Raw genomic sequence first — 57,671 nt, forward strand, 5'->3', positions numbered from 1 at the left:
GCTATCGTCGCAATCTTATCGTCTGTTACACTGAACGGTCCTGCCAAGGTCACATTGCCGCTGTTGGTGATCACGTAGTTGTAAACCACCACGTCGTCTACCGCATCATATGGATCTCCGGATACCACCTGCTTGTCCAAGGTCAACGCAAAATCTTTACACAATTCTACTACAGTCTTATAATCATTCCCCCCAGGGATTGCATCATTGAAAGTACCTGATAGGTCATCTACTATAGTTTGCCCAAAAAGAGAAGTAACAGTAGCTTGATTTTCTACAAAACCTGCTTCAATATCAGCTTGAGCGATCACATAGTCCACTGTGTAAACCCAAATCTCTGTAGTTCCCAAAATTCCATCTTCTCCAACGTCTCCGTTAGGATCACCGAAGGCTAGAACCGGATTCGGAGCTTCAAAAAGTGGATCAGAAAGAATGATAGAAGTCAGAGGTACATTTCCTCTGTTATATAAACTGAAGGTGTATCTAATAATATCCCCCGCAAATGGACAGTCACTTGGACCGTCAATAATTATTTCACCTTCTTTAACCAACTCAATTGCCGGTTTTGGACATTCTTGAGGATTTGTGGAAACGGTATCTTTTTTCACATTACCACATACAGATGGCAAGGTAAATTCTACAGAATTGGCAGTAGTAGTCAAGACATAGTCTATAGTCGAGCCAGCAGCCAGGGTAATACTACCACTTCCGGAACCACCAACGGCTGCCCAAGCAACATTCACTGAAAAGCTATTTGGATTGGAAATGCTAAATACCCTTTCGGTAGTTGGATTGTCAGTACATACCGCCGTGTAAGTAGGGGTGGCGATACATCGGTCAGGGCATGAAGCTTTGGTCGCGGTCTTGATTTGACCTGCTTCATTCACCCAGCTAATAATCATAGTATTAGCTCCAGACTCAGTATTGGTATCAAAGAATATTTCGTCATTTGCAGGTACTACAAAACTTCCATTTTGAGCACCTCCATTATTCAAGGTCCAGTTGACAGTGACTGCAAAAGTATTTGGATTTCTAATTCTCCATCTTCTTGAAGCAGTGGGGTCATCTGAGCAGAAGGATGTCAATAATATATCCGTCAAGCACTGCACAACCGAAATACTAACTTGTACCCTTGGACTTTCACATTCACCGACTTTCGTCTGCGTAACCCAAACAGAAGAAGTCCCTACTACACTTCTTGATACAGTAGGTGCGGTAGTGGTTCCATCATTAGAAGTGGCCGTGGAATAATAGGTAAGGGTGTAGCCAGATAGTGCAGTTACATTGTACCCAATGGTTCCACTACCTACTCTACAAATAGTCTGATTAGTGACTGTGGGGGCTGGAGCGGTAGAAGGCTGTGGATTGATCACTGCCTCGGTGGCTGCACTGATACAGCCCGATGCATTCTTCACTTTAATCTGATAGGTGCCCGGAGCTAATCCAGTGAATTCATTGGAAGCTTGGAAGGTCACTCCATTGTCTTTCGAGTACATGCCATCTGTAATGGCTGTCACCACGATGCTGCCAGTAGCTTCTGTACATGTAGGCTGAGTCAAGCTTACCTGAGGGGCTACAGGTGTGGCCGGCTGGCCACCTATTGTATAAGGTGACGAAACAACACAAATAGTTCCAATGGTCCTGGCATAAAGACTTCCCATGCTATTGGCTGGAAGATTAAGTACCTCATTTCCTGAGATAATTGAGCTTGCCCCAAAATTTTGATCCAAAGAATACTCCACTCCATTCTCTCTAACAAATGAAAATCCGCCTGTCGGTTCGGTACAGGTTGGTGGTATTGGGGTGATGGTAGGAGGTATCGGAGTTACCGGCTGTGCACCAATCGTGTACGGTGTAGAAACTACGCAATTGATGCTTCCAATTACTCTAGCATAGACTCTACCAGAACTACCTGCAGGCAGGCCACTGGCTACGTTGTTTTGAATTAATGTTGAAAAATCAGAGGTTAACGAATATTGAAAATTAGGATCAGGATTAGTAATGGTAATTGCGCCAAACGCACTCTCACAGGTAGGAGGACTTGATACCTCAACCATAGGAATATGGTTACTCGGATAAGTAATGTTTTCTATACGTGTAATCGAAACAGGAGGGGATTGGGAATCCACCACCACTACACGTACTTGAGTGGCGGATGTATTAGAATATACAGTAGTTGCATTTGGAGAGGCAGAGACACCGGAAGACGTAAAGTCTATTGTCCCATTATTATCAAAATCCCACTGGTAGGAGGTATAAGGCTTCACTCCACCATTAACTATAGCAGTATAATTAAAGGTATAATTCGTCCCATCGAAACAAGAAGTAGAACTAATATCCGCTGATAAAGGAGAGGCCACAAAAATGCCCCCAAAGCACTCGGATTGAGCTTTGTTATAATCAGTACATTTGGTAGGAACAGAATTATTATTTGTTTTCCAAACAACCACTCCATTCTCAAGCTTAAGCTGGTCTCCACAATTCCAAATGAAGGAATCGGTCAAAACTCTTACAACTACTCCAGAACCGGAATTGATCGTACCGAGAAAAGAATTAATCTTAATAGGGGTAGGATTATTCCCAATAAAGAGATCCGCAAACAATCTAGTCTCAAAGCGAGAGGCATTGGAATTCTGCTGAATCTGAACTGCGATGTATACTTCTTGTGAATTTCCAACTTCACATGTTTTGTTGGATATAGGGTTTCCCAACCGATCACTTAAGTATACCGCAGGGAAGTTTAGATTATTTGTGGTGCAATTGTATTGATCAGGAGTGCATTGAGGAAAATCTGGATCTGTATTATTCACCACTCTCACTGTGACAGTGGTACGATCTTTACCACCATCGACTAGATCTGTGATCTCATATTCGAATGTATATATCCCCTCGGGGGTCCCCGGAGGGACATCCAGTTGCCCAGTCACCACATTCAAAACCAAAGGCCCTCCATTAGTAGAGAGCACATTATTAGTATCAAAAATTTGAGTAGAAACCTGACTTGAAGGGTTGGTCAAAACCTGACCGTTAATTTCATCATTGGAATAAATATTCAATGCATTGTTAGCACCTGTAAAACTAAAAATCGGCCCAGCATTGTCAGGAGCAGCGGATATTTGGTTGGTAAAAAAGACAAATTTTCCATCTGCTTGCCCAATGTCATTTACCTGAAATCCATAAATCGGAGGTAAAATTGGACTAGTTGGATTTTGCTCAAACAATAAAGGTGAGAAAACTACCAAATGCTGCGGCTGAGACGTATTGTCAAATTGATGATGGATACCTGTATTCCATTGATATCCCCTTATTTGAACTTTTCGTGCTCCTGGGATTACATTTCCATTTTTATCTAAGGCAACAAGGTCCAAATCAGAATTACCGAATCGTTCAGTGACTAAGATATAACCCGATTCAGGTATTTCATTTGGGTACAAAAGTTTTACGAATGGCTGACCACTTGCGATTATGTTTGTTCCATCAATAGACCAGTAGGAACGCAGGTCTGGTACTGAAACTACATTTCCAAGATCTGTTAAAAAGGCTCCGAGGGGGGTGTGCGGCGTCTGAGCAGCAAGTGAAGCATCATCGAAGTTAATTACCCTCACCTCGGTGTTAAACGTATTATTGCCGAGCTTAGCATTAGCACTGCTTGCAGTAGGTCTTCTGGAAGTCGCAAATAAAGTTCGATTGCCAGAACCTGTATTAATTACCACTTCTTCAATGACTGCCTTTTGATTGGTCTGTTGATTATTGAATTGGTTAGGAAAAGTTACATTTTGAGTGGTATTTGACCCGATTTTCACTTTCATACTCACAATTGGGACCCTATTCGAAGTCCCAGTCACAGTCACAGTACCTGTCTGCGCTTGAATCAATTGGAAAAACCCAATTCCAATGGTAAAAATGAGCCAGAGGGATAAAAATCTGACAAATCCGGATGAGTTTCCGACCTGCTTACTCTTTTCAACGGTTGTTGAAAACAGGTTGAATTGACTAGTGGATAAAATGTCCATATCGTTAGTATTTAAATTTTTCGAGTTCGTAATTGTGTTGCTATACTTTGCTCATTTTCAGATTTTTACCCTATTTCAAAACTCTTTTTTCAGGTAGAAATCTCCTTTTATCATCTGATCAATGCCAGTTTAAAGACTGGGCACTGACACTCATTACTATAATTTTGCCATAAAAATACACTTTTATGTTTTTCATATGCAAGCCTTTTTTCAAATATTTTGATACGTAATGCAATTTTTTTTATGTGAAATGATTTTTTTTATCTCCAAAACACATTTTTGTTTAACTTTTGATCAATTAGGTTAAACAATAGCCAGACTTAGCTTTACAACAACCTTCACTAAAAATTTTTGAAGGAATCCCTATCCTAATTCTTATTCTTCCAGTAACTTGATTTCAGAATTATTCTTTAAAAACCTATGATTAGCACCCCGGATCCTATTCACTCCACCTTGGAAGATCTCCTTACCACTATGCGTCCCACTTCTTTGGCCTGGAGGTCTTCTTCTGCAAATGATCGAATCCAAAGGTTAAATGCTATCCGAAACTGGATAAAAGAGCACCAAAAGGAAATAAGACTGGCTCTTTGGAATGACTTTCAAAAACCAGAAGTCGAAACCGACCTCTCAGAAATCTATCCGGTCACTTCTGAGATTACCCACGCGATCAAAAATCTAAAGTCTTGGATGAAGGCCAAATCTCTGCCATCCCCTTTGGCCATGCTTGGCACCAGCGCGAGGGTACAATTTGAGCCAAAAGGGGTTTCATTGATCATCTCCCCTTGGAATTACCCATTCAATTTAGCGATTGGCCCCTTGGTTTCCGCTCTTGCAGCAGGCTGTCCTGTAGTACTTAAACCTTCAGAACTCACTCCCCATACCTCGGCCCTGATTGAACAGATGATATCAGAAATTTTCAAGAAAGATGAGGTAACTGTTGTTCAGGGAGATGCGTCAGTTGCTCAAGCTCTTTTGAATTTACCCTTTGACCATATTTTTTTCACAGGTAGTCCTCAGATCGGGAAAATTGTGATGGAAAATGCATCCAAGCATCTGACATCTGTCACTTTGGAACTTGGAGGAAAATCCCCAGTTGTCGTTACAGAATCCGCAGATTTGAAAGATGCTGCTCAAAAAATCATCTATGGTAAACTGGTCAACTGTGGGCAGACCTGCGTAGCCCCGGATTATATTCTGGTCCAAGAGTCCAAACTTGACCTACTTCTGTCTGAATTGAAAGTAGCCATTCAGCAGATGTATGATGCTGATTTCAAAGGAATAGAAAATTCCAAAGACTTAGCCAGAATAGTCAACGACCGACACTTTGCCAGGTTAAAATCCTATCTGGATGATGCGGCCCAAAAAGGTGCAAAAGTGGCCTTCGGTGGAAAATCAAACCCTCATCACCGCTTTCTGGAGCCTACTCTCCTGACCCATATCACCGAGGAAATGGACATCGCTCATGAGGAAATTTTTGGGCCAATCTTACCGATTATTCCCTATCAGACTATCGAGGACGCAATAAACTATATCAACCGCAAACCAAAGCCTCTCGCATTGTATGTATTTGATAAGTCAAAAACCTATGAGCAAGTACTGGAAAAAACCAGCTCCGGAAATGCAGTCATCAATGATTGCGTGCTTCACTTTATCCACAACGAACTGCCTTTTGGAGGAGTAAATACCAGCGGAATAGGAAAAGCACACGGGCATTATGGATTTTTGGCTTTCAGCAATGAAAAAGGAGTGCTCAAGCAACGAATCGGATACAATAACGCTACCCTTCTCAGGCCACCTTATGGAGTCAAGGCCAAGAAAATAGTGGAATCCTTAATCAGATGGTTTTGATATGAATCGAAAATTCTTCCTTTTTAGATCTTTTTGGATCGTATTATTCCTGAGCCTGGCATGGGCATGTAGCTCAGATCCGGAGCCCACTCCAGATTTTTTGCCAGCCAGAGAGCTCTTGGACCAAGCCTATGGGACTAATACCCGTCAAAAGCTGGATGTCTATCTTCCTGCCGGAAGAAGCCAGACCTCTACCCCATTGCTTGTTTATATTCATGGAGGAGCGTGGATTGACGGAGACAAAAGTGAGTTTTTACAATTCAAACCGGTATTGGATAATCTTTTCCCCGAGTATGCCTTTGTTTCAGTTAATTACCGCCTTTACGACTTCATTACCGGAAACAATAAGTTTCCGGCCCAAGAGGCGGACATTATCTCAGTCTTTGAATTCATCAATGAGAATCTCGCCGATTGGAACATTTCCGATCGCATCATCATTTCAGGTGCCAGTGCCGGTGGACACCTAGCCCTGCAGCATGCTTACCGCAATGACTTCTCCAATATTGAAGCAGTGGTGGCCTTTTTCCCTCCTACAGAGCTGAAGGAACTCCATGCATTCAATACGATTACAGCCTTGGGTTTGGAAAGTATTCTAGGAGGAAAGCCCGACCAAATCCCCCAAGCCTATCTGGATGCCAGCCCTGTAACCCATTTGGATCCAAATGATCCACCTACCATATTTTTCCATGGGGATATAGATACCGTAGTTCCGATTTCCCAAAGTGAGCTACTTGAAGAAAACCTAAATTTGAATGGGATAAACCATCAATTCACCCGTGTGCCCAATCAGGGGCATGGTTTTACAGACGAGACCTATCGAAACCTGCTACAGCAGGCAAGGGATTTTATAGACGCATTATAAAAGAAAACCCCGCAATCGCGGGGTTACCGGTTCTTTAGACTTTTTGTAGTCCCGTAGAATGGGCCAGCGATTTGATGGCTTTCACTACTTTTTCCGATGGCTTCAGGGTTACCTGATTTAAGTTCTCTATCGTGCTCAGCAGGTCTAGATATTCTTGCATCAGGGAATCATCGCTGTGCAAGGCTTGCATTAAGAGTTCTTGTTCACCCTCGGTCATTTCCCGGTAGATATATCTTACCAGGTCATTTGGGGTAAAAGGTTTTGTCATAGGCAATATTTAGTTGTTTCATTTTTTTTCTGAGATGGATTAGTGCATAGCGCATTCTTCCCAAAGCCGTATTGATACTTACACCTGTCTTCTCGGCAATTTCCTGAAAACTCATATCCATGTAATGCCTCATCACCAATACCTCTTTTTGAGCTTCCGGCAATTCTTCAATCAGTCTTTTGACCAACTCAATGGTATCTTCCTTGATCCTCAGATCCTCAATGGTGGATTCAGCAAATTTCAAGGAGTTGAATACATTGCTGCCATCTTCCATTAATATGGTAGGATATCGCTTACTTTTTCTAAAATAGTCAATGGCAAGATTATGAGCTATTCTCATAATCCAAGGCTGAAATTTACCTTCCTCTGTATATCGGTCCGACTGCAAGGTCTGAACTACCTTTACAAATACATCCTGCAAAAGGTCTTCCGCTACCTTTTGGTCTTTTACAATGAGAAAGATGGTAGTAAATACCCTGCCTTGATACCGATCTACCAGGAGATCAAATGCTGCTTCACTTCCGTTGCGATACTGAGCGATCAATTCACTGTCCAATGGACCTTTTCGCTTATTCATATGTAGTTGGTTTTTGTACAACGTAGAAGTCTAAGCCATAGTATCTTTTTAGCGGGTGATGAAAAATTTTTTTTAAGGGCAATTTGAATTGGGCCATTAATCTAGCCTGATTTTTTTGAAATAATCAAGCCCAAGTACAAATTCAATAGGAAATTCTATTTTTTTCGGTTTAATGAAATTTTATCCTCAAAAACTGGCTAAATCTTCCCACCCGTCTTAAGAAGCACAAAAAAATTGTTAAAATTTAGATCAGACCAACCTTTATCTTACCCTTTTTATCCCGATAAATCCGACTCAATTCTTACCTTCGTGAAAGAGAAAAAGAAAAACAACGATGGAATTAAGCGGAAAAATTATCAATCAACTTCAGGAGGTCAGCGGAAATTCAAAGAGCGGAAATGCCTGGAGAAAACAAGAATATATCCTCGAAACAGGAGGACAATATCCCAAGAAAGTCTGTGTGGCCATTTGGGGAGATAAGATCGATCAGTTTGCTCTCAAGGTGGGTGAGCAGGTTACTTTGGGAATAGATGTAGAAAGTAGAGAATACAATGGAAGATGGTATACCGAAGTCAAAGCCTACAAAGTAGACCGTACGGGAGCTTCCAATGGACCTGCTTCTTCCATTCCTGAAGTAGACACATTCTATTCCGAAAGCGAAGAGGATAAGCTTCCGTTTTAATTTAGACCCTATCAGGTACTTTTTAACTTAATTTTTACGATGTGGGACGACTTTGACAAAGATGATGAATGGGATGATGAGGAAGAATTTGACCCCAAGTCCATGCGGGATCAGATTTTTTCTCATCCTTTGATGAAAAAGGGGAACGAGATTGTATCCCTGACCCATGCGCTGGTTGGGAGCCTTGATGAGGCCCGAAAGGAACTTTACGGCGGAATGATGATGGAAGATGCCACGGTCATCTGTGCCAAATTTGCCGGAGCGGAGGGGGTCAATGATTATGTGCTGAAGATGGAAAATGCCACAATCATGAAGGTCCATGCCCGACACCTCAACTCCATGACTTACCAGCTTGCCATGGAAGAAACCCATGCAGAAGAGCATCTAAATTTACTTCGGGAACTTATTGCTGAATTTAAAGTACTTTTTGTCGAGTGGGTGAAGGGATTTGACTCGACCGAGAGATACGATGATGGTTGGGGCTTGTTTATAGATTAGGTTTTTGACTAAGTCATTTTTTTTCTACGTTTAGAAAAATGATCTATACAGATGAAGTATCTAATCTATTTCTATTTTTCACTTTTACTCTTTGCTTGCACTTCTTCTGAAAACTCCAGGGAAATCCAATTTCTTCAACTTTCTGATTTGATTGTTGATACCCTTTATCTCGAAAAAGATACACTTACCAAAAATCTGGGGATCAATTTCACTCACTTCCAAACTGACTCAGGGGAAGTTCTTTTAACCTTTAATAAATATCGACTCCTCACCTACAGCTTTCCGGAAGGGAAACTACTCAACTCAGTTAAATTTGAAAAAGAAGGCCCTGACGGAATTGGTGGCTTTGTGACTGGAGACTTTATTGATCAGAACTCCATTTATTTCCTTTCCCAGCAAAAGGAGCTTATAAAAGCAAATCTTAAGGGAAAAGTAATCCAAAGATGGGATTTTCCTGAAGTTCCTGAAGGGAGATTGTACCACAATTACGGAACCTACCTTTTTAATAGGATCCAAAAGTCAGGTGAAAAGCTTTTTTTCATGGATGTGCCTTACGTTTTCAAAGAGGAGCTCTTTGACTATGATAAATGGGGGATCACATTCGACCTCGAAAAGGAACAGTTTGATTATTTTCACTTTAGCTACCCAAAAGAAATCTTAAACTTCTTGGAAGATGATCAATTGGGCCTGTTTAGTCACATCTACAATGAATGGACCGATGAGCATTTGGTTTCCTTTTCCATCTCCGATTCCCTTCTGAAGATAAAAGACCAAAAACAGACTTGGCATCCGGGTCGTACCCTAGAAAAGCTCAACTTTTTAAAGGGAACAACTTCACAGAGAGGAGAATACACCGTTTTTCAACCCAACCACGAGAGTAGCAAATACGAGGCCTTGGATCTTGCTACTCAATCCCAAAAAGTGATACGACGAGTTAGAGTGAAAGGACCGACAATTGAGAATCCTGAACAGGAAAGAAAAAAATTAATCGTTTTTGATTACAATCTTAACAAAGAGGCAGAATTGGATTTGAATCCAGCTGAGATGGACTCCTATGGATTCAATACTCCCTTGGGATACGTAGTCACCCTTCATACAATGACTACGGATGATCTAGTATCATTTGCTGTTTTGGACTTTTCAAAAATCAACCCATAAAAAAAGCGGGGCTTATTCAGCCTCGCTTTTTGTTTTTAGTTCGATTTCTTCTCCAGATTCATCAAGGAATCTGTATTCCGTCACAGGTAGGGAAGAATCTTTGATCAGTTTTATCCATTTGTAGTACTTGAAAAACCACTTCACCCTTCGGCTAATCAGGCCATTGGTGAAGTATGCGTGCAGATAGGGATGCAACCCAATGTGTATATTTTCCACGTTTTGGATGGTGGCCATGTGCTCGAGATCATTTTCAAGCTTATCTGCCACCAAAATTGAAGCTTGTATTTTTCCAGTACCATTACAGGCTGGACAGACTTCTTTGGTCACAATGTTTACTTCAGGACGTACCCGCTGCCGGGTGATTTGCATCAATCCGAATTTGCTCAATGGCAACACGGTATGCTTGGACCGGTCAGACTTCATTTCTTGCTGCATGGCTTCATAGATGGCCTTTTTATTCTCGGCCCGTTTCATGTCTATGAAGTCCACCACAATAATCCCTCCCATATCCCGGAGGCGAAGCTGTCTGGCGATCTCCTTGGCAGCAACCAAATTGGTTTTTAAAGCAGTCGATTCCTGATCGCTTTCCTGATTGGACTTGTTTCCGCTGTTTACGTCAATGACGTGAAGGGCTTCTGTATGCTCGATGATCACATACCCTCCCTGAGGAAGGCTCACCGTCTGTCCAAAGAGGCTTTTGATTTGCTTCTCTATTCCAAAACTTTCAAATAGCTTGGCTTTACCGTTGTAAAGCTTGACAATTTTTTCTTTTTCAGGCGCTATGGTCCTGATGTAGGATTTAATCTGATCGTAGGTAGATTCTTCTTCTACGGTGATTGCGTCGAATGATTCATTGAGCAGGTCTCTTATAAGTGAGGAGGCCATACTCATCTCTCCGATGATTTTGTCCCGGCTTTTGGCTTTCAGCAGCTTCTTCATGCCTTCTTCCCAAGTAGTGAGAAGGTTTCGAAGGTCTTTGTCGAGTTCCGTCACGGACTGTCCTTCGGCCACTGTTCGGATGATTACTCCGAAATTGGCAGGCTTGATGGAGTTGATGAGTCTGAGTAGCCTTTTTCGCTCTTCGCTGCTTCTGATTTTCTTGGACACATTGACAGTATCTGAGAAAGGAACCAGTACAAGATAACGACCGGGCAGAGAGAGCTCACAGGATAGTCGGGGGCCTTTTGTAGATATCGGTTCTTTGACTACCTGAACCAGCACTTGATTGGTCTTGGAAAGAATCTTGTCGATCTTTCCGACTTTTTCTATTTCGGGTTCATTGTCAAAGCCCTTGAGCAGGTAGCTGTTGTAGTTATTGTTTCTCACCATTTTGGTGAACTTCAACAGGCTGTTGACATTTGGGCCTAGGTCTTGATAATGCAGAAAAGCATCTTTTTCGTATCCGACATCAATGAAGGCTGCATTCAGCCCATTGACAATCTTTCGGACAGTACCCAGATAAATGTCACCTACTTTAAACTGATTCTCCATTCCTTCGGAATGGAGTTCGACCAGTTGTTTATCATTCAGTAGGGCTATTCGACTTCCATTTTGAGCAGAATCGATTAACAATTCCGTACTCAAAATCTCTGTTTATTACTATGTAAATGAACGTTGATGATTACTCAAACAAGCAATCGGAAGTCAATTACTTCTTCTTGTGTCTGTTTTTTCTCAGTCTTTTCTTACGCTTGTGAGTAGCAATCTTATGTCTCTTTCTTTTTTTACCGCAAGGCATAGTCTTTAAGGTTTAGATGTGAAATACTGATTTTATAGCCTGTCAAGGTAGCTCTGAATACTGCTGAGAATCATCGGATCCTCGGTCATGTTCTTCACTGCCTCAAACTGTGCTTTCGCTTTGTTTTTTTCTTTGGATTCGAAATAGCTGACTCCCAAATAAAACTGCCCCTGCAAATTGTCAGGGTGATATTTGATCAGCTCTTCAAATCGCTCCACTGCTTTATTGTACTGTCCGGACTGCATGGAGAGAATACCCATGTTGAATAACCCATCCTCATTTTGAGGATCCTGTTCCAATATTTCCCTCATCATACTAATTCCCTGCATGGGATTGGAGGAGGAGACATAGGTCATCGCGATTTTTGTCTTCAGATCCAGACGGGAGGGATTCTTAGCCAATACCTTTTCCAGGTAATTTCTGGTTTTTTCAGCCAGCTTTTCCACTTTGGCTTTATCCAGAGCAAAACTGAAAGCCTCATAGTTTGCCTTACCTGCCTCTTCAGCCAGAAAGAGGTTAGCAGGCAACAAATCAGCTGCTTCACTCCAGTAATAAGCTGCACTGTCAAACAATCCTTCTCCTTTATACAATTCTGCCAAAACCTGAGCTGCAGCAACTTTCTCTTCATTTTCAGTTGCATTTGCATACATCTGCTTGAGTTGGTCAGCCTGAGTTCTGTTTTCAGCAGAAAGCTCATTCTCATGAAGCTCGGTAATTCCTTGGACTTGGGTCTCTTCTGAGTCCTCTGCAGCGCCCTCCATCTTTGCTCCGGTAGACTCATTATCTACCACCACTTTGGGAAGCGCGTAAAGACCCACTACTGCCAGAATTCCTGCTAAGATGAGAATGAGCTGTGATTTTTTCATGTCAAAGTCGCCTCAGACTTAGTCCTGAGGAGCCAATTCCTTGATTTTTTTGCTGGTTTTGATTTTCTCAATGAACACTTTTGAAGGCTTGAAAGCCGGGATGTAGTGCTCATCAATCACGATTGCCGTGTTTTTAGAAATGTTTCGGGCGATTTTCTTCGCTCTTTTCTTGTTGATGAAACTTCCAAAGCCTCTTACGTAGATATTTTCTCCCTCGGCCATGGAATCTTTTACTACTTTGAAGAACGCTTCAATGGATTGTGTCACATCGTCCTTTGCGATCCCGGTTTTATCGGAAATCTTGGTAATTACTTCTGCTTTAGTCACAGTGATTTTAATTTAGAAATTATGAAATAAGCTTAACAACCTATTAACCAAGTGTTTTTGGGACTGCAAATGTACGAGAACCAAAGCAATTAAAAAACAAATTGAAAAAAATTACCTTGGTTTGTATCAGAAATATTTAAACCGAATGAATACCAAATCTGCTGAATTTCAGGCTTTTCCCAATCAAATCATCCATTGGTATAAACAAAACCCAAGAGAACTTCCCTGGCGAGGAACCACCGATCCCTACCTGATTTGGCTCTCAGAAATCATTTTACAGCAGACCAGAGTCGCTCAGGGATTACCGTACTATTACGCCTTTTCCCAAGCATACCCAACAGTGAAAGACCTGGCACAAGCTCCTGAATCGGAGGTGCTCAGATTGTGGCAGGGACTTGGATATTATTCCCGGGCCAGAAATCTTCACGCCTGCGCCAAATGGATTTGGTTTGAAAATAGTGGGGAATTTCCCCAGACCTATGAGCAACTCCTACTATTAAAAGGTGTAGGTAGCTATACCGCGGCTGCAATAGCCAGTTTTGCATTTGGGGAAGCAAAGGCAGTAGTCGACGGGAATGTATTTCGCGTCCTCGCCAGATATTTTGGGTTGGACTCGGATATCAACTCGTCCAGGACCAAAAAAGAATTTGAAGCCTTGGCCAATCAGTTGATCCCAAAAGACAATCCCGCTGAGTTTAATCAGGCCATGATGGACTTTGGCTCCCGACAATGCACACCCAAAAACCCTTCCTGCGAAACCTGTCCTCTTGTAAAAACCTGTTTTGCTCATACCCACGGCCTGGTCAATCAGCTTCCGGTCAAAATCAACAAAGTCAAAATCAAGGACCGAAAGCTAAACTACCTAGTCATCAAATGCGGAACCGAATGGGTATGGAACAAAAGAAGCTCGGGAGATATTTGGGAGGGATTGCATGATTTTCCCCTTCAGGAAAAAACCAAAAACCTCCCTCCAGAAATAAGTGCTGGCAAACTTATTCCCAAAAGTTACAAGCATTTGCTGTCTCATCAGCGACTGGAAGCAGAGTTCACAGAAATAGAGTTTCCTGAGGAAAAGCGACACAACCTATATCAGTGGTGTGAACAGGAAGGATATCTACTCGTCGCAGAAAAGGAAATTGACGAACTGGCCAAGCCCAAATTGATCGTCAATTTTTTGAACGATCAGGGGATTTAAGTAAATTCAAATTCATTTTTAACCAAAAAAAGAAGAACAAATGGCTGGAGTCAATAAAGTAATTTTGATCGGAAATCTCGGGGCAGACCCCGAAGTCAAATATCTGGAAGGAGATAAAGTGGTAGCCAACATCAGTTTGGCAACGACTGAAGCATACAAAGATCGAAGTGGTAATCGGGTCGAACAGACCGAATGGCACGATTTGGAGCTTTGGGATCAGCAAGCAAAAATTGCCGAACAATACCTGAAAAAAGGCTCACAAATCTACGTAGAGGGCAAAATCAAGTCGGACAAGTGGCAGGACGAACAAGGGCAAAACCGAAAAAAAATCCGAATTCGAGTCCTCAACTTCACCATGCTAGGAGGAAGACCAGAAGGAGGAGGAGGAATGCCTCAATCCAATGAAATGTCCAGCCAAGCAGCCGCTCCAGCTAAATCAGCCCAACCTGCACCGGAAATGAAGGAAATAGAAGATGATGATCTTCCATTCTAAAAACCAACCGATTCCTCCGGATTTTACATTCGGAGGAATTACTTATTTTTGCAAAAACATTTAGTATCCCCGATGGACGACCCCTACCCGAGTTATCTTGTCATCGCACAGATTGTCGAGCTTTCTCCCAACTATTTCCTGATCAACGGGTTAGTTCTTATTTTTTTGTTGATCTGTTCCGCCTTGGTTTCCGGTTCTGAAGTCGCCTTCTTTTCATTGACCAATGATGAAATAGAAGACCTACGCGAAACAAACCCCACAAAAGGAAGAAAAATCAGTGCCCTGCTAGCCCATCCCAAAACCCTGCTCAGCACCATCCTCATACTTAACAACCTGATCAATATTGGGATAGTAACCCTGACGACTTTCCTTACCTGGTCCATCTTTGGAAATGATGCCTCTGGAATAGTAATTCTTTTGGTTCAAACCATAGGTGTCACTTTTGCCATTGTGTTTTTTGGAGAGATCGTACCAAAAGTCTATGCTAATCAGGCCAAACTTCAGTTTTCCATGGCTATGGCATCCATCCTTTCTTTTTTCACCTCCGTACTGAAGCCTTTCTCCTACCTACTGCTTGGATTTGGCAATTTGATTGAAAAAAGAATACAGCATAAAGGGTACTCTCTCTCTGTAGATGAGCTAAACCAAGCATTGGAAATCACTACCGAAGACACGCCTGAAGAAGAAAAAGAAATCCTGAGGGGGATCGTAAACTTTGGAACCTTGTCCGTCAAGCAAGTGATGAAAAGCCGACTGGAAATCACTGCGATAGATGTGGAAATGGACTTTCACCAACTCATGGACCGGATCAACAAAAGCGGCTATTCCAGAATTCCTGTCTATGAAGAGACGATAGATAATATCCTTGGCGTACTTTATATCAAAGATCTTCTTCCTCACATAGAAAAGGATGAAAACTTTGACTGGAAATCACTCACCCGGAAATGCTTCTTTATCCCTGAAAACAAAAAAGTAGATGCCCTTCTCAAGGATTTTCAGAAAATGAGGGTGCATATGGCGATTGTGGTAGATGAATACGGGGGCACTTCTGGCTTGGTGACTTTGGAGGATTTGATCGAGGAAATCATCGGAGAAATCAATGACGAGTTTGACGACGCCGAAGATTTCTTTTTCCAAGAAATAGATCAGGACACTTTTGTTTTTGAAGGTAAAGTGTCCCTCAATGATTTTTGTAAAAAGCTGGAGGTAGATTCTCAGATATTTGACGAAGTTAAAGGGGAAAGCGAGTCTCTGGGTGGACTGCTATTGGAGATCAACTCCAAACTTCCGAAAAACGGCACAAAAATCAATTACCTAGATTTTGAATTTACCGTTCTCGCCGTGGATGCCAGAAAGATCAAAAAGGTAAAAGTCCATATGAAAAATCACGGGAATAAAGAGGACGACAAATTCATGGATTAATCCATGTCCTGTAAACTCCGCCTTACTTTCCTATAAACAGAATTTTCTTTGCCTAAGGTCTGGCTATCGTCTTTATCTCTTCATCAGTTACGATAGCCGATTTTTTAAAGATTATACCATTCATTTCCCCAAATCCCCATTTCTTCTCCAGAAAAACAGAAGTTTGGCATTGAAAGGAGATGAAAGTCAATTTACCTAATTTTTATAGACTGATCATTCACCAATTTTTATTCTGAATTATGTCTATCCCATGAGGATTTATATCATCCAAGTGGCAAATGGGAGTAGAAAAAAATTTATGGTTCAAGAATTTTTTTTGAACAAAACCATTTTTCGAAAAATCTCAATTTTTCAATGCTAAATGACAGGATTTGAAAGCCTAGTTGGAGGTTAATTACATCTTTTCTTGAAAAATTGGCGAAAATTTATTCCCATTTTAAGATTATTAAAAAATCAAACAATCCAATTATTAGTCAATAATCCTTCATTTACAAAGCCCAATCATTGCTTAAATTTTAACAAAGGGAATTTTTTTTGTAATTTTTGGAAATTTTGAACCTATAAAAACCTAGAAAATAATGCAGCAAGGAATGTATCGGCCGGAATTTGAGCATGACTCATGCGGCATTGGTGCAGTGGTGGATTTGAGCAATACTCCTACTCATGAGACAATCAGCGATGCACTATATATGCTTAGCAATATGGAGCATCGAGGAGGGCGAGGATCAGATCCCAAAACAGGAGACGGAGCGGGGATTTCCATCCAAGTCCCACATGAATTTTTGAAAGATGTCACTGCCAGAACGGAAATCAACCTTCCCGAACCCGGCTCCTATGGAGTAGGGATGACCTTTTTCCCAAAAAACAAACAGCTATTCCTCAAATCAAAAGAGCTTTTGAATCAACTGATCGATCAGTTGGGGTTTGAATTGATCGGTTATCGAACTGTGCCTGTCGATGAAACCGTACCCGGCTCAGGAGCATTGGATGTGATGCCCAATATTGAGCAGCTTTTTGTAAGGCATAAGGACGGCCTTAGAGATATTGAGCTAGAGCGCAAGCTTTATATATTGAGAAACTACGCCACTTCCGAGATCAACTCCAAGATACCGGGGGTCAATCGCTCCTTTTATTTTGCGAGCTTGAGCAGCCGCACCTTGATATATAAAGGTCAGCTCAGAACCGATCAAGTATTACCGTTCTATAAGGACCTGCAAAACCCAAGGATCGAATCTGCTTTTGCAATCGTTCACTCCCGGTTTTCTACCAACACCTTCCCTAATTGGAGACTTGCGCAGCCTTTCCGCTTCTTGTCACACAACGGGGAAATCAACACCATCCGGGGTAATTTGAACAAAATGAAGTCCAAAGAGGCCTTGATGAAATCCAAGTTTTTCACCGAGGAGGAATTGGCCATGCTATTGCCAATCACGGACAAGCACAATTCTGACTCCGCCAATTTGGATGCCATGGTGGAGCTTCTCACTCTAAGCGGACGGTCCCTTCCCCACTCCATGATGATGCTCGTGCCAGAAGCCTGGCAGGACAACGAAGTGATGGATCGGGAAAGAAAGGCGTTCTATAAGTTTCATGCCTCCTTGGTGGAGCCTTGGGATGGTCCCGCAGCACTGCTTTTTACCGATGGAAAGTCCGTAGGAGCCACTTTGGACCGAAATGGACTGCGGCCTCTTCGCTATTTCATCACCCGTGATCAGAGACTCGTTCTTTCTTCGGAAGCCGGTGCACTTCCTATCCGGGAAGCCACTATCACCGAAAAGGGCCGAATAAGTCCAGGGAAAATGATTTGGGCTGACTTGGAAAAAGGAAGAGTATTGTTTGATGAAGAAGTGAAAGGGGAAATCTGCCGACAGCAGCCCTATGAAAAATGGGTCAATGAGAAGCGGACCAAGCTACGCTTTGTGCCGGATCCGGAAGAAATGGCTTTTCCTTACCAAAATGATAAGCTTAAAAAGTGTCAGACCGTATTCGGATATACTTCTGAGGAGCTTAAAGTGATCCTAAGTCCCATGGGGGACACTGGCTACGAACCGGTTGGATCCATGGGTGCGGACACACCGCTTGCTGTCCTTTCCAAGCAAAGCCAGCACATCTCCAACTATTTCAAGCAGCTTTTTGCACAAGTCAGCAACCCACCTATTGATCCTATCCGGGAACGACTGGTCATGTCCCTTTTCACCCGAATCGGTGAAGGTCATAACATTCTCGAAGAATCTCCTGAGCATACCAAGCAGATTCATATTTCACAGCCGGTTTTGCTTAATGAAGATTTGGAGAAAATCACCCTGATGGAACACTTGGGCTACCGATCTCAGCGGCTTTTTGGTCATTTCAGAGCAGACCATCAGCCAGGCAGACTTTTGGAGGCCATAGATAAGCTATGTCAGGAAGCTGAGGATGCGATCCATGAGGGGAAAAACGTCTTGATCATTTCCGACAGGAAAAGTTCTGAGGACTGGGCACCCATTCCCTCTCTTTTGGCAATCGGGGCAGTTCATCAGCATTTGGTCAGAAAGAAAATCCGAACCCGCGCAGGATTGGTATTGGAATCCGGGGATATCCGGGAAGTCCATCATTTCGCCACTGCCATAGGCTATGGTGTATCTGCAATCAACCCCTACCTAGCCTTGGAATCCCTTCTCCAACTCATGGAAAGCGGTCAGCTGCCAAAAGTGAAAGATCAAAAGACTCTTTTTGCCAACTATCAGGCGGCAATCGGAAAGGGTTTGCTCAAAGTCCTTTCCAAAATGGGAATCTCCACTCTTCAGTCCTATCAGGGTTCTCAGATTTTTGAGGCCATTGGTTTGGGGCCTGAGGTGATTGACCGTTGTTTTACCGGTACCATATCCCGTATCAGTGGGGTTTCTTTTGATGAATTGGCAGAGGAAGTTTTGGCAAGACACAGAGCTGCTTACGAGACCCATAGCCCTGTTTTGGAGACAGGTGGAGTCTATCAGTGGAAAAGACGGGGAGAGAAGCACATGTTCAATCCCGAAACCATCCATCTCCTTCAGAAATCCACCCGATTAGGCGACTACGAACTTTATAAAAAGTTTGCCTCCAAAATCAATGAGCAAACTACAGACGCACTGACTCTCCGAGGACTGTTCGAATTCAAAAAAAGAATCAGCATTCCATTGGATGAGGTAGAGCCTGAGGAGAATATACTCAAGCGATTTGCCACCGGAGCCATGTCCTTCGGCTCTATTTCTCATGAGGCACACACCACCTTGGCCATTGCTATGAACCGCATTGGTGCTAAGAGTAATTCCGGAGAGGGAGGGGAAGACGAAATTCGGTATCAGAGAAAAGAAAATGGAGACTGGGAGCGTTCAGCCATCAAGCAGGTGGCTTCCGGTCGATTTGGGGTGACTTCTCACTACCTCAGCAATGCCGAAGAAATCCAGATCAAAATGGCTCAGGGGGCCAAGCCGGGAGAAGGCGGACAGCTGCCGGGTCATAAAGTAGACGAATGGATCGGAAGAGTACGGCATTCTACCCCGGGAGTCGGGCTGATTTCCCCTCCTCCACATCACGACATTTACTCCATTGAGGACCTGGCTCAATTGATTTTTGACCTGAAAAATGCCAATCGTCAGGCTAGAATCAATGTAAAACTGGTATCTCAGGCAGGAGTGGGCACAGTAGCTGCAGGTGTGGCCAAAGCCATGGCAGATGTCATTCTAATCTCAGGCGCCGATGGAGGCACAGGAGCCTCTCCGCTCAGCTCTATCCGTCACGCAGGTCTTCCTTGGGAATTGGGCCTTTCAGAAGCTCATCAGACTTTGGTCAAAAATAACCTCCGAAGCCGAGTTGTCCTTCAGACTGACGGACAAATCCGAACCGGAAGGGACATTGCTATTGCTACTCTTTTGGGAGCGGAAGAATGGGGAGTAGCCACCGGTGCCTTGGTAGTAGAGGGATGCATCATGATGAGAAAATGTCATCTGAATACCTGTCCCGTGGGGATTGCCACTCAGAATCCAGATTTAAGAAGACTCTTCACCGGGGATCCCGACCATGTGGTCAATTATTTCCGATTCTTGGCTCAAGACCTTCGGGAAATCATGGCCTCTCTTGGGTTCCGTACCATTGACGAGATGGTCGGCCAAAGCCACGTGCTTCAGTCCACAGGGCATCTTAATCACTGGAAATGGGACAAGGTGGACCTTTCCCCTATTTTCCACCGAGTGGAAGTACCCGACCATGTGGGTATCCACAAGCAGATCGATCAGGAATTTGAACTCAACCAAGTTCTGGACCGACAGCTTATTCAAGTTGCCACCCCGGCATTGGAGCAAGCCATTCAGGTAGAATCCAACTTTCAGATCAAAAACACGGACCGATCAGTTGGAGCCATGCTATCTAACGAAATCTCCAAAATCTACGGAGGAGTGGGCTTGCCCGAAGACACCATTCATTACAAGTTTTCCGGCTCTGCTGGACAGACCTTTGGAGGATTCTTGGCCAAGGGAGTCAATTTTGAATTGGAAGGAGAAGCCAATGACTATTTTGGAAAAGGACTTTCCGGAGGAAAACTTATCGTGTATCCTAGTCGAAATGCCCGGTTTGCAGCCGAAGAAAATATCATCATCGGAAATGTGGCTTTCTATGGAGCTACTTCCGGTGAAAGCTATATCAACGGAAAAGGGGGTGAACGATTCTGCGTAAGAAACTCCGGAGTAAAAGCAGTGATCGAGGGTATCGGTGACCATGGATGCGAATATATGACCGGAGGATTGGTCATCAATCTCGGAGAGATCGGCCGCAATTTCGCCGCGGGGATGAGCGGTGGAATCGCCTACATTCTCAAAGAATACATCACTGAGATCAACACCGAAATGGTGGATCTGGACTTGATGGATGAGGAAGACCTCTCCACCATGAAGATTTACCTCAAGAGGCATGTCAAGCTGACCAACAGTAAACTAGGTCAGAAATTCCTCGACAATTGGGAGTCTGTGCAGGATCTCTTTATCAAGGTGATTCCTAGAGATTACAAAGCGGTATTACAGAAAAGAGCAGAAGAACAAGCAAAATCATTGGTTTAAGATGGGAGCGAAAGAAGGATTTATCCAATTTAAAAGAGAAACACCTGTATCACGGGATCCTCAAGAGCGGATCGGTGATTACAAGGAAATATACGAGCCCTTTTCCGGGGAGAAACTTAACCACCAAGCCGCCCGATGCATGGACTGTGGGGTTCCATTTTGCCATCATGGGTGTCCTTTGGGGAATGTAATCCCTGAATTCAACGACGCGGTGTATCAGCAGGAGTGGGAACAGGCAATTCAAATTTTGAAAAGCACGAACAACTTCCCTGAATTTACCGGAAGAATCTGTCCTGCCCCTTGCGAGGCCAGCTGTGTGCTTGGGATTAACAAAGACCCGGTAGCCATCGAGCTAATCGAGAAAAACATTGCCGAAAAGGCCTATGAACTGGGTTTGATTCTGGCTAATCCCCCAGCAGTAAGAACCGGGAAAAAAGTGGCTGTCATTGGCTCTGGCCCAGCAGGATTAGCAGCAGCAGACCAGCTCAATCAGGCAGGACATGAGGTGACTCTTTTCGAAAAAGACGCCAAAGTAGGTGGACTTCTTCGCTACGGCATCCCTGATTTCAAATTGGAGAAATGGGTGATCGACCGCCGTATTGAGATTATGGAAAAAGAAGGAGTCATCTTCTCTACTCAAACTGAAATTGGATTCAACGTCAAAGCAGAAAACATCCTGAAAAACTTTGATGCGGTGGTGTTGGCTACCGGAGCAACTCAACCCAGGGCTTTGAATATTCAGGGAGACCAGTTGAAAGGAGTGCACTTTGCCATGGAATTTCTGGGCAAACAGAATCAGGTGATTGGAGGGGAAATCCCCGAAAACCCCATTCAAGCCAAGGGAAAGCATGTTTTGGTCATTGGAGGAGGAGATACCGGTAGCGATTGCATTGGTACTTCCAATCGTCATGGAGCAGCTTCAGTCACCCAGTTGGAACTTTTACCCAAGCCACCAAAGGCGCGTACAGAGTTAAATCCTTGGCCAGAATGGCCAATGACTTTGAAAACCTCGAGTTCTCATGAGGAAGGAGCAGAGCGTATTTTCTCTGTTTTGACCAAGGAATTTATCGGAAACGAAAAAGGAGAGGTCACCGGGCTCAAAGTCGCTGATATCGAGTGGATAGAAAAAGGAGGCAGAATGACCTTTGTAGAGATTCAAGGTTCGGAGAGAATTATCCCCTGTGATTTAGCCTTCATTGCTATCGGATATTTGGGCCCTGCTCAAAATGGCCTTTTAGAAGCTTTTGGAGTAGAAAAAATCGAAAATCAAACCCTTCCCAAATCTAAAAACTATCAAAGTACCAATTCGAAAGTGTTTCTGGCAGGAGATATGAGAAGAGGACAGTCTTTGGTGGTATGGGCAATTTCTGAAGGAAGGGAGGCTGCAGTCAAGGTGGATGAATACCTGATGGGCAGCTCCAGCCTACCGAGAAAGGACGAATCCTATTTCCAAGTTGACGAGCATATCGCAGGTTAGGATCCTCGCTGATTTGTGCAGTGGGGGATTGTATTTAGAGTATCCTGTTTAGTTGACTCCCTGTGATAAAGAAAGCCGCCCTTGAGGCGGCTTTCATCATTTTTAGTTTCCTCCCCGAGGACCTCTTCGAATTTCTCCCCTGTCGTGAATCTGCCCTTCAGGTCTCCTTCTGCTTCGATTTTCTTCTTTCAATTCTTCCCAAGCCTTTCGCTGATCTTCTGTGAGTACTTGTTTGATTCTTTCATCCTGAGCTTTCATTTCTGCTCTTCGGTCGGCCGACTCAGCCTTTTTGGCCTCCATTTCTTCTTGCCTCTTTTTGGCATTTTCCAAGTTGATGGAATAGATTTCAGTTTTCTGAGCTTCAGATAGTGAAAGTTTTTCAGCCATTCGATCGGTCATTTTCTGAGCTCTTTCCTCAGGACTTGGAGGAGTTCTTTTTCCTTCTTGGGCAGCCACACTTAGACTGGTAAATACCAAAAGAGCTGCACCGATGATCCACTTTTTCATGTTGTTATTGGTTTTGTTTCAGGATTTAGACCTTGCAGCTGGACTGAGGTTTAATCCTGAATTTTGGCCAATTGTTAACAAATGCTAATTGATTGATTTTTCCTCAATCAAGCCCTTTCTTTCTGACGCTCTGACGTATTTGGGTTTGATGAGTAAGCGGAGACTTGGATCGAAGCTCAGGTAGTTCCAAGACCAATCCAAGAAGATAAACAGCTTGTTTTTCACTCCCAGAATAGCCATCAAATGCACAAACAACCAAGTCAACCAAGCCAAGACTCCCTGAAACTTCACGAAAGGCAAATCCACCACAGCCAATTTTCTTCCCACCGTCGCCATGGAGCCCAGGTTTTTGTATTGGAAAGGTATGAGTGGCTTGCCTGTGATGGTATTTTTGAGATTGATTGATAGGTTTTTGGCTTGTTGTATAGCGACCTGTGCAACCTGAGGATGACCTTTAGGTTGACTTTCTACGGCCATTAGACACTGATCCCCCAATACGAAAATTCTTTCCGAGCCGATCAGCTGATTGTACGCATTGACCAGCATTCGCCGATTACCGGAGTACTGCTCTGGATGGAACCCTTCAATTGCATTGGGTTTGATTCCGGCTGCCCACAGCAGCGTTTCGGTTTTGATGGGTTCCTTTCCTTCGATCTGAACTTCCTTTCCGTCGTAATCCAAAACCCGGGTACTGAGGTAAACCTCCACCCCTAATTGCTGAAGATACTGCAATGCATGACTCTGAGACTCCCGACTCATCGCACCCAGCAGGCTGGGACCTGCTTCGATCAAGACCACCTTCATGTTTTTGAAGCTGAGCTCAGGGTAGTCCTTCGGAAATACATTATTTCTCAGCTCGGCCATAGCTCCTGCAAGCTCTACTCCGGTAGGCCCACCTCCGACAATGACCACATTCATGAGGGTTTTTCTCTCCTCTACTTTTTCGATAGAGATGGCACGCTCATAGTTGGAGATGATTTTATTCCGAATATATAGGGCCTCTGAGACGGTTTTCATCGGGGAGGCAAAGTATTCGATGTTTTTTGCCCCAAAATAATTGGTATCTGCACCCATGGAGAGCACAAGAAAATCGTAATCAACATAGCCAATGTCTGTGAAGAGTCGGTTTTGCTTTTGGTCCACACTCAGGACCTCAGCCATACGGAAGGTGACATTTCGGGTAGACTGAAAAATCTTCCGAATAGGAAATGAAATGGCAGAAGGCTCAAGGCCTGCAGTAGCCACCTGATAAAAAAGCGGTTGAAACTGATGAAAATTGTTTTTGTCGAGTAAAATAACCTGAAAAGGTCCACCCTTCAAGCTTCGGGCAAGTTTAAGGCCGGCAAATCCAGCCCCGACAATGACCACTTTAGGCAGGTCCAATTTAGGAAGATTGGGTATGGGAAAAGAGGCAGATGACATAGAGATAGGGATAGGTTCTAGTCCTTACACGAATTTTTGCAGAGCAAGACTGAAGATATGGGCCTGCTTTTCTTTTTTCTTCAATACTTTTCCTTTTTCCCCCAAGTGAAAAGAATTGTTATTTTTGCCCACCTCTAAAATGAAAATCCATGGGAAGAGCATTTGAATTCAGGAAAGAACGGAAGTTCAAAAGATGGGACAAGATGTCCAAGGTATTTACCCGACTGGGAAAAGAGATCGTAATGGCTGTCAAAGCTGGAGGACCCGACCCCACGACCAATGCCAAGCTGAGAACAGTAATTCAAAATGCCAAGGGTGCACAAATGCCCAAGGACCGGATTGAAGCTGCCATAAAGCGAGCATCAAATAAGGATGAAAAAGACTACGAAGAGATTGTTTATGAGGGCTATGGTCCCTATGGTATCGCAGTTATTGTAGAAACTTCTACAGACAATACCAACCGCACGGTAGCTAATGTAAGGTCCTACTTCACCAAAGCCGGTGGTTCTTTAGGCACATCTGGTTCTGTAAGCTTCATGTTTGACCGAAAGGCAGTTTTCCGTTTTGCCAAGGGCGACTATGATATGGAGGAGTTGGAGTTGGAACTGATCGACTTTGGCCTGACCGATATTGACGAAAACGAAGGAGAACTGTTCGTCTACACTGAATTTGAAGACTTCGGCGCCATGCAAAAGGCCTTGGAAGACAAAGGAATTGAAATCATCTCAGCGGATTTCCAACGATTCCCAACCACACTCACCGAACTTACCGAAGAGCAAGAAGAGGTCATCAATAAGCTGATCGACCGTCTGGAAGAAGACGATGATGTAAACCAGGTATTCACCAATATGGCCTAAATCATATACTGGCCTTTATTCATGCAGTTTAAAAGAAGAGAAAATCTAAAGCCTTCCGAAAAACTTTTGGTTTTGGTAGGAAGCAAAAACCCAGTAAAGATTTCCTGTACTGAAGATGCTTTCACCCAAGCATTCAATCGTTCCTTTCTGGTAGAGGGAATCCATGCTTTCTCCGGCGTACCAGATCAGCCTATGGGTGATGAACAAACTCTATTAGGAGCAAAAAACCGAGCTCAAAACTCCCGTGATGTATTTCCTGAGGCAAATTTTTGGGTTGGCATCGAAGGAGGAGTAGATGAAGATGCTTATGGGATGTTTGCCTTTGCCTGGATTTATATTCTTGGGAAAAATGGAAGAAAAGGACAGGCTAAAACCGGCTGTTTTTATCTACCCAAAAAAGTGGCAGACTTGGTCAAAGACGGGATGGAATTGGGAAAGGCAGATGATTTGATCTTTGAAAAAGAAAACTCCAAACAAAGTGGAGGATCCGTCGGGATTCTTACCAAAGGAGTGGTCAACAGATCGGCTTATTACGAGCAGGCCATTATCCTGGCCTTGATTCCATTCCTTAATGAAAATATTTATTAATGGCCGGGAAATGATTAATAAAATCGAGTATTAAGATTTTATTTAGAAATTTTTAAAAATAATTGCAAAAGTGAAGATTAATCTCTTCTTTTAAGAAATAAGCGATTGATATTAAGATTTCTGCTTTTTACCACTATTTTCAGTAAAAGTTGCTTTAATCACCCCAAAGTCAATTTTACTCTAAAGCCTCCCTCGGGAGGCTTTTTTCATGCAGGTTTTTGGAGATTTCTTAGGAATTGGGTCAATGCCACTTTCCAATCCGGATCGGCATCCCACTCCGGTCCAATGTAAAGCTCATCTCTGACCAAAAACTTGATGTAATATTTTACCACGGTTTTTGCACCTTCTTCTCCACCCAAAGGCTCCAAACCCATACTTTCCATCAAATCTGCTTGCCTACCTTCTACTCTTACCAGCAAGAACTGGACTCGATCGCGGATCAACTCCTGATTGGTTTTGGCCTCAGTCAGCCATTCGATTTGATTGGGATACAGGTTTTCAAATATCGACTGAATCTGATTTTTCTGGGCTGCCTGCTCGGCGAGTATGGCTTCCTGGCTTTTTCCCAAAAGATCATATCGAAAATAGCTCATCAAGCCCGTCTCGGCAGAGGAGCCCTCCAAAGGAATTCCCAATTTGAAAACCTCCAGATTGAGCGGATTCCGGGGTAGGAATCGCTGAACTGACTGGGCAGTCTCCTGAGTGCTGATCTGGGGAAATTCTGCCACATCCAAAACCAAGTAGTTTTTTGAATTAGTACCTTTTGCCACTTCGGCCAGCTGATTTCCTGCTTCATTCCAATCCTTCCCGGATACACCATAGAGCCCTGTGGTGGGGATGATTTTTCCATCACCGCTAAAAGGGCCAATATGAATGCTCAGCATTTGCTTCTGACGCGTCACCAATATGACATTCTTCACCTGACGCTGCTGAAAGGCGCGAGCGTAATCTGCCTGCCGAGCCTCCGAAAGCACCACCTGCTCTAATTCAAAATAGGCAATAGGATCTCCTCCCGCTTCTACCAAATGCACATGAACGCTGTCTGCCAGCTCCTTCCAAGACAAAACTGGCCTAGAACCAGGATCGGTAGATACAACGACGACAGATTTCCCGTTGAAAAAACTCTCGGGTAAGGCTCCCTGAGAAAATCCAGCAATCGAAAAAGTAAAAAACAAGAGAAAAGAGCCGATATATTTCATTGAATCAGGTGGCAGAGATTTTTAGCTTAGTATTTTTACGAATATACATAACGCACAACATATCGCCAGATGCAGAAAAAAAACCTGAAACTTCTTCTTTTTATTTCCTTCCTATCGCTGACTTTTCCAGTTCTTTCCCAAAAAGTAGATTCCGAGCAACTTCTCAGCCATCTCCGATACCTCTCCTCTGATGAGCTTCAGGGTAGAAAACCCCTGACTACAGGGAATCTAGAAGCCCAAAAGTACATTTTGGAGCACTATAAAAGTCTAGCTCTCGCGGAGCCTATTTATCCGGATTTTATTCAGCGATTTTCTTTCGAAAACCGACGCGAAAAGAAAACTTATGAGGACGCGGCTAATTTGGTGGCATTCATCCCGGGAAGTGAGTCCAAAAAAGTGATCGTGATCACCGCTCACTATGACCATGTGGGTGTAGGCAGACCGGATGCCAACGGAGATTCCATTTACAACGGTACTGACGACAATGCCTCCGGAACTGCAGCCCTGATGGCACTGGCAGACTATTTCTCCAAAAATCGCCCCAAACATGCAATAATGTTTGCCGCCCTGGATGCTGAAGAGATGGGGCTTCAGGGCGCCAAAGCTTTGGTCAGGGACTTCCCCTATCCTCTGGACCAGATCGTGGTTAATATCAATATGGATATGATTTCCAGAAATGACAAAAATGAAATTTATGCTTCCGGAACCTACCATAATCCTCAACTCAGACCTATATTGGAACAAGCCACTGCGGCTCTTTCTCCAACCCTGAAATTCGGACATGACGAGCCAGGCACAGGAAGAGAAGATTGGACTCAAGCCTCCGATCATGGCGCTTTTTTTGAGAAGAAAGTTCCCCATATCTATTTTGGAGTGGAGGATCACGAGGATTATCATCGTCCTTCAGATGAATACAAGAATATTCAGGAAGAATTCTACATCAATGCGACCAATCTGATACTCAAATGCATTTTGGCATTGGATGATCAATTGGCCGACTAACCTAAAACTTAGTAATAAACTAAATCTGACTTGGCAAAAACTGATCTCATAACAAGACTACTGGTATGGAGGCTCAAGCACATGAGCAATCAGGCCTTTGTGCTTATTCTTAGTGGTCTGATTGGGATTTTGTCAGGAATCGCCGCTGTGATTCTTAAGGAGGCTGTGCATGCGATTCAGAAGTTCCTTACTGAGGATTTTTATACGGAATATGCCAATTTTCTCTATATCCTCTATCCCCTGATCGGGATAGGCGTCGCTTATTTTGCCGGCAAGTATCTTCTCAAAGATGTAGGAGGACATGGCATCCCTGATGTGCTATTTAATATTTCCAAAAACTCGGCCCTGATTCCCCGGGTGAAGATGTACAGCCGGGTGATTACCTCTGCCCTGACTGTTGGCTTTGGGGGCTCTGTTGGATTGGAAGCACCCATGGTAGTGACAGGCTCGGCGATCGGATCAAATGTGGGCATGCTGATGCACCTCAATGCTAAAAAAAGGGCATTACTGATAGGATGTGGGGCTGCAGGAGCTATCTCAGCCATCTTCGGCGCTCCAATTGGGGCTGTGATTTTTGCTGTTGAAGTAATCCTTTTGGAAATCAGCTCGGCAAGCTTTATCCCGCTCCTCATTGCTTCTGTGATGGGTTCTCTGACCTCTATGGTTCTCATGGGCAAAGAATCCTTATTCAAATTCAACCTGACCGATTCTTTCAGTGCAAGCCACATGCCTTATTATTTCCTTTTGGGTATTGGCTGCGGACTCGTTTCGCTTTATTTCTCCCGAATGGTGCGAAAAACCGAGCGGGCAATGGAGGACCTCAATGACCAATGGATGCGCTTGCTTTATGGTGGGGCATTCCTGGGCTTCATCGTTTTCTTCTTTCCCCCGATCTATGGGGAAGGATACGAGACGCTAAACCTGCTCATTGAAGGGAAATCAGCTCAAATCCTTGAAAAAAGCCCTTTCTTTTCTTCCTTTGAAAACCCGCTTTTGATTATCGGCTTTTTGGTCATGATTATTTTACTCAAGCCAATCGCCTCTGCCATCACACTCGGGGCAGGAGGTAGTGGGGGAATCTTCGCTCCTTCACTCTATGTGGGAGGCATATTGGGGTTTGTTTTCGCCTACACCAAAAACATGGTGGATTTTCACATCGAGCTGCCTTTGGCTCATTTCACGCTGGTGGCCATGTGTGGGGTCATGGCCGGAGTCCAGCATTCTCCGCTCTCTGCGATATTCCTCATTGCTGAGATTACAGGAGGCTATGAGCTGTTTATTCCACTGATGTTTGTCTCGGCTATTTCTTTTACTACGACTACCTATTTTCAAAAAGACAGCTTATACAAACTTCAACTCCGAGATCAAGGCAAATCTCTCCCAGAATCCAAGGATCAGGAGCTCTTGGATACAATCACCCTATCTCATGTAATTGAACGGGACCTTTTGCCCATTCACCATGAAGCCAAGCTGCTGGATCTGATCAACTTGGTCAAAGTATCCAAAAGAAATATCTTTCCCGTAGTCGACGACCAGAAGCGACTCTTGGGAATCATCACTCTGGATGATATCAGGGATATCATGTTTGATCCTGAAAAACAACAAAGTCTATTGGTCAAGCAACTTATGCATAGTCCCCCGGAAGTCCTATCCATTACTGAAAATATGCAAACCGCCATGGAAAAGTTTGAACGCTCCGGGGCATGGAACCTCCCAGTTCTGGAGGAAGAACGCTACATTGGCTTTGTTTCCAAGTCCAGAATTTTCAACGCCTATCGAAAAAGATTGCTGAAACAAAAGCAGGATTTAGGGTGATTTAGAATATTATTTGGATTTTGAATTTATCCACTTTTCCATTAAAAATGGAAGGGTATATTTTTTAATTAGCAAACTTTATCCACAAAATGGGCTCTCATTTTAATTTTTAATATACTTGTTTTCAATTAGTTACACTTATTTGATGTAGGTGTGTGGATAAATAATTGAATTTGTGGATAAATTTTTCTTGCTTTTTTTTTATGCCTCTCAGAGCACTTAGAGGCAATTTTTGAAAAAGTCCCAAACAATTTTTGCCAGAAAAAAGATACCTCAATTTCGCCTTGAAAAGATTGGGATTTAAAATAAAATTCGGTTGAAAGGACAGAGGCTATTTGGAAAAACAAAAAAGCTCCATGCCTCGACTAACTGCTTTGTAGATTTCCGGAATAATTCAATCTTAATGGTAAAAATACAACTTTATTTTCCGTAGCCTACCGGTTCAAGATTGTTCATTTGCCTCAAGATCCAGGACTGCCTTCCTTTGATGTAAGCTGTGGGCCTGGTAGGGTTCCATCGAAGAGGATTGGGAAGCACTGCCGCGATCAAAGCTGCCTGACTGCGGTTGACTTTTTCAGCAGGTATCTTGTAATAATGCTGAGCCGCCGCCTCGATGCCATAGATCCCATCTCCCATCTCTATGATGTTCAGATAGACTTCCATAATTCTTTCTTTCCCCCAAATGAACTCAACCAAAACAGTAAAATAGGCCTCCAGCCCTTTTCGGATATAGCTCCTGTTTGGCCATAGAAAAGCATTCTTCACAGTCTGCTGGGTAATGGTACTTGCTCCCTTGATTCTTTTTCCCTTTTTATTTCCTTCCCATGCTTTCTCCATAGCTTCAAAATCAAAGCCGTTATGATGCGGGAATTTTTGATCTTCTGCGGCAACCACCGCTTGGGGAACATGGCGGGAAATGGAAGAAATAGGCTCCCAATCTTTATACAATCTCATTTCTCTTTTTGAATCGGTCGCCTGCTCAAAAAGCCGAATCACCATCAAAGGGGTAATTGGAATTGGGACAAATCGGTACAGAATTACCAATCCGATGGAAAGCCCAAAAAACCAGAGGGTTAATTTCCAAATGAAGCGAAAGATCCAACGAATTATTTTCATAGAGAATCAGACAGTAGCAAATGCCTGAACAAATTGAATAAAAAAAACGGCATTTTCATTGGCAGGTAATTTTTGGTATTCTTCTTCCATTTTCCTCACCTCCTCTTCTGTAATCAGGCCTGCTTGAATCAAATGTCCAGCACCGCTTTTCATCAATTTCACCCAAAAAGAAACCATAGCCTTCAGCTCTTCTGGGTGGGTTTGATCTAAGTGGAACCCGCCTAACCAATGCGAAATTTGGGTAAATCCCGCCTGCTGAAGGAGATTACCAAGACTTGCTCCGATGTTGGGATGCCCACCGATCCGACTCTGAAAATCATTGTAGGCCTTATAATATTTCTGGGCGAACGGCAGGCTTGGAAAGGTGTAATGGGTGGAATTAAATACCTCTGTCAGAAAAACTTTAGCTCCAGGCAAAAGATGTCTCTGTACTTTCTCCAATACTATCCTGGGCTCCGCAATATGCTCAAGAACCCAACAAATGTATACGGAGTCAAATTTTTGATCCAGATCCAAATCCATCGCATTCTGAACTGAAAAGGTGACCCTATCCTCAAATCCTCTAAGATTCTCCTTGGCCTTATCTACTTGAGCCTCAGAATAATCTACACAGGTGATTTTCAGCTGAGGAAAAAGACTAAGCAAAACTTGTGTTTGAGCCCCAACTCCGGAACCAATCTCCAGCAGGTGCTTACATCCCGAAAAATCAATCTTTTTGAAGATCTTAGGTGCCAAAAAACCCGCCTGATCGATCAGCCGCTGCTGCTCTTCGGGAATAAAACCATGAAGATAATTTGCCATATAAAGGGGGCTCTGGTAGGTCGGAAAGTTACAGGTGTTTAGCCAATTATTGATCTTCTCCTCTACCAAATAGGTCCCTTTACTTTTGGAATGATTCACGGGTTGGGCTTGGCAGTCTTTTTCAAAATCACCGGAGTATTTAGCTTATTGGCAATACTTTCCATCAGAAACTTCAAATCCACATACTGCTCCGAAGAGATCAAAGGCTGCCTGACTTCGATTTTAGCATTGACCTTGAATAACTGTCCGATTTGCTCTGTCTTGAAAGTAAAAATCAAGGGGGCACCATCTATGGTCAATACCTCATCGGTAGGATAGTCTTCCATCTCATAGCCTTCAGGAATATGGATATTAGCTACCAGTGATTGCTGGAAGGAATACCCAAAATCCACTGGGAAAACCCGGAAATCCTGGGTAAACGGATTTTTAGAAAAGCTCGAGAATTTGAAAGGATTAAACACCAGCATATCCTGGTCCGCTGCACCTGCTATTGCCAATTGGAATTTGGTGTTGAGGTAGTTTTTCTCCTCAAGAAGATTTTCAACCTCCACATTCCTCAACTCCATTTCCAATTCCTCCATGTCAAACATATCGGTCAGCGGTTTTTCGGCTTTTTTCAGATTGTCCACTTGGTGAAATTGGTCCAAGCCTTCATAATAAGAGCTCCTTACATTGTAATTCATCTGAAGCTCACCACTTTCTGGATCAAGAATCACGTCCGAGAAAATCATCTCTGATGAATTGTGTTTGATTTCCAGATTGATCAATTGACTTTGGTTTTTCTTCAGCAATAGTCCACCAGAAACGTGCTTATCCAAATCCACGTAGCCGAATGGGGCCAAGGGATCACTCAAATCCAAAAACTGGGGCTTGCCATCCAAAGTAGCCAGTAGAAGAATCTCATCAAACTGATTGAGGAATGGGTAGGGAACAATAGAACTGCGCCCGTATCCTTTACTTCCGATCAATACCGGCTCACAGGAGATTCCCATGGACTTCAATAGACCCATGTAGGCCAAAATCAGCTCTCCTGGAGTCCCCTGTTTGGATTTCAAAAGCTGAGGGAGAGTTTGATTGGTGTAGATCCAATCCACACCTTCATTGGTAAAATTATCCCGAATATAGTAGTAGGCCTTTCTTGCTTTTTCGGTTTCATTTGCACCGGAAAGATCAATAGAAAGGGCGTCCTTTTCGATGGGATTGGTCCGGTAGAATCCCTTCATGGAATAGTACTCGATCATTTCATTACCTAGCTTTTCCCAAGTGCTGAGGAAGTCCTTCCATTCAGCCCCCGAAGTGGTTGCCGCTACCTGATAGCGATACAACTGAAACTCAACCCGGTCTACATAGTCCCGGTAGTTTTTCATATAGGGTTCTTCCTTGAGAGAATATAGATTTCTCAGCGTCCAGGAATAGGTCCCGTTATTGGATTCTCTTTCTGCTTTGGTGAAAAAATTAGATCCTTGGCCTATGGTCTTGTATTCCAATTGAGGAATCATGGTCACCTGATATTTGGAATAGAGGGTAGGCATGGCATTTTGAAAGGTCCAGCCATCTAAAAATTCCAGGTTTTTATCAGCCTTTCGATAAGTGTATTCCAAAATAGATCCAACTTGGGCATCCGGAAAAACGAATCTCTTTTCCCGATATCCGTCACCCAAGTCTACATCGAAGATGTTCTCTTTTTCCAGCTTGGTGATTACCGGCTTGCCATTCACAAAGTTGATGATTTGGGCTTTTTCTCCATAGATCTCTTCGGTTCCTTTATCTCCCCGATAGTACCTGATTTTAATATCCGCATATTCTTTGCCTGCCTCGGTCAGGATTTTGATTCTTCGAAAGTGGAGGGTCTCAAATATCTGGGAGAAAAACTTGGAGTCAGCCGTAGCCACCAGCATAACAGCTGAAGAACCCGGTTCGTAGGCTACTTCAGTGTAAGCAATCTCTTCGGGAGACAGGTCTCCCATTTTTTGACTTTGTGCATTAGCAAATCCGGCCAAAAGGGCCAAAAAAGCAAGGAAAAACAGTTTCTTCATGGGTTAATTATAGTGCTTGGGGAAGGGGTTTTTAAGAACAATAAAGAGTAATCAAAGGTCGAATTGATGCGCTTGACCAGATTCGTTTTTTCTTCAGCTGAATACTCCTCAGGAAGCCGGACCTGTAGCAAAATGCTTATGGAAAGCCGATCTCCATCCAAACGACTGTGAAGAGATGCGGTAAAATGCTCCTCTTTAAGGTCAACTTGGGGAAGTTGGGATTCGGATTGCCATGGCTCTGGGAGCTGGATTTCGTATTCTTCGGTTTTAAATAGGTTGGAAAAAGCCAGTTGATCTTCGGTGATTTTTCCCAAAAAGGATTTCAATACATGTCGTTTCGCCGTGCTTTGAACAAATTTGATAATGGCTCCGTCATAGGCCAATTTGGCTTTGGGTAAGGAGTCTTCCTGATGCAAATCAATCTGAAAGCCATTGACCAGAAGTCCTGATACGCCTGAATTCCGATTGAGAAAATCCCGCTGCTGTCGCGTATCCAAATGGAATTTGACATCAGTCAGGGTCACTGCAAAATTTCCCTGGGCAGATACCTCGGACTCAATGGCAGCATTTCCCTGTTGGTCAATTTTGATTTTATTTTTGCTGCTCAAGGTATTCCAACTATCAGTAGTATAGCTTGGCGTTTGGGTCAAATACCCTTCCTGTTCACGGACTACCAAGACATGCCTGCCCTTGGTAAACTCTCCCAAATAGCCCGCCGGTAGCGTACTCGAAGTACACTCCAGCCAGATAGGGCCTGTTTCCGAAGGTACTTGAAGGATGACATGATTAAACTGATTGGAGGGAAGGTCCACCTCGATATCATCGGCATTGGATCCCGCATACACCAATGTGTAGTACGACTCGATCCCCACCTCTGCCAGCATGGCTTTCATCAGATTGGTGAGTCCTTTGCAATCCCCAAACTTATTCTGATAGACTTCCGCGGCCAGTTGAGTTTGCCAGCCACCAATACCAAGCTGAATACTCACATAGCGGAAGTTTTTCTGGAGATATTGGTACAGAATCTGAATCTTTTTAAAATCTGTGTCTGCCTCAGACACCATTTCTTGGATTTGGGCTTTGAAAGCATCGGGTAGCTTATCCCTGTTTTTGTTGAGCTGATATTGCCATGCGGCCAAGCCGGTCCAATCACTCATTTCTCCCACCACGCCTTCCAATCCAAACCTTACTGGCGCAAGCAGGAGTCGATAGTCATCTTCCTTTTTGAAGTCTTTGCCCTGAACCTCCAAATCCGAAACAATCCATGAAACGGTCTTCAAACCTGTCTCGAAAGACTCTCTCTTCTCCGTAGGCAGATTCACCTCCTTGTACTTCAGCCCCAGCTGTTCGGGATAAACCACAGAGAAGATGGCCTCTTTGACCTTTTGATTGTAATTGGGTACAGGCACCCAGGTCGGCAGAGCAAAGTTCGTTTTGGACTTCATCACATACCGAATTTTGACCAGAACAGGAAAAACAGAAGTAGAAGGTTCGTAGATCTTCAGTCGGTTGTCGTCGAAAATATTTACCTGAGAAAACTGCGCCACGTCCCGGAGATCCTTCAATTTGGTTTTCAAAAGTGATTTTTGGGTGAGGGGATTGATCATTTCTGCCTCGAAAGACTCGATACTCCGCAACTTATCATATCCCAACACTACCCGTACATGGTCTAGTCCCTCTCTGGACATGACCAGCACATCTTTGGTAACCTCATGACTTACTGAGAAATCAGCATGTAGCGTGACGACCTGCCTTTCTTCAAGCTGAGAATAAACGGGAGGAGAGGTCTTGGAAAATCCTTTGCCCATGTCTACTAAAAAAAGACATAAAAAGCAGGCAAAAACTTGAAATCTAAACATGAATTAAGGGAAATTATGACAAGTATAAAAGAAGGAAAAATCAATAAAAATTTTTTAGGTTAAATTTTATAAAAATTTTTTCATGATTCTACGACATTCAAATTATATCCTTTCAAGACCGTTTTTGGACGGGTGAATTTTTGCAAAAAAAAAGCGATTCCCTATTTTGAGCCACCAAATCAAAAAGCCACCCATGCAACCCTTATCTATCGGAAGTTTTGAAGATTTTGAACGATACAATGGTCAGGAACTAGGAGCCTCGGACTACTTCCGGATTACTCAGGATCAAATCCAACTTTTTGCCGACGCCACCCACGATCATCAGTGGATTCATTGTGACCCAGAACGAGCCAAGAAAGAGGGAGCATTTGGCAATACAATTGCTCATGGCTATCTGACCCTAAGTATTGTCCCTTTTCTTTGGGAGCAGATCGTGCAGGTCAATAATCTGAAGATGATGATCAACTATGGGATCGAAAATCTCCGCTTTGCACAAGCAGTGACGGTAGACAGTGAGGTGAGACTCGTCGCGAGGCTAAAAAATGTGGCTAATCTTCGAGGTACCGTTAAGGCTGAAGTAGAAGTCAAATTAGAAATCAAGGACCAAAAAAAACCTGCTTTCGCAGGTCTTCTGATTTTCCTTTACCATTTCAATTGATCAACTGGCCAAGAGGTCATTGACCACGGTAGCTGCACATGCACAGCCAAAAGCAGCCGGCAAAAAAGACATGGTCCCGTAGGCAGATTTCTTGAAATTCATTCCGTCAGTCAGCATCAAACTTTCCTTGATCACCTCCTCCGAAGAAAAGACGGCTTTGAACCCGCCATAAATCGCGCGCTTTTTCAGGCGCTTTCTCAGCATCTTGGCCAGTTTGCACTGATAGGTATCTGCAAAGTCCACCACTTTGATCTGTGTAGGATCTACTTTGCCGCCTGCGCCCATACTGCTGACGAGGCGGAAGCCCCGTTTTCTTGCCCCTTCGATCAGGTGCATCTTTGGAGTGAAGCTATCAATGCAATCCACCACATAATCAAACTCATTAGCCTCCAAAAGAGCTGTCATTTCATGGGGATTTAGAAATTGCCGAATTGCCTGAATCTTCATCTTGGGGTTGATCGCCATCAAGCGCTGCTCCATCCATTCGGCCTTGGACTGCCCCACATTCAGCTGAGTAGCCGGAAGCTGCCGGTTGACATTGGAGATATCCACGGTATCTCCATCGATGATGGTCATCTGACCTACTCCTGAGCGAGCGATAAATTCGGCTGCGAACGAACCTACACCTCCCAAACCTACCACCAACACATGCTTTTGGGACAATTTTTCCAAACCTTCGCGGCCAGTGATTAGCTCTGTCCTACTGAGCCAAGCAAAATCATTCATTGTATTTTTCTACTGCTTATCTGATTCCAATTTGAGATCAACCCCTGAGCGAGCTCCGCCGGAGAACGGCCCAAAATTAGGGAAGCAGCCTGATAAATCTGAGAAATTTCCACATTGGAATTGTCAGTCTCCAAAAACATGCGATCGGTAGGACAGGCTTTTAGCCAAGCTTGGGCATGGCTTCCTTCTTTTTCCAAATGGTGTCCAAAGGAGAAAAATACCGGATAATCCAATAGCCGGATAGCCAAATCAGGCTTTAAATTCCATCCGTGCCAAATGATTGACGGAGGATTCTTTTCTTTTTTCAGGTATTCCAGCAAGACATCGTGCCCTTTGACAGAATGCAAAATAACGGGAATACCCAACTCAAAAGCTAGCTTGGCCTGGGCATGAAACGCTGCTTTCTGTAGCTCCAAATCGGGTCCTTTGATTCGGTCAAAGCCGCATTCTCCAATGGCTAGCACGGAAGCGGAATCTTTCACCTGCTTGGAAATATCATCCCATTTTTTCTCCCAAAACTGATCTAAAGTCCAAGGATGTATTCCTAAGGAACGATACCTGCTTTCTCCGGCATTTTCTTCTTCTCCATTGAAGATCGAATGGTCCTTCCCTTTTTGATGTGTATGAAAATCCCAGAAATTCATCGGGCTAAGCTTCATTTTTTTCCATAAAAAAACAAAGCCCCTTCCTGAAGAAGAGGCTTTTGCTTTTAGTAAAACAAGTTAGCTTAATCCAGACGGTTTCTTTCTTCGGAACTACCCGTGCTGGATTTAACCCGGAAGCTTTCGCCCTTGGCGAAATTATAACGAAGTGTAAAGCGGATTCCCTGATTGCTTCTATACTGTCTAAAGGAGGTATCGATATCCGCAAAGTCGACTGTGGCTTTAATGACCTGTGTGCGGAAAAGGTCCGTTCCATTCACAGACAGCGACAACTTATCCTTCATCAGAGACTTGGTCACGCCCAAATCCACCCATCCAAATCCTTCGATACTTCCCTGACCCCAGATCTGAGGTCCCAAGTACATCGCCATCAACTCCAGCTTGAATCCTTTGGGGAGAGTGAAGTTTTGCTGGGTCCGTACCATGTAGGATACCTGATCCACATCCAGAACATCTTCCCCGATTTGGGACTGAAACTGATTGTAATTCACCTGCACCATGTTGGAGGTGTTCCACCATTTTTTGATTTCGACCGGAAGGATTGCTCTGAAGTTGGCATTTCTGGTTTTGTCAAAGTTGTCCGTGAAGGTGGTTGTGGATCGGGATTCCTGATCCTGCTCAAACACCTGCATGAATGCATCCTCGGTCACGCTGTAGCCCAAAGTGAACTGGTAGGCTCCTTTGATGATGTGGTTCATTTCAAAATTGGTAGAATACTGAGGTCTGAGATTAGGATTGCCCTGCTCCGAGGTCAGTGGATCGATGTAGTACACAAAAGGATTGAGCAGACGGTAGTTGGGACGGGTAATTCTGCGGTTGGCATTGTACACGATCTGATACTTATCGCTCACCTTTTGCTGTAGGAATAAGCTTGGGAATAGATTGAAATAGTTCTGCTTATTCACCTGCTCCAGAGTCACAGAGTTGCCGGTAATGTCCGAATACTCCCCTCTCAGACCTGCCTGATAGCCGAATTTTTCGCTGAATGAACCTTTGAGCATAGCATAGGCCGCCAGAACATTTTCATTGTAGATAAATCGGTTGGAATTGGGATCCGGCTCATAAGGACCTTCACCCACAGCACGGCTCAAGTCCAAATCGTTGTCAGATTCAACCCAGCTTCCTTTTACTCCGGTTTCCAGCGTTTTGCCTCCCTTCAGTGGCTTAATGAAATCCACTTTGGCAGTCAGAATGGTGTAAAACATGTCATTAATCGTTAATACCCGGTCCGAGAAGCCTCCCTCAGGATCATTTCCAGCCCAATAACTATTGTCCAAAAGAGAGCTGTTTTCAGAATCCATCAAGGTGAAATCCACGTCGGCCGAAATCTTGGTACCCACTGTATCCAGCTTGGCATCGTAGTGAAGGTTCGTGAAAACCCGGTTTCTTGTTCCTTCGGAGTCATTGAAAGATTCAATGTAATTGTTGTATTCCTGTCCTGGGTTGGTCACTACGGTGGTAGAGGTACTGGTGTTGATATCTCTGGAATTAGAGGCCTGAAGGTTGATTCCCAAGTTTTGATTTTCATTGATCTCATAGTTGGCAGAGCCTACAAAGGATGGGGTTTTGTACCGGGAAGTGATTCTGGAATCCTGATTGAAGTTGGATACACCCTCTTCCAAGGTAAAATTCCTGTTGATATCCAAGTCATTGTAGACTGCATACTCGTTGTAGTTCAAGGTTCCGTTGGTGGACCACTTTCCTTTTTTCACATTGAGTGTAGCACCGGCATTGGGAGCATATTGTCCATTGTATTGGCTTCCTACCATGACATTTCCAAACACGCCATCCACAGTGTTCTTTTTGAGCTGAATATTAATCACTCCGGCGGAGCCTTCCGCATCAAAGCGAGAAGAAGGATTGTTGATCACTTCAATGCTTTTGATATTGTCAGCAGGCATAGACCGGAGAAAGTTGGCCAAATCGGTGGCGCTCATGTAGGTCGGGCGATCGTTGATCATCACAGTAGCGCCAGTACGGCCATTCAGGTTGATATTACCGTCCTGATCTACATAGATACCAGGAGATCTTCCGACCACATCCAGGGCATTGGATCCTTCGGCCATCACTGTACCTTCGACATTCACGATGGTCTTGTCGGGTTCGATGATGATTTCTGGTCGGGATGCTTTTACGGTCACCTCATCCAATCCGGTCATTTCATCCTGAATGACCAGCTTACCAAAGTCCTTGGACATTCCCGGCACTAATTCAAAAGCCTCTGAGGAATAGGTAGCGTATCCGATCGATGAGATGACCAATTTGACTTTGGCTGCTTTCACAGATTCGATGGTGAAGGAACCGTTTTCATCCGAAACAGCTCCGTCCACCAATCCCCCATCCACAGCAATTAGGGCTACATTGGCATAAGGAACGGCTTGACCGGATTGATCCTCAACCTTTCCGGAGATTTTTGAAATCTCTTTGGGTCCGGCGGCCAGATTGCTTATCCCAAGGAGATAGGTCAAAACGGTGAGAAAAATAAAGTTGGTCGTTTTCATTGTTTTGTTGGCTTAGTCTTATGCCACTCTATAGGAAAATGAAATGCCAACAGAAGGAAATCCCCCTAAATGAGCTGAAAAAGCATGTTTCCCCTTTTCCAAGAAAAAAACCTGTTTCATATTCGGACAATATTTTATTCGGTTTAGGACAAAAAAAATCCCGAACTCTAAAGTCCGGGATTCTATTATCGGGGATCAGGCCTTAAAGTGCCGCCTTGTATCTTTTATCTACTTCTGCCCAGTTGATCACATTCCAAAAGGCGGAAATGTAGTCAGGTCTTCTGTTTTGGTAATTGAGGTAATAGGCATGTTCCCATACATCAAGACCCAAAATAGGAGTGCCTTTGATTTCAGCCACGTCCATCAGCGGATTGTCCTGATTGGCTGTGCTTACCACTTCCAATTGTCCGGATGCAGTCACAATCAACCATGCCCATCCTGAACCAAATCGGGTAGCCGCTGCCTTATTGAATACTTCCTTGAAAGAGTCAAAGTTGCCGAATTTTGCATTAATGGCTCCTGCCAGATCTCCTGTAGGTTCTCCGCCTCCGGTAGGGGAAAGAATTTCCCAAAACAAGCTGTGATTCCAGTGACCACCCCCATTGTTTCTTACAGCGACATTGGAACCTGCTACTTGCATCAACTCTTCGAGAGATTTGCCTTCCAGATCTGTTCCGGCAACAGCATTATTCAAGTTGGTCACATATCCATTGTGGTGCTTGCCATGGTGGATTTCCATTGTTCGGGCATCGATATGCGGCTCTAGCGCATCAAAAGAATAAGGTAAGGATGGGAGAGTAAAAGCCATATTATTGAATTTTTGGGTTAAACATTGATTTTATGTATTCTAAAATAAGTAACAATCTTTCAACCCTGCATACGGCAAAAAGGTTCTTTCACCGATAAAAAAGCCTTATTCTCTCAGTTTTCGGAAAAATTCCAAGACCAAGCTTTCGGACTCTTCTTTTAGCAGACCGGTAAAAATTTTGGTCTTAGGGTGGAGCATATGCTCATTACACTGATGAAACCCGCGCTTGGGATCGGATGCTGAATAGTGGACTTCACCGATTTGAGACCAAAACAAGGCCCCTGCGCACATGGGACAGGGCTCAAGAGTCACATACATTCTGCATTCTGGAAGGTATTTGCTTCCCAGATTATTAGCCGCGGAAGTGATGGCAAGCATCTCTGCATGTGCAGTCACATCCTGTAACTTCTCCGTTTGATTGTAGCCCCGGCCAATGATTCTGTTTTTGGACACTACCACAGCCCCCACCGGAATCTCCCCTTCTTCAAAAGCCATTTTGGCTTGCTTCAGGGCTTCATTCATAAAATACTCGTGACTGTAAAGCTCCAAACCCGGGTAGATTAAAAGAGATCTATGATTTCTTTTCGTACCCCTTCATTGATGATGATTGCCAAAATCAAAGAAACAATCAATCCAAACAGGGCTTTGAATACGTCTTTTCTTCCCAATCGGAAAGCTCTGTAGATCCAGGCCTTTCGGTTGGTAGATTTGCTGTGCTTACCCAGAGCAATTGCCAATTCTCTCCCTGCCAAAAGACCGATAAATACCCAAGTCGTACTCATGGGTACTTTGCTGTACATCTTAAAATAGACTAGGATGACAGAATACACCAAGTCTACAATAGTAGCTGCCCTGACATCAGTCACATTGGATTTTTCATTGACGATATCCTGAATTTTGTCTCCTTTCAGATAAAAAAGGAAACCCAATCCAAAAAAGATAAATCCGGTGTAGGCCAAAAATTCATACAGATTGAGCTGTCGGGGTAGAAACACCGCAATATTGGCGGCATCCTGCATAATCCAAACTGCCCAAAGCAGACCTGAGGTGATCCACTGCAAATAGATCCAGTAGGGAGCCGGCTTTCCTTTTAGGTAGTTTTTGACAAATCGCTCCAAAACAAACCAAACCACCATGGCCAAAACAAAGGCCAAGAGATAGCCCAAGAAACTTTTGGTCATCACGTCTACGATCGTTCCCGCCTTGTAGGTGAAAACATTGAGTAAAAGGAAAGTGGTAGAAACCGGCATTCTAAACCGGGTCATAATCAACAGAACGATAGGGGCAGCCAACTGAAGAAAAACAAAGCTTTCGGGAGCTTTTTCCAAACCAGGCACACTCAATCGCTCATAACTCACATCCCCACCATAAGTCATCCAGCTGTAAGTCACCGTACCCACAAAAATCAACCCCATAAACAACCACAGCAAGTACCAAGGTCTTTTGCTGTTGGATGCGATGAAGGTCCCAATGGTCTGAATGCTGTCATTTGCGATAGCTGAATAAGCTGCCAAGGCAAAACCAAACCACATCGCCGCATAATGATAAGGTGTAATCAGTCCTGCAATAGAGATAAGAATACAAATGGTAATTAAAAAAGGGCGCTCACTTTTCGTAAAATCAAACAGCGCATAAGCTGTACGGGAAAGTTTGTCCTGATTGATATTTTGATCTAATTTCTTCTGCTTCATTGCCTGGGCTGGCTTGATTTTGGCGCCAAAATACTGAAGATAATCCGGAGGTCATGTTAACAAATTGTTAACTAGCCAAAAAACCTTCTTTAACAAGCCTTTTTAATCTGGTTATTCTCAAAAAATATTCAACTTTTGCTCAATAATTGATTAAAAATTCTGCACATCACATCCCTTCACAGGGTAATCCACAAAAATAATTCATTGTCTAGGGAATGGAAAGTGAGGAACTAAGTAAGTCCAATGTCTCAAAAAAAGTAAAAAACTACATTCAGGTAGGACTTGGGCTTTTACTGTTTATTTTCTCTATTGACTTGCTCACTGTATCCATGGGCGCTATCAACGACACCGTGGCCAATGAGATTCTCCTCGCTACACGCAATCCCTTCATCAGCTTGTTTATCGGTCTTTTGGTTACTGCCTTGATTCAGAGCAGTTCTACTGTGACCGCAAGTATTGTAGCCATTGTGGCCTCGGGAAATATGACCCTTCAGCAGGCGGTTCCCATGGTTTTGGGAGCCAATATCGGTACCACACTTACCTCGACTTTAGTCTCTTTTTCCTTTATCATGAAGAAAAAGGAGTTTCGAAGAGCCCTCTCCGCAGGGATTCTCCACGATTTGTTCAATATTCTGAGTGTGATTATTCTTCTTCCTTTGGAAATCTATTTCGGATTCCTCAGCAAAATCGCTGTGCAGATTGCCTCATTATTTGCCACAGACAATGCCTTTGAGGGACCCATTGTGTACAATAAGATTTTCACTCGACCACTGACCCAATGGATCACAGACCATATCAGCATTCCCTTTGTGACCATGATTTTGGCAGTTTTTTTGGTCTTCGGAGCGATCAAAGTTCTGTCCTCCACGATGTACAAGACCTTTGTCTTGGATAATTTCAACCGGATCAATGATCTCATATTCAAAAAATCAGGGCTTTCTTTCATTTACGGCACTTTTTTTACCGCACTAGTCCAGTCCAGTACGGTGACCACTTCTCTTGTGGTACCGCTTGTAGCCAATCGAAAAGTAAGTTTGGCTAAGTCTTTCCCATTTATCGTCGGAGCCAATTTGGGGACCACAATTACGGCAGTAATCGCCTCGGTCTACAAAACAGAAGCAGCGATCGCCTTAGCTATTGTCCATATTTTGTTTAATGGATTTGGTGCGCTGATCTTTTTGCCTTTCCCCAGACTCAGAAACATCCCTGTACAAATCGCCCGATTTATGGGAAAAAGTGCTGTAAAAAATCGGGTAATCGGATTTGCCTACATCCTGCTTACCTTCTTTATCATCCCATTTTTGCTGATTTTCTTCAGCAGAGACTAGCTTTCCCGAGCCCTTACTTCCTTCATCAGACCCAAAGCTGAACTAGTACCAATACGGTCTGCGCCTGCTGCAATCAGTTCCAGCGCGAAATCCAAGGTTTTGATCCCTCCACTGGCTTTGATCCCCACTCCTGAACCCAAGGTGCTTCTCATCAGCTTGATATCTTCGGTCTTTGCTCCAGTTGGCGCATATCCAGTGGATGTCTTCACGTAATCTGCTCCGGCATCCTGACAGATCAAACATGCTTCACAAATCTGCTCATGAGAAAGGTAAGCCGTCTCAATAATCACTTTGAGTATTCGCTCTTCTTCGTGACAGATTTTGGCGATCTGGGAAATTTCAATCTTCGGCCAATTAATCCCGGAATGAAATGCTGTCTGTGACCAAACCAAATCCAATTCATCCGCCCCCTGTCGGATTGCCTCCTGAGTCTGGGCCACCTTGCTGGCTGTATCTTCAAATCCAAAAGGAAAACCAATGACAGTCACCACCTGAATATCCTCCTGCTGAAGTTCTCTTTTTACCTTTTTCACCCAAAAAGAAGGCACACATACTCCTACAAATTGCTCCTGTATCGCATCCCGGACCAAAATATCCACATCGGATCCGGTCATGGTGGGTTTCAACAGGGTGGATTCCAGAAAACGGTTAAGATTCTTCATTCGATTCACGGACAAAATCACTCAAATACATAAACTCTAAAGTCAAATCCCCATCTCGGGCTACGGTGGCACGTTCCAAAATGCCTGAATTTTCTTCAAACAGAGCGGGAATCACCCATTGGGAAAGCTGACGCCCAAACTCCCCACTGGACTCCCGGGGAAGCTCGCAGGGAAGATTGTCAATGGCCATCACGGAAACGCTGGTCTGACTTCCGAAAGCGGGAATCTCCAAGCCGGAATCTCTTTCTACGTCATAAACCGGCGATTGGATAGTAGAGGCCCGCAAAGTAGTAGGGATCGAGCCCCCAATATCACAGGTGATATCCGCGATCACCGAAAGGGCAAAATCCGGGCTTTGGATATCCTCCAAGCGGAAAAGCCTGGGAGCACCTTTTGCCCAATAGGCAGCGGCAATGAGCAGCTCACCTGCCTCTGCGAATTTCTGAAAATGACTTTCGTATTTCTCAGGATGGGCATAAAACTCCTCCCTATCGTATCCTCCGTCGGATTTTCTACGGTTGTAATCCGATGAACCCAATACCACGTAAACCGGCTCTTCGAAATAGTGGTGGAGAAATTCCTGCGTAGTCACCCGCCGAAGACCCAGAGAATCCAAAACCTCCTTGACCCCGCCTCCCACTTTTCCGGATCCTGTGACCACGATCTTGATGGGAGGTAGCTGAACTTTGCGAAGCTCCTGATGCATTTCTTCCAAATCCCGGAGACTTCGCGCTCTTCTGATTTCATACAAGGCGGTCTTCTGTCCGTAGGTCCAAAACGCATTGTAGGCACCGACTATGCCTGCCCATCGGCCAAATGCCACCACCCGCTTTCCCTCTTCATCCTTGAGCACCTCATAATCGATGAGACGGATGTTTTTCTTCAAAACAGCCTGTAGAAGCGGGCGATTGTAGACTTGCTCCTTGATGGTATGGGAAAAGAAAAAATAGGTCTTTTCGGGAATCAATTGACTGACCGGCACTTCCTTGACACCAAATAGAATCTCTGCTTCGGAAATGTCCTCCACCACAGCAATCCCCGCTTCCTGATATTCCTGATCGCTGAAACAACGATTGGGGCTGGACTCAACCAAAAATTCCAGCTGATCTCCAAACTTGGCTTTGAGCTGGCTTAGCTGCTCCGGAGTAAAGGGCGTTCGGTCGTCAGGTGGATTTTTTCCTTCGCGGATTATTCCGATTTTCATACTTTGGACAAAAGTCTAGGATTAGAATTAACAATTTTCGAATGGTGCCCTATTTGCTAATGGCCTTAAGCTGGGCTGTATTTTATACGATTCATTCTGCGCTTGCTGCGACCAAGTTAAAAAGAATTTTAAAGGCGAAGTGGCCAAACTTTTACAAAAACTACCGACTCCTTTACTCTTTGCTTTCTTTGGTTTTGTTTTTTCTTCTTTTGGTTCAGGCCTCTCTTTTGCCTCCGCAACTTCTTTTTCCTCCCATCCAAATCCTCAGCCATTTGGGCTATTTGGTCGCCACCCTTGGAGTGATTGTTTTGCTGAGATCGATACGGGAGATATCGGTGAGAAAATTTCTGATCGAATCCGAACCTGATACTAATGACCTGATTATCCAAGGCATCTATTCCAAAGTCAGGCACCCCCTCTACTTGGGACTATTGCTGATTTTTGGGGGCTATTTTATAGTTTCCGGTACTTTGGGGGCAGGGATTCACTTGGCATGCCTGATGGTGTATTTGCCCTTTGGGATTTATTTTGAAGAGCAAAATCTGTTGGAATTTTTTGGGGAAAAGTATCGAGAGTATCAAATGAAGGTACCTGCTTTTTTTCCACGACTGTTTAAATGAAAAAAGGCCCGAAGGCCTTTTCTTAGTCTATTCCAAGGAAGTCAAAATCGAAAATCAAGATGGAGTTTTCGGGGATTCTTTCCCCAACTGCCTGATCCCGATATCCGTAAGGCGAAGGTATAATCATTTGTCCTTTGGTTCCGGGTCTTAATCTTCGATAGCCCAAATCCCAACCCTGAATCACCTGGCCTGTGCCTAAAACAAACCGGAATGTCACATAATCTCTGGATTCAGAAAATATTCCGTTTTCACGGGCTATATCTTCATCAGTAGTATCAAAAACGGTGTAGTCAGACATCAGGTATCCAGTATATTCAGTATATACCACCGAATTGATACCAGGTCTGGTACCCACTCCATCTTCCTGCACAATAATCACCACTCCGGAGGGGTCATGAATTCGGTAGAGGCTGTCTATCCTTGCGGTATCCAAGAAGGCATCTATCTTCTCTCTGTCTATAGCCAAGTTACCCGCTGCATCATAGACAGGGCCCGTGACAAATGGATTATTCGGCTCACAGGAAGCCAAATACGCTAGGACAGAAAAGAAAAAGAGATTTCGGAATAATTTCATGGATTCAGGTGGTTTAGACCATTTTTGACTTCAATCAGGTCTAATTCGAAAATAAGCGGTGAATTGGCAGGTACTGGTCCATTAGGCTGAGAGCCGTATCCTAATCGCGACGGGAAAATCACCGTAGCTTTTTCTCCAGCTCTCATAAGAGATAATGCAAATTCAAATCCTGAAATCGCAAAACCATTTCCCACGGCAAATCGGAGAGGCTGATAGTTTCTATTCGCATCAAAAACCCCATTGTCTCTTGCAATTTGTTCGATGGAGGTATCAAAAACTTTATTTGACAAGAGTTTACCGGTATAATCAACTCGGACTGTATCCCCTCTGAGAAGATTATTTAGCTCAGGGTCTACAGACACTTCCCAAAACATGTAAAATCCTTCAATCGGCTCTGAGAATTCTTTGACAGAAGGAATGGGATTTTCCAATAAATACTTTTCAATAGCCTCCTTGTCCCTTTCCAAAAGCACTTCTTGGGTCTGATCAGGATCCACGCAAGATAGGGCTGCGAAAGAGCCAATAAGGACAGTAAAAAGGGCTTTAAGTCTTGGATTCATAGATATTGGTTTAGTTAATTTTTGGGGGATTATTTTTGAACGTCGACCACTTCTACGTCAAAAACCAAAATGGAGTTTCCAGGGATCATCGCTCCTGCACCGGCTTCGCCATAAGCTAGGGGAGAAGGAATCAGGAATTTGCCCTTGGATCCTTTTTTCAATAGCATCAAACCTTCGTCCCAACCTGGGATGACTTGGCCCATGCCTACATTGACAGGAAGGGGTTCATAAGGTCTGCCTTCATTGAAAACATTGTTGGCTTTTGCGATTTCTTCCCAAGAGGTATCAAACAAAGTACCGTCCAATAGGTATCCTGCATAGTTTACATACATGGTAGTACCCGGAGTCACAGCATCGCCTGTTCCCTCTTGCTCGATCACGTAGTAGAGTCCGTTTTCAGTTTTTTGTGCATTCAGCCCTTTCTCTGCTGCATAAGCTTCGATCGTAGCTGCTTGCTCCACCATCAGGGTTTTAGCTCTCTCGGCACTTTTAGCCTGCTCGGCCATCATCACCTCTTCGTAGTAGGATTGCATTTCTGCTTCCGTCTTAACGGCAAAAGCGCCCAACTTTACAGTCAACTGATCTTCTCCCTGAAGAAATGCAGGGAAATTACCGCTGAAGATGATGTTGGCAGTAGATTGAAAAGTGATGGAGTCACCTTGTTTCAGATTGAGAAAAATCTCATCCATGCCATTTTGAGCAGGGAGGGAATCATTTGCCATCAGATAACCTGGGAAAGGCTGATCCAAGGTGCTGTAGATGACCGAATCCTCGGCATTGGTGATGACCAAGTTGTAAAGGATAAAGTCACCGTTGGGAGCTTTATCGGAACCCTCCTTCACGTAGGTGTACTCGATTCCGTCTTTTTCAGTGACTTGAGTTTTCTTGCAGGAGGTAAGCGTACCCAGACCGATTACGAGGGTCAGGACTGCCAAAAGGCTGTTTTTGGTTTTCATAAATTTTAAGTGAATTTTCAATTTTCTGTTGTTTTCCGATTACTCGGCGCTGATGCCTTCGGTTTGGAAAAGCTGCTCCTGACATTTCTCGACGAGTCGTTCAAAAACCTCGACGGTCTCTTTCAGGCTAAGCATGGACTTTCCTCCTGCGGCGTTTTTATGTCCACCTCCTTCGAAGTAAGACGCAGCAAACTTGTTGACCGCTACTTCAGGACTGGATCGGAAGGAAATTTTTATTCCGTCCTCCCGCTCTGAGAAAAGTGCAGCCAGCTTAATGCCGTCCAAAGATAGAGCATAATTGACCAGTCCCTCTGTGTCACCGGTCTGACTTTGATATTTTTTAAGATCTTTTTTGCTGATGACAAAATAGGCCGTGTGAATGTCTTCCCTGACCACCAACCTTCGGGTGATCGCAAACCCGATAAATTTCAGTCGATTGACCGAATTGGAGTCATAGATCAAATTGGAAATCTGAGAAGGATCAGCCCCCAAATCAATCAGCTCTGCCACGACGAGATGGACGTTTTTGGTCGTATTGGGATGGCGAAATCCTCCGGTATCGGTCATGATTCCTGCATAAAGGCAGGAAGCAATGCCCGCATCGATGAGATCCTTATCTCCCAACTTCTCGATCAGTTCATAGATAAGCTCGCAGGTGGCAGCTGCCTTGGTACTCCAAAATCTGAAGTCGGCAAAGTCCTCCGGGTCCTGATGATGATCGATGTTGACAATAAACGCCTTGGATTTGCGGATCATCTCTCCGAGTTCATTGACGCGGTTGAGGACCGAAAAGTCCAGACAGAAAATCACATCTGCTTCATTCAGCTTTTCGGTGGCAAGCTCCTTGTCTCTGTCTTTGGAGAAATCCAAAACCCAATCGTTGCCCTGCATCCAATAGAGAAAGGAGGGATAGTCGGAAGGGGTCACCACCGTCACTTCATGGCCTTTTTTCAACAGGTAGTTGGCAAGACCCAAAGAAGAACCCAAAGCATCGGCATCGGGCTTGACATGGGTGGTGATGAATATTTTTTTGGGTGAAGAAAGTTCTCTTTGAAATGTAGCTAAAGCTTCCATTAGAATCTGTTCAGCAGCACATTGGCTCTAGTAGCCTGCAAATGTCAGTAATTTTTTCAGAAATGCCAAAGTGTGAATCTCCCTGAAAATAAGCGAAATAGCAGAGATTCCTGGAGGGTGTAGCCGAAATTGAAAGGAAAACCTCTATTTTTGCGACCGATTTAAACCAATAGATACAATCCCATGGCAGGAAACAGAACATTCACCATGATCAAGCCGGACGCTTTTGAGGCAGGCAATTCAGGTGCAATTTTGAAAATGATCGAAGAGGCAGGTTTCAAAATCGTAGCTATGAAGGCCACGAGACTGACTCCTGAATTGGCCGGTAAGTTTTACGAAGTCCACAAAGAGAGACCTTTCTTCAAAGATCTTTGCGCTTACATGTCTTCCGGTCCTATCATCGCAGCTATCTTGGAGAAGGAAAATGCAGTGGAAGATTTCCGTACGCTGATCGGAGCTACCAACCCTGCTAACGCTGCGGAAGGGACCATCCGTAAGATTTTCGCCAAATCCATTGAAGCAAATGCAGTCCACGGATCTGATTCTGACGAAAATGCTGCTATTGAAGGAAATTTCTACTTCTCCCAATTGGAGCGAGTAATCTGATTTTTTCAAAAGCTGAAAATCAAAAAAGCGCCGAGGGGCGCTTTTTTTTATGGTATCTCTTAAAATAATCTGAACATCTGCTTTTATAACGAGTTAAAAATAAACAGGGATCAAATTAGCTTGGAGGCTCAGAATCAGGAATCTTCGGTCTTCCTTCTTCCGACTTCCGTCCCTAATAGTCCTTGTGGAATTAGAACTGGAACTATTGTAGATGTTGATAATAAGAACCCGAACTCTACCAGCTTCCTCCTGCACCTCCGCCTCCGAAGGAACCGCCTCCAAAACCGCCGAAGCCTCCGCCTCCACCAAAACCACCTCCGAAAGAACCTTTCCCTCCGGAAAAATCTCCCCACTTACCCCGTGATGAGCCTTTCAGCATATTGGCCAGCATGATGGTAGTCCAGAGATCCACTCCTCCACCTCGACCTCCCATGTGATTGTCGTTGTCATTTTTGTTTTTGATCAGGGGCAAGATGACAAACAGCACAATGAAAAGCAGCAGCAAAAACACCGCCCCCCCATGATTGCCATCGGAGACTACTTCTTCTGCCTGATATTCACCTGAGGCCAGCTTGATGATCATATCCGTAGCTTGGTCCAAGCCCTGATAATAGGCCTCCATCTTGAAATTAGGCACAATTAGATTGGATACGATCCGCTTGGCCAAAGCATCCGGTACCGCTCCTTCCATTCCATATCCCGTGGCGATAAAGACCTTTCGGTCATCCATCGCCGCCAAAATCAGAATACCGTTGTCATTCTTTGCTCCTCCTATCCCCCATTTCTCAGCCAACTGAAAGGAGTAATCCGAAATGTCATAGTCTCCCACCGAGCGGATCATCACGATAGCAATCTGAGTGGAGGTACTGTCATTGTAGGCCACCAGTTTTTGCTCCAGCTGATTGACTTCCTGAGCACTTAGCGTAGACGTGAAGTCATTGACCAGCCGGGGAGGATTGGGCACGGCAGGGAAATCCTGGGCGAGATTGACTCCCCAAGTGATGAATAGGATAAAGAAAAGAAGTGGGGATTTACCCAAAGGAAATGTCATCCGATAATTCGTTTTTGTCGGTGTCGGGATTGTAAGGGAAGTGCTTGCTGAGCTGTAAGCCAGCCTGTTCTATACCTGCGATAAGACCTTGGGTAAACTGCCCTTGACGAAAGTGCTGAGCCATGAGATCTTTGGATTTTTCCCAAAAATCCGGCTCCACCCGGCTATTGATGCCCGCATCACCAAGAATGGCAAACTTGTGATCCACCACTGCCAAGTAGAAAAGCACGCCATTTCTTTCTTGTGTTTGATACATTTTGAGGGTTTCGAACACCTCCGCCGCACGGTCGAGCACCTCTCCCTTGCAGTGATTTTCGATGTGGACCTGGATCTCCCCGGAGGTCTGCATTTCGGCAGCCTGTATAGCCTCGATTATTCTTTGTCTATCCTCCTGAGAAAATAATCTTTCAGCCATATCGCTTAGAATTGTACTGTTGGGGCATTTTCAGCACCTGCTGCAGCCTCAAAGTAACCTTTGGTCTCAAAGCCGTACATGCCGGCGAAGAGGTTGTTGGGGAAAGTTCTCAGATTGGAATTGTAGTCCTGCACAGAAGTATTGAAGTTTCTTCTAGCCACAGAAATTCGGTTTTCAGTTCCTTCCAACTGGGCCTGAAGCTCCAGGAAGTTTTGATTGGCTTTCAGGTCAGGATACCGCTCCACGGTCACCAGCAGTCGGCTTAAAGCTCCAGAAAGCTGATCCTGAGCCTGCTGAAACTCGGCCAATTTCTCCGGAGTCAGGTTAGTCGGATCGATCTGAACGGATGTGGCTTTGGATCGGGCCTCGATGACCCCGGTCAAGGTCTCCTGCTCAAAGTCTGCATAGCCCTTCACTGTATTCACCAAGTTGGGAATCAAATCGGCTCTTCTTTGGTACTGAGTTTCCACTTCGGCCCACTGTCCGTTGATTACTTCTTCTTTTTGTACAAATTGATTGTAGGTACCCACCGCTTTGGTGTAGATGAAGATGCCCACTACGGCAATAATTGCAATCGGTACGAGAAATTTTTTCATAGTTTGAAGTTGATTTAAAAGCGAAAGAAATACACGCAAAATCCTCGCTGGGGTTGTGAAGATAATTCCAAAGTTACCCAAATATTCTTTTGCAGACCCGGGATTAGATCTGCTTTTTCAGAAAAATACTCACTTTATAATCTTGGTACTGATTGAGATCATTGTTTTGGTAGCGTCTCATTTCCAGCTGGATCTCCTTACCCTCCTCAGACCTGAAGAGCTTAAAAACTTCACTGAGTTCCCAGAGAAAAATGGGTATTCGGTTGATGGATAAGATCTCATCATAAGGCAAAATACCCACCTGATAGCCCGGAGAGCCCTTTCGCACATCTCCGACATAGATTCTGGTTTCATCTACCGGGACCTTTTTGACAATCAGCCCACTCATATCAAATTCAAAGGGACTGTAAAAAGTCTGACCTTTTCGGAACATGGCCCTGCCTCTGGGATAGTCCAAAATCATCCGGGTCCTTCCCAAAACCTCCGAACCTAGGCTTCCCATCCTTCCACTGGCCTTGATAACAGAACTATATTCGGTCTCCTCTGGGTAAGAAGTCAGGACCTCCTTCATGGTCAATCCCTCCAATTGAAGAGAATTTACCCGGCCGATAAATCCATAGAGAACTCCCCCAAGCGATTGCCCGAGTTCAGTTTCAATAAAAAGTTCGGGCATTTTGATGGAGTCACTCGTTTCCCTATTGAGTAGCAATCCGTGATTGGCACCGGTGTCTATGAGCAATTTGGCATTAAGCTTTGGGCCATTTTTTTGTTTGACCTTCGCCTGAATGTATGATTTGCCATCTTCCACGCTCATGTCCAGTTTGCGATAAAACGGAGGCTTCCATTTCATCCCCTTTTCTTGGAAAAAATCCAACCATCCGTCATCGTAATTGATTCGGACGGGGTTGTATTTGAAAAACTCATATCCGATAACCCCATACACCGGAACTCCTATCACCGCCTCCAGCTCGAAGAAATCATTCTCCAAAACCAAAAGGCTCTGCAACCGGCCTTCCACCTGACCCAAATCCAAGGTATTGATCGGAGACACTTGGGCCATGATGGCTGTACTTCCATCGGCACCGACAATATTTATCCTCCGGGTATACTCCAGTCCAAGTGCATCCCCGAGCTTTTTTGAAAACAAAAGATTGGATTTCACTCCGGTATCTACCAGAAAATTGACCGGCTCATTGCCATTGATAGACACAGGAAGGATAATCAGGCTATTGGAAGCATAGAAAGGAATCCTCACCATTCGCTTTTCCTCCTTCATAAAAAATCCGGGGACCTGAGCCCAAGTCAGAGCTGTGGATAGGAATAACAAAAAAAGGAGAAAAGCCTTTTTCAAATCAGGTTGTTTTGGGGTGAGATTTATTCTAAAGTTAGAAATTGTAAGCAGTGCCATTGAAGAAAAAACCAACAATTGCATACAAAATGTTACAGTAAAGAGGAGATTTTGATTTTTAATTTAGATCAATCCCAAATTAACCCTCTTTGTTTCCGTCAAGTTGCCAATAATTTAAGAAACCTTGATCTTTAAAAATTCAAGTATCCCCAAACATGGCAGACACTGTACTGATCGAAAAAGCCAAAAAAATCTTTGAAAATTATCTGGCCAAGCAAGGAAGCCGGAAAACCCCCGAGCGATTCTCTGTCATCGACGAGCTTTATCTCTTGCCGGAAGATGAACACATCGATGTGGAAGGACTTTTCCTCAAGATGAGAAACAAAGGCTATACGATCAGCAGAGCCACCATTTACAACACGCTGGACCTATTGGTAGAAAGCGGATTGGCGGTGAAGCATCAGTTCAAAGATAAAGTCGCACTTTACGAGCAAGCCCTGACCTACAAGCATCACGACCACCATGTGTGTAATCAGTGTCGGAAGATTCGGGAGTTTTCCGATCCCAAAATCAATGAGATCAAGGAGGCAATGGGGAGAGAGTTTCAATCTTCTATCAGCAGTCATTCTCTGGTCCTCTATGGCGACTGCAAGATTGAAAACTGCGAGAATCTCAAAGACCTGAGCCTCGTCTGAAGATTTTTTTATAGATCGGCTTTCTGTAGGCAAACTGTAGCCAAAGTGCGGGATAAAGCAACCAAGTCATCAGCCCAAATGGGGCCTCATAGGTGATTTCATCCCGAATGATCGAGCCTATACCAGTGGAGATCACCCGATGCTTGTGCTTCCATTTTTTTAGGAAAAAAGGCAACTCCGTCCCTTCATCGATAAAATAAAACTCCAAATCAGTGGTCTTATCCTCGGTAATTTCACTGGTCCATTTTTGCTTGAAAAGCAGAAAGTTCAATTCCAGACTGACCAGATTCCCTTTTTCCGAACCATCAAAGCGCAGCAGCTTTACCGGAGGAAAAGGCGGGGAAAGCCGTTTAAAAAGCGACTCATCAAAGCCTTTTTTTACATCCAGATAGCCTTGCTCGACGGCAGTTTCGATTGTCAGTTTCATGGGTGTTCAGGGAAAAGGAACAATTGGTTTAGGTGATATAGCAAGAAAAGGCAAAGCGCTTTGAGTCAAAAGCTCAGGGTAAATAGAAGAAATAGGATTAGCCAAATGACATCCATAAAATGCCAGTATACAGTAAATAACCTGATCCTCATTTTTTCAAATGGATTGGTCACCAAAACCAGCTTGCGAATGCCATCCTCTTGGGTTTTGCGAAGCTGAAACAGAAGAATGAGGGCAAAAATCATTGCTCCCAAAAGGTGGAAAACGTGAATTCCTGAAAGCACAAAAAGGAAACTTCCGCTGGGAATCCCGGTGAAACTGACTCCCATGCTATCCAATTCTTTCCAGCCTGCAAACTGGAGTAAGGTAAAGGCCAAGCCCAAAAAGAAGGTATTCCTCAGCGCAGATTCCAATTGGGGTATTTTTTCTTCCTGATAGTAGAGCCTCATTTTGGAAGCAGTGTAGCCACTGACGACCAGCAGAAATGTGGAAATCAAAAAGGCAACAGGAATATGACGATTGAAACCCTCCAGCTGATGAAGTCCCGAAAAGACAAAAGCCACAGCAAGAAAAAGGAAAATAAGCCCACTTCCCAGCATTCCCAGATAAAGCAGGGTCTCGTAAGGATGCATCCGCTCAATGCGCTGAAACCAAGTGAGTGATTCTTCCGATCTTTTCATCTGTTTATAATTTGTTTTTAATCGGTCAGATGTAATCTCGCATGGATTATTATCCTCCCTCTGTGTGTCGCTCGCGCCATGCTCGATTTCATGAATTGAAAAACATTTAAAATTTGCCTTGGTTCAGAAAAAAAGCAAATACCTGAACCCAATCCCCAAAAAAGAAGCAAAAGCCCTACTTTTGTCTTCTCAAATTCCCAACAAACCTTGCAACGATCGGAATTCCTTTCCCTTTACCAAGCAGACCCTGCGATTCAGACCCTGAATCTTGAACTGGAAAAAGCACCCGGCAGAAGACTCCAACTCAAAGGCCTTTCCGGGAGCCTGGATATGGTCGTGTTTGCTTCTCATTTCAAAAAAATCGGGGGTTTTCATCTGATCATTGCCCAGGACAAGGAGGAGGCTGCCTACTTGAATACGGATCTTCAAAATCTGCTGGAAATTGAGGACTTCCTCATTTTCCCGGGTAGCTTCAAGCGCCCCTACCAATACGATGAGGTAGACAACGCCAATGTGCTCATGCGCTCCGAAATCCTCAATGAAATATTGGATCGAAAAGAGGAGCCTAAAATAATCATCACCTATCCGGAGGCACTCTATGAAAAGGTAATCAACCGCCGTTCTTTGGTGGAGCATACATTTTCGATCCGGGTAGGGGAAGCTGTGGATATGGAATTTGTTTCCGAGCTGCTGAGCAGTTATGACTTTGAGCGGACGGACTTTGTGTATGAACCGGGTCAGTTTTCCATCAGAGGGGGAATTTTGGATGTTTTTTCATATTCCCATGAGTATCCCTACCGCTTGGAGCTGTTTGGAAAAGAAGTGGAAAGTATTCGGACTTTTGATCCGGAAACGCAGCTTTCGGTGGCTTCAGTGGACAAGATTTCCTTGGTGCCCAATGTGCAAACGAAGCTGCTACAGGAAGTCAGGCAATCGTTTTTGGAATTTTTGCCTAAAGAATCCAAAGTTTGGATCAAGGATTTCCAGCTCACGGTGGATGTGATCGAGGAGTGTTTTCACAAGGCCGAGCAAGCTTTTGCTCAAATAGTCAGACAAAGCCAAACCGACAAGCTAGTTCTCAAGCCTCAGGATCTTTTTGAGCGGGGAGAATCATTCAAAGGCGCTGTCTTGAAGTTTACCACCCTGGAATTCGGACGGCAGTTTTACCTGAAAGCCGACCTTCAGCTCAATTGGGACAGCCAGCCACAGCCTTCTTTCAATAAAAACTTTGACCTCTTGGTCACCAATCTGTCGGAAAACGAGAGGATGGGTTTTACCAATTTGGTCGTGGCGGAAAATGAAAAGCAAATCGACCGTCTGTTGGGGATTTTCCATGAACTAGACCCCACTCTCCAGGTTCAGAGCATGCTGATCGGACTGAGAGAAGGTTTTGTGGATCGACAACAGAAGCTTGTCTGCTATACTGATCACCAGCTTTTTGAACGTTTTCACAGATACCGGGGAAGAAAAAAGGCCAGCAAATCCAAAGCTCTGACGATTAAAGAGCTGAAGGCCCTTCACCCGGGCGATTACATCGTACACGTCGATTACGGAGTAGGGCGCTTTGCCGGATTGGAAAAAGTGGATGTGGGTGGAAAAATGCAGGAAGCGGTTCGCCTCGTCTTTAGAGACGATGACCTGCTCTATGTGAATGTGCACTCCCTTCACAAAATATCCAAATACTCCGGACAGGAGGGGCAAATGCCTTCCATGTCCAAATTGGGCTCCCCAGAGTGGGAAAACAAAAAATCCCGGGTCAAAAAGCAGGTCAAGGATATCGCCAAAGACCTGATCAATCTCTATGCAAAGCGTCGCTCGGCTCCGGGTTTTGCCTTTTCCCAAGATTCGGTCTTGCAGATTGAGCTGGAATCCTCCTTTATCTATGAAGATACTCCGGATCAGGCCTTGGCCACTTCCGATGTCAAGTCGGATATGGAAAAAGGATATCCCATGGATCGCTTGGTCTGTGGAGACGTGGGATTTGGGAAAACCGAAGTAGCTGTCCGGGCCGCTTTCAAAGCTGTAAATGATCGAAAACAAGTCGCAGTGCTGGTTCCCACGACCATTTTGGCCATGCAGCACTACCAAACCTTCAAGGAGCGTTTGGAAAATTTCCCGGTGAAAGTGGAATACA

Annotated in this window: 51 protein-coding genes (1 of these 51 running past the window's edge); 20 read left to right on the forward strand and 31 right to left on the reverse strand. The window is 44.1% G+C overall.

Annotated elements, in window-relative coordinates; genetic code table 11:
• Nucleotides 1-3,368 (reverse strand): DUF7507 domain-containing protein (locus AAA942_RS09595; RefSeq protein ID WP_445083337.1); only part of this gene is annotated, 3,368 nt, incomplete at its 3' end.
• Nucleotides 3,369-4,433: 1,065 nt separating this feature from the next.
• On the opposite strand from AAA942_RS09595, the gene AAA942_RS09600 reads away from it, so the two are divergent.
• Together AAA942_RS09600 and AAA942_RS09605 are read left to right on the forward strand one after the other, a co-directional pair.
• Nucleotides 4,434-5,861 carry an aldehyde dehydrogenase family protein gene (locus tag AAA942_RS09600; protein ID WP_338220041.1) on the forward strand — a complete coding sequence of 476 codons (1,428 nt, stop codon included), beginning with the start codon at nucleotides 4,434-4,436 and terminating at the stop codon, nucleotides 5,859-5,861.
• A 1-nt stretch (nucleotide 5,862) separates the two neighbouring features.
• Nucleotides 5,863-6,723 carry an alpha/beta hydrolase gene (locus AAA942_RS09605; protein WP_338220042.1) on the forward strand — a complete coding sequence of 287 codons (861 nt, stop codon included), beginning with the start codon at nucleotides 5,863-5,865 and terminating at the stop codon, nucleotides 6,721-6,723.
• Nucleotides 6,724-6,757: 34 nt separating this feature from the next.
• Here the strand turns inward: AAA942_RS09605 and AAA942_RS09610 are convergent, their stop codons facing one another.
• A complete protein-coding gene (locus AAA942_RS09610; protein ID WP_338220043.1) occupies nucleotides 6,758-6,991 on the reverse strand; it encodes a hypothetical protein in 234 nt (77 codons plus the stop codon).
• A complete protein-coding gene (locus tag AAA942_RS09615; RefSeq protein WP_338220044.1) occupies nucleotides 6,966-7,568 on the reverse strand; it encodes an RNA polymerase sigma factor in 603 nt (200 codons plus the stop codon). Before AAA942_RS09615 ends, AAA942_RS09610 begins: the two co-directional genes overlap by 26 nt.
• Before the next feature lie 334 nt (nucleotides 7,569-7,902).
• Between AAA942_RS09615 and AAA942_RS09620 the strand changes: the two genes are divergently transcribed.
• From AAA942_RS09620 to AAA942_RS09630, 3 genes are read left to right on the forward strand one after another with little or no spacing between them, the layout of a single operon-like run.
• Entirely contained in the window at nucleotides 7,903-8,250 is a 348-nt protein-coding gene (locus AAA942_RS09620) for a DUF3127 domain-containing protein (RefSeq protein ID WP_338220045.1), read from the forward strand.
• A 39-nt stretch (nucleotides 8,251-8,289) separates the two neighbouring features.
• Nucleotides 8,290-8,748 carry a hypothetical protein gene (locus AAA942_RS09625; RefSeq protein WP_338220046.1) on the forward strand — a complete coding sequence of 153 codons (459 nt, stop codon included), beginning with the start codon at nucleotides 8,290-8,292 and terminating at the stop codon, nucleotides 8,746-8,748.
• Nucleotides 8,749-8,799: 51 nt separating this feature from the next.
• A complete protein-coding gene (locus AAA942_RS09630; RefSeq protein WP_338220047.1) occupies nucleotides 8,800-9,906 on the forward strand; it encodes a DUF4221 family protein in 1,107 nt (368 codons plus the stop codon).
• 12 nt (nucleotides 9,907-9,918) lie between these two features.
• On the opposite strand, the gene AAA942_RS09635 is transcribed toward AAA942_RS09630, so the two are convergent.
• From AAA942_RS09635 to AAA942_RS09645, 3 genes are all read right to left on the reverse strand, one after another.
• Entirely contained in the window at nucleotides 9,919-11,490 is a 1,572-nt protein-coding gene (locus AAA942_RS09635; protein ID WP_338220048.1) for an Rne/Rng family ribonuclease, read from the reverse strand.
• 186 nt (nucleotides 11,491-11,676) lie between these two features.
• The gene (locus AAA942_RS09640) at nucleotides 11,677-12,510 is read right to left on the reverse strand and encodes a tetratricopeptide repeat protein (RefSeq protein ID WP_338220049.1); all 834 of its coding nucleotides are present in this window, start codon (nucleotides 12,508-12,510) and stop codon (nucleotides 11,677-11,679) included.
• Nucleotides 12,511-12,528: 18 nt separating this feature from the next.
• The gene (locus AAA942_RS09645; protein ID WP_338220050.1) at nucleotides 12,529-12,837 is read right to left on the reverse strand and encodes an HU family DNA-binding protein; all 309 of its coding nucleotides are present in this window, start codon (nucleotides 12,835-12,837) and stop codon (nucleotides 12,529-12,531) included.
• Nucleotides 12,838-12,982: 145 nt separating this feature from the next.
• Here AAA942_RS09645 and mutY point away from each other — a divergent pair, with 145 nt between their 5' ends.
• The 5 genes from mutY to AAA942_RS09670 all read left to right on the forward strand — a co-directional run bounded on the left by mutY (nucleotide 12,983) and on the right by AAA942_RS09670 (nucleotide 22,493).
• Entirely contained in the window at nucleotides 12,983-14,032 is a 1,050-nt protein-coding gene (gene mutY, locus AAA942_RS09650) for an A/G-specific adenine glycosylase (protein WP_338220051.1), read from the forward strand.
• Between the two features lie 40 nt (nucleotides 14,033-14,072).
• Nucleotides 14,073-14,525, forward strand: a complete 453-nt coding sequence (locus tag AAA942_RS09655; protein WP_338220052.1) for a single-stranded DNA-binding protein — start codon at nucleotides 14,073-14,075, stop codon at nucleotides 14,523-14,525.
• Between the two features lie 72 nt (nucleotides 14,526-14,597).
• The gene (gene gldE / locus AAA942_RS09660; RefSeq protein ID WP_338220053.1) at nucleotides 14,598-15,947 is read left to right on the forward strand and encodes a gliding motility-associated protein GldE; all 1,350 of its coding nucleotides are present in this window, start codon (nucleotides 14,598-14,600) and stop codon (nucleotides 15,945-15,947) included.
• A 578-nt stretch (nucleotides 15,948-16,525) separates the two neighbouring features.
• Nucleotides 16,526-21,016: a glutamate synthase large subunit gene (gene gltB / locus AAA942_RS09665; RefSeq protein WP_338220054.1), complete on the forward strand. Its 4,491-nt coding sequence runs from the start codon at nucleotides 16,526-16,528 to the stop codon at nucleotides 21,014-21,016.
• A gap of 1 nt (nucleotide 21,017) precedes the next feature.
• Nucleotides 21,018-22,493 carry a glutamate synthase subunit beta gene (locus AAA942_RS09670; protein WP_338220055.1) on the forward strand — a complete coding sequence of 492 codons (1,476 nt, stop codon included), beginning with the start codon at nucleotides 21,018-21,020 and terminating at the stop codon, nucleotides 22,491-22,493.
• A gap of 102 nt (nucleotides 22,494-22,595) precedes the next feature.
• Here the strand turns inward: AAA942_RS09670 and AAA942_RS09675 are convergent, their stop codons facing one another.
• Nucleotides 22,596-23,000 (reverse strand): DUF4890 domain-containing protein, encoded by a 405-nt coding sequence (locus AAA942_RS09675; protein ID WP_338220056.1) that lies wholly within the window; start codon nucleotides 22,998-23,000, stop codon nucleotides 22,596-22,598.
• Between the two features lie 84 nt (nucleotides 23,001-23,084).
• Nucleotides 23,085-24,422, reverse strand: a complete 1,338-nt coding sequence (locus AAA942_RS09680; RefSeq protein WP_338220057.1) for an NAD(P)/FAD-dependent oxidoreductase — start codon at nucleotides 24,420-24,422, stop codon at nucleotides 23,085-23,087.
• A 149-nt stretch (nucleotides 24,423-24,571) separates the two neighbouring features.
• Between AAA942_RS09680 and AAA942_RS09685 the strand changes: the two genes are divergently transcribed.
• Both AAA942_RS09685 and yjjX read left to right on the forward strand, forming a co-directional pair.
• A complete protein-coding gene (locus AAA942_RS09685) occupies nucleotides 24,572-25,279 on the forward strand; it encodes a YebC/PmpR family DNA-binding transcriptional regulator (RefSeq protein ID WP_338220058.1) in 708 nt (235 codons plus the stop codon).
• 21 nt (nucleotides 25,280-25,300) lie between these two features.
• Complete coding sequence (yjjX, locus tag AAA942_RS09690) at nucleotides 25,301-25,867, forward strand: inosine/xanthosine triphosphatase (RefSeq protein WP_338220059.1); 567 nt, start codon at nucleotides 25,301-25,303, stop codon at nucleotides 25,865-25,867.
• Nucleotides 25,868-26,073: 206 nt separating this feature from the next.
• Here the strand turns inward: yjjX and AAA942_RS09695 are convergent, their stop codons facing one another.
• Nucleotides 26,074-27,066: an NTPase gene (locus AAA942_RS09695; RefSeq protein WP_338220060.1), complete on the reverse strand. Its 993-nt coding sequence runs from the start codon at nucleotides 27,064-27,066 to the stop codon at nucleotides 26,074-26,076.
• Between the two features lie 69 nt (nucleotides 27,067-27,135).
• Between AAA942_RS09695 and AAA942_RS09700 the strand changes: the two genes are divergently transcribed.
• Nucleotides 27,136-28,068, forward strand: coding sequence for a M20/M25/M40 family metallo-hydrolase (locus tag AAA942_RS09700; protein ID WP_338220061.1), 933 nt, complete (start codon nucleotides 27,136-27,138; stop codon nucleotides 28,066-28,068).
• A gap of 30 nt (nucleotides 28,069-28,098) precedes the next feature.
• Nucleotides 28,099-29,883, forward strand: a complete 1,785-nt coding sequence (locus AAA942_RS09705; protein ID WP_338220062.1) for a chloride channel protein — start codon at nucleotides 28,099-28,101, stop codon at nucleotides 29,881-29,883.
• 420 nt (nucleotides 29,884-30,303) lie between these two features.
• On the opposite strand, the gene mtgA is transcribed toward AAA942_RS09705, so the two are convergent.
• The 4 genes from mtgA to AAA942_RS09725 form a co-directional block, all read right to left on the reverse strand.
• Nucleotides 30,304-30,999, reverse strand: coding sequence for a monofunctional biosynthetic peptidoglycan transglycosylase (gene mtgA / locus AAA942_RS09710; protein WP_338220063.1), 696 nt, complete (start codon nucleotides 30,997-30,999; stop codon nucleotides 30,304-30,306).
• 6 nt (nucleotides 31,000-31,005) lie between these two features.
• Nucleotides 31,006-31,800, reverse strand: coding sequence for a class I SAM-dependent methyltransferase (locus AAA942_RS09715; protein WP_338220064.1), 795 nt, complete (start codon nucleotides 31,798-31,800; stop codon nucleotides 31,006-31,008).
• A gap of 95 nt (nucleotides 31,801-31,895) precedes the next feature.
• Nucleotides 31,896-33,836, reverse strand: a complete 1,941-nt coding sequence (locus AAA942_RS09720; RefSeq protein WP_338220066.1) for a DUF3857 domain-containing protein — start codon at nucleotides 33,834-33,836, stop codon at nucleotides 31,896-31,898.
• Complete coding sequence (locus AAA942_RS09725; RefSeq protein WP_338220067.1) at nucleotides 33,833-35,695, reverse strand: DUF3857 domain-containing protein; 1,863 nt, start codon at nucleotides 35,693-35,695, stop codon at nucleotides 33,833-33,835. The genes AAA942_RS09720 and AAA942_RS09725 overlap by 4 nt, the downstream gene beginning before the upstream one ends.
• 193 nt (nucleotides 35,696-35,888) lie before the next feature.
• Between AAA942_RS09725 and AAA942_RS09730 the strand changes: the two genes are divergently transcribed.
• Nucleotides 35,889-36,353: a MaoC family dehydratase gene (locus tag AAA942_RS09730; protein ID WP_338220068.1), complete on the forward strand. Its 465-nt coding sequence runs from the start codon at nucleotides 35,889-35,891 to the stop codon at nucleotides 36,351-36,353.
• Here AAA942_RS09730 and AAA942_RS09735 read toward each other — a convergent pair whose 3' ends face one another.
• The 6 genes from AAA942_RS09735 to AAA942_RS09760 form a co-directional block, all read right to left on the reverse strand.
• Nucleotides 36,354-37,079 carry a tRNA threonylcarbamoyladenosine dehydratase gene (locus AAA942_RS09735; RefSeq protein ID WP_338220069.1) on the reverse strand — a complete coding sequence of 242 codons (726 nt, stop codon included), beginning with the start codon at nucleotides 37,077-37,079 and terminating at the stop codon, nucleotides 36,354-36,356.
• On the reverse strand, nucleotides 37,076-37,738 hold the full coding sequence (locus AAA942_RS09740; protein ID WP_338220070.1) for a TatD family hydrolase: 663 nt from the start codon (nucleotides 37,736-37,738) through the stop codon (nucleotides 37,076-37,078). The genes AAA942_RS09735 and AAA942_RS09740 overlap by 4 nt, the downstream gene beginning before the upstream one ends.
• 68 nt (nucleotides 37,739-37,806) lie before the next feature.
• Nucleotides 37,807-40,242, reverse strand: coding sequence for an outer membrane beta-barrel protein (locus tag AAA942_RS09745; RefSeq protein ID WP_338220071.1), 2,436 nt, complete (start codon nucleotides 40,240-40,242; stop codon nucleotides 37,807-37,809).
• Between the two features lie 202 nt (nucleotides 40,243-40,444).
• On the reverse strand, nucleotides 40,445-41,050 hold the full coding sequence (locus tag AAA942_RS09750; RefSeq protein ID WP_338220072.1) for a superoxide dismutase: 606 nt from the start codon (nucleotides 41,048-41,050) through the stop codon (nucleotides 40,445-40,447).
• A gap of 105 nt (nucleotides 41,051-41,155) precedes the next feature.
• Complete coding sequence (locus AAA942_RS09755; protein WP_338220073.1) at nucleotides 41,156-41,599, reverse strand: nucleoside deaminase; 444 nt, start codon at nucleotides 41,597-41,599, stop codon at nucleotides 41,156-41,158.
• 11 nt (nucleotides 41,600-41,610) lie between these two features.
• Nucleotides 41,611-42,741 (reverse strand): hypothetical protein, encoded by a 1,131-nt coding sequence (locus tag AAA942_RS09760; RefSeq protein WP_338220074.1) that lies wholly within the window; start codon nucleotides 42,739-42,741, stop codon nucleotides 41,611-41,613.
• A gap of 215 nt (nucleotides 42,742-42,956) precedes the next feature.
• Between AAA942_RS09760 and AAA942_RS09765 the strand changes: the two genes are divergently transcribed.
• The gene (locus tag AAA942_RS09765; RefSeq protein ID WP_338220075.1) at nucleotides 42,957-44,069 is read left to right on the forward strand and encodes a Na/Pi symporter; all 1,113 of its coding nucleotides are present in this window, start codon (nucleotides 42,957-42,959) and stop codon (nucleotides 44,067-44,069) included.
• Here the strand turns inward: AAA942_RS09765 and deoC are convergent.
• Nucleotides 44,066-44,731 (reverse strand): deoxyribose-phosphate aldolase, encoded by a 666-nt coding sequence (gene deoC / locus AAA942_RS09770; RefSeq protein WP_338220076.1) that lies wholly within the window; start codon nucleotides 44,729-44,731, stop codon nucleotides 44,066-44,068. The genes AAA942_RS09765 and deoC overlap by 4 nt on opposite strands.
• On the reverse strand, nucleotides 44,718-45,935 hold the full coding sequence (locus tag AAA942_RS09775; protein WP_338220077.1) for an NAD(P)-dependent oxidoreductase: 1,218 nt from the start codon (nucleotides 45,933-45,935) through the stop codon (nucleotides 44,718-44,720). The genes deoC and AAA942_RS09775 overlap by 14 nt, the downstream gene beginning before the upstream one ends.
• 44 nt (nucleotides 45,936-45,979) lie before the next feature.
• Here AAA942_RS09775 and AAA942_RS09780 point away from each other — a divergent pair, with 44 nt between their 5' ends.
• On the forward strand, nucleotides 45,980-46,555 hold the full coding sequence (locus tag AAA942_RS09780) for a methyltransferase family protein (RefSeq protein ID WP_338220078.1): 576 nt from the start codon (nucleotides 45,980-45,982) through the stop codon (nucleotides 46,553-46,555).
• 22 nt (nucleotides 46,556-46,577) lie between these two features.
• Here the strand turns inward: AAA942_RS09780 and AAA942_RS09785 are convergent, their stop codons facing one another.
• Genes AAA942_RS09785 through AAA942_RS09800 form a run of 4 tightly spaced genes read right to left on the reverse strand, consistent with a single transcriptional unit; the run spans nucleotide 46,578 to nucleotide 49,719 of the window.
• Nucleotides 46,578-47,129: an FKBP-type peptidyl-prolyl cis-trans isomerase gene (locus AAA942_RS09785; RefSeq protein ID WP_338220079.1), complete on the reverse strand. Its 552-nt coding sequence runs from the start codon at nucleotides 47,127-47,129 to the stop codon at nucleotides 46,578-46,580.
• The gene (locus AAA942_RS09790) at nucleotides 47,126-47,689 is read right to left on the reverse strand and encodes an FKBP-type peptidyl-prolyl cis-trans isomerase (protein WP_338220080.1); all 564 of its coding nucleotides are present in this window, start codon (nucleotides 47,687-47,689) and stop codon (nucleotides 47,126-47,128) included. The genes AAA942_RS09785 and AAA942_RS09790 overlap by 4 nt, the downstream gene beginning before the upstream one ends.
• Nucleotides 47,690-47,718: 29 nt before the next feature.
• Entirely contained in the window at nucleotides 47,719-48,645 is a 927-nt protein-coding gene (locus AAA942_RS09795) for an FKBP-type peptidyl-prolyl cis-trans isomerase (protein WP_338220081.1), read from the reverse strand.
• A 39-nt stretch (nucleotides 48,646-48,684) separates the two neighbouring features.
• Entirely contained in the window at nucleotides 48,685-49,719 is a 1,035-nt protein-coding gene (locus AAA942_RS09800) for a DHH family phosphoesterase (protein ID WP_338220082.1), read from the reverse strand.
• Nucleotides 49,720-49,902: 183 nt separating this feature from the next.
• Here AAA942_RS09800 and AAA942_RS09805 point away from each other — a divergent pair, with 183 nt between their 5' ends.
• On the forward strand, nucleotides 49,903-50,325 hold the full coding sequence (locus tag AAA942_RS09805; RefSeq protein ID WP_338220083.1) for a nucleoside-diphosphate kinase: 423 nt from the start codon (nucleotides 49,903-49,905) through the stop codon (nucleotides 50,323-50,325).
• A gap of 235 nt (nucleotides 50,326-50,560) precedes the next feature.
• Here the strand turns inward: AAA942_RS09805 and AAA942_RS09810 are convergent, their stop codons facing one another.
• From AAA942_RS09810 to AAA942_RS09825, 4 genes are all read right to left on the reverse strand, one after another.
• Entirely contained in the window at nucleotides 50,561-51,376 is an 816-nt protein-coding gene (locus tag AAA942_RS09810; RefSeq protein ID WP_338220084.1) for a TPM domain-containing protein, read from the reverse strand.
• On the reverse strand, nucleotides 51,357-51,791 hold the full coding sequence (locus AAA942_RS09815; RefSeq protein WP_338220085.1) for a TPM domain-containing protein: 435 nt from the start codon (nucleotides 51,789-51,791) through the stop codon (nucleotides 51,357-51,359). Before AAA942_RS09815 ends, AAA942_RS09810 begins: the two co-directional genes overlap by 20 nt.
• A gap of 5 nt (nucleotides 51,792-51,796) precedes the next feature.
• Complete coding sequence (locus tag AAA942_RS09820) at nucleotides 51,797-52,387, reverse strand: LemA family protein (protein WP_338220086.1); 591 nt, start codon at nucleotides 52,385-52,387, stop codon at nucleotides 51,797-51,799.
• A 103-nt stretch (nucleotides 52,388-52,490) separates the two neighbouring features.
• Nucleotides 52,491-53,738, reverse strand: coding sequence for a pepsin/retropepsin-like aspartic protease family protein (locus tag AAA942_RS09825; protein WP_338220087.1), 1,248 nt, complete (start codon nucleotides 53,736-53,738; stop codon nucleotides 52,491-52,493).
• Nucleotides 53,739-53,950: 212 nt separating this feature from the next.
• On the opposite strand from AAA942_RS09825, the gene AAA942_RS09830 reads away from it, so the two are divergent.
• Nucleotides 53,951-54,430, forward strand: a complete 480-nt coding sequence (locus tag AAA942_RS09830) for a Fur family transcriptional regulator (protein WP_338220088.1) — start codon at nucleotides 53,951-53,953, stop codon at nucleotides 54,428-54,430.
• Here AAA942_RS09830 and AAA942_RS09835 read toward each other — a convergent pair.
• Nucleotides 54,408-54,857, reverse strand: coding sequence for an SRPBCC family protein (locus AAA942_RS09835; protein ID WP_338220089.1), 450 nt, complete (start codon nucleotides 54,855-54,857; stop codon nucleotides 54,408-54,410). The genes AAA942_RS09830 and AAA942_RS09835 overlap by 23 nt on opposite strands.
• A gap of 65 nt (nucleotides 54,858-54,922) precedes the next feature.
• Complete coding sequence (locus AAA942_RS09840) at nucleotides 54,923-55,537, reverse strand: cytochrome c oxidase subunit 3 (RefSeq protein ID WP_338220090.1); 615 nt, start codon at nucleotides 55,535-55,537, stop codon at nucleotides 54,923-54,925.
• A 207-nt stretch (nucleotides 55,538-55,744) separates the two neighbouring features.
• Between AAA942_RS09840 and mfd the strand changes: the two genes are divergently transcribed.
• Nucleotides 55,745-57,671, forward strand: partial view of a transcription-repair coupling factor gene (gene mfd, locus AAA942_RS09845; RefSeq protein WP_338220091.1) — the 5' portion only. The gene runs 1,424 nt beyond the window's last position; 1,927 of the gene's 3,351 nt are visible here — the first part of the coding sequence; the start codon lies at nucleotides 55,745-55,747; the stop codon falls past the right edge of the window.

The sequence above is a fragment of the Algoriphagus sp. oki45 genome (assembly GCF_036245605.1).
Taxonomy (GTDB): domain Bacteria; phylum Bacteroidota; class Bacteroidia; order Cytophagales; family Cyclobacteriaceae; genus Algoriphagus.

Coding starts and splice junctions, on each gene's coding strand:
- AAA942_RS09830 (WP_338220088.1), top strand. CDS start 53,951: ATGGCAGACACTGTACTGATCGAAAAAGCCAAAAAAATCTTTGAAAAT.
- AAA942_RS09680 (WP_338220057.1), bottom strand. CDS start 24,422: ATGTCATCTGCCTCTTTTCCCATACCCAATCTTCCTAAATTGGACCTG.
- AAA942_RS09735 (WP_338220069.1), bottom strand. CDS start 37,079: ATGAATGATTTTGCTTGGCTCAGTAGGACAGAGCTAATCACTGGCCGC.
- AAA942_RS09700 (WP_338220061.1), top strand. CDS start 27,136: ATGCAGAAAAAAAACCTGAAACTTCTTCTTTTTATTTCCTTCCTATCG.
- AAA942_RS09610 (WP_338220043.1), bottom strand. CDS start 6,991: ATGACAAAACCTTTTACCCCAAATGACCTGGTAAGATATATCTACCGG.
- mtgA (WP_338220063.1), bottom strand. CDS start 30,999: ATGAAAATAATTCGTTGGATCTTTCGCTTCATTTGGAAATTAACCCTC.
- AAA942_RS09620 (WP_338220045.1), top strand. CDS start 7,903: ATGGAATTAAGCGGAAAAATTATCAATCAACTTCAGGAGGTCAGCGGA.
- AAA942_RS09815 (WP_338220085.1), bottom strand. CDS start 51,791: ATGGCTGAAAGATTATTTTCTCAGGAGGATAGACAAAGAATAATCGAG.
- AAA942_RS09775 (WP_338220077.1), bottom strand. CDS start 45,935: ATGAAAATCGGAATAATCCGCGAAGGAAAAAATCCACCTGACGACCGA.
- AAA942_RS09800 (WP_338220082.1), bottom strand. CDS start 49,719: ATGGAAGCTTTAGCTACATTTCAAAGAGAACTTTCTTCACCCAAAAAA.
- AAA942_RS09840 (WP_338220090.1), bottom strand. CDS start 55,537: ATGAAAAGATCGGAAGAATCACTCACTTGGTTTCAGCGCATTGAGCGG.
- yjjX (WP_338220059.1), top strand. CDS start 25,301: ATGCAGTTTAAAAGAAGAGAAAATCTAAAGCCTTCCGAAAAACTTTTG.
- AAA942_RS09675 (WP_338220056.1), bottom strand. CDS start 23,000: ATGAAAAAGTGGATCATCGGTGCAGCTCTTTTGGTATTTACCAGTCTA.
- AAA942_RS09625 (WP_338220046.1), top strand. CDS start 8,290: ATGTGGGACGACTTTGACAAAGATGATGAATGGGATGATGAGGAAGAA.
- AAA942_RS09750 (WP_338220072.1), bottom strand. CDS start 41,050: ATGGCTTTTACTCTCCCATCCTTACCTTATTCTTTTGATGCGCTAGAG.
- AAA942_RS09640 (WP_338220049.1), bottom strand. CDS start 12,510: ATGAAAAAATCACAGCTCATTCTCATCTTAGCAGGAATTCTGGCAGTA.
- gldE (WP_338220053.1), top strand. CDS start 14,598: ATGGACGACCCCTACCCGAGTTATCTTGTCATCGCACAGATTGTCGAG.
- AAA942_RS09790 (WP_338220080.1), bottom strand. CDS start 47,689: ATGAATCCAAGACTTAAAGCCCTTTTTACTGTCCTTATTGGCTCTTTC.
- AAA942_RS09730 (WP_338220068.1), top strand. CDS start 35,889: ATGCAACCCTTATCTATCGGAAGTTTTGAAGATTTTGAACGATACAAT.
- deoC (WP_338220076.1), bottom strand. CDS start 44,731: ATGAAGAATCTTAACCGTTTTCTGGAATCCACCCTGTTGAAACCCACC.
- AAA942_RS09805 (WP_338220083.1), top strand. CDS start 49,903: ATGGCAGGAAACAGAACATTCACCATGATCAAGCCGGACGCTTTTGAG.
- AAA942_RS09785 (WP_338220079.1), bottom strand. CDS start 47,129: ATGAAATTATTCCGAAATCTCTTTTTCTTTTCTGTCCTAGCGTATTTG.
- AAA942_RS09600 (WP_338220041.1), top strand. CDS start 4,434: ATGATTAGCACCCCGGATCCTATTCACTCCACCTTGGAAGATCTCCTT.
- AAA942_RS09795 (WP_338220081.1), bottom strand. CDS start 48,645: ATGAAAACCAAAAACAGCCTTTTGGCAGTCCTGACCCTCGTAATCGGT.
- AAA942_RS09615 (WP_338220044.1), bottom strand. CDS start 7,568: ATGAATAAGCGAAAAGGTCCATTGGACAGTGAATTGATCGCTCAGTAT.
- AAA942_RS09820 (WP_338220086.1), bottom strand. CDS start 52,387: ATGAAAAAATTTCTCGTACCGATTGCAATTATTGCCGTAGTGGGCATC.
- AAA942_RS09630 (WP_338220047.1), top strand. CDS start 8,800: ATGAAGTATCTAATCTATTTCTATTTTTCACTTTTACTCTTTGCTTGC.
- AAA942_RS09715 (WP_338220064.1), bottom strand. CDS start 31,800: ATGGCAAATTATCTTCATGGTTTTATTCCCGAAGAGCAGCAGCGGCTG.
- AAA942_RS09765 (WP_338220075.1), top strand. CDS start 42,957: ATGGAAAGTGAGGAACTAAGTAAGTCCAATGTCTCAAAAAAAGTAAAA.
- AAA942_RS09810 (WP_338220084.1), bottom strand. CDS start 51,376: ATGACATTTCCTTTGGGTAAATCCCCACTTCTTTTCTTTATCCTATTC.
- AAA942_RS09655 (WP_338220052.1), top strand. CDS start 14,073: ATGGCTGGAGTCAATAAAGTAATTTTGATCGGAAATCTCGGGGCAGAC.
- AAA942_RS09835 (WP_338220089.1), bottom strand. CDS start 54,857: ATGAAACTGACAATCGAAACTGCCGTCGAGCAAGGCTATCTGGATGTA.
- AAA942_RS09670 (WP_338220055.1), top strand. CDS start 21,018: ATGGGAGCGAAAGAAGGATTTATCCAATTTAAAAGAGAAACACCTGTA.
- AAA942_RS09745 (WP_338220071.1), bottom strand. CDS start 40,242: ATGAAAACGACCAACTTTATTTTTCTCACCGTTTTGACCTATCTCCTT.
- mutY (WP_338220051.1), top strand. CDS start 12,983: ATGAATACCAAATCTGCTGAATTTCAGGCTTTTCCCAATCAAATCATC.
- AAA942_RS09605 (WP_338220042.1), top strand. CDS start 5,863: ATGAATCGAAAATTCTTCCTTTTTAGATCTTTTTGGATCGTATTATTC.
- AAA942_RS09760 (WP_338220074.1), bottom strand. CDS start 42,741: ATGAAGCAGAAGAAATTAGATCAAAATATCAATCAGGACAAACTTTCC.
- AAA942_RS09685 (WP_338220058.1), top strand. CDS start 24,572: ATGGGAAGAGCATTTGAATTCAGGAAAGAACGGAAGTTCAAAAGATGG.
- gltB (WP_338220054.1), top strand. CDS start 16,526: ATGCAGCAAGGAATGTATCGGCCGGAATTTGAGCATGACTCATGCGGC.
- AAA942_RS09695 (WP_338220060.1), bottom strand. CDS start 27,066: ATGAAATATATCGGCTCTTTTCTCTTGTTTTTTACTTTTTCGATTGCT.
- AAA942_RS09740 (WP_338220070.1), bottom strand. CDS start 37,738: ATGAAGCTTAGCCCGATGAATTTCTGGGATTTTCATACACATCAAAAA.
- AAA942_RS09720 (WP_338220066.1), bottom strand. CDS start 33,836: ATGAAGAAACTGTTTTTCCTTGCTTTTTTGGCCCTTTTGGCCGGATTT.
- AAA942_RS09725 (WP_338220067.1), bottom strand. CDS start 35,695: ATGTTTAGATTTCAAGTTTTTGCCTGCTTTTTATGTCTTTTTTTAGTA.